The 57,671-nt window shown below is 46.6% G+C and carries 40 protein-coding genes (1 of these 40 running past the window's edge); 25 read left to right on the forward strand and 15 right to left on the reverse strand.

Going from position 1 to position 57,671, the window contains the following annotated elements; all coding sequences use genetic code 11:
* Positions 1-246 precede the first annotated feature (246 nt).
* The 5 genes from QUB25_RS16485 to cbiD form a co-directional block, all read right to left on the reverse strand.
* A complete protein-coding gene (locus QUB25_RS16485; RefSeq protein ID WP_333184278.1) occupies positions 247-1,143 on the reverse strand; it encodes a pirin family protein in 897 nt (298 codons plus the stop codon).
* A gap of 155 nt (positions 1,144-1,298) precedes the next feature.
* A complete protein-coding gene (locus QUB25_RS16490) occupies positions 1,299-1,514 on the reverse strand; it encodes a hypothetical protein (RefSeq protein WP_006631949.1) in 216 nt (71 codons plus the stop codon).
* Positions 1,515-2,105: 591 nt separating this feature from the next.
* On the reverse strand, positions 2,106-7,988 hold the full coding sequence (locus QUB25_RS16495; RefSeq protein ID WP_333184281.1) for a CHAT domain-containing protein: 5,883 nt from the start codon (positions 7,986-7,988) through the stop codon (positions 2,106-2,108).
* Between the two features lie 703 nt (positions 7,989-8,691).
* Entirely contained in the window at positions 8,692-10,293 is a 1,602-nt protein-coding gene (gene guaA, locus QUB25_RS16500; protein WP_445251958.1) for a glutamine-hydrolyzing GMP synthase, read from the reverse strand.
* 347 nt (positions 10,294-10,640) lie between these two features.
* The gene (gene cbiD / locus QUB25_RS16505) at positions 10,641-11,762 is read right to left on the reverse strand and encodes a cobalt-precorrin-5B (C(1))-methyltransferase CbiD (protein WP_333184420.1); all 1,122 of its coding nucleotides are present in this window, start codon (positions 11,760-11,762) and stop codon (positions 10,641-10,643) included.
* Positions 11,763-12,475: 713 nt separating this feature from the next.
* Between cbiD and QUB25_RS16510 the strand changes: the two genes are divergently transcribed.
* The 4 genes from QUB25_RS16510 (at position 12,476) to QUB25_RS16525 (ending at position 18,711) form a co-directional block, all read left to right on the forward strand.
* Complete coding sequence (locus tag QUB25_RS16510; RefSeq protein WP_333184287.1) at positions 12,476-13,909, forward strand: MFS transporter; 1,434 nt, start codon at positions 12,476-12,478, stop codon at positions 13,907-13,909.
* A 636-nt stretch (positions 13,910-14,545) separates the two neighbouring features.
* Positions 14,546-15,589, forward strand: coding sequence for a DUF2235 domain-containing protein (locus tag QUB25_RS16515; RefSeq protein WP_333184289.1), 1,044 nt, complete (start codon positions 14,546-14,548; stop codon positions 15,587-15,589).
* Between the two features lie 75 nt (positions 15,590-15,664).
* Entirely contained in the window at positions 15,665-17,311 is a 1,647-nt protein-coding gene (locus QUB25_RS16520; RefSeq protein ID WP_333184291.1) for a peroxidase family protein, read from the forward strand.
* A 62-nt stretch (positions 17,312-17,373) separates the two neighbouring features.
* On the forward strand, positions 17,374-18,711 hold the full coding sequence (locus tag QUB25_RS16525) for a catalase (RefSeq protein ID WP_333184293.1): 1,338 nt from the start codon (positions 17,374-17,376) through the stop codon (positions 18,709-18,711).
* Between the two features lie 272 nt (positions 18,712-18,983).
* On the opposite strand, the gene rpsD is transcribed toward QUB25_RS16525, so the two are convergent.
* Positions 18,984-19,592 carry a 30S ribosomal protein S4 gene (gene rpsD, locus QUB25_RS16530; RefSeq protein ID WP_006631941.1) on the reverse strand — a complete coding sequence of 203 codons (609 nt, stop codon included), beginning with the start codon at positions 19,590-19,592 and terminating at the stop codon, positions 18,984-18,986.
* 196 nt (positions 19,593-19,788) lie between these two features.
* Between rpsD and QUB25_RS16535 the strand changes: the two genes are divergently transcribed.
* Together QUB25_RS16535 and QUB25_RS16540 are read left to right on the forward strand one after the other, a co-directional pair.
* Positions 19,789-20,418 carry a hypothetical protein gene (locus tag QUB25_RS16535; RefSeq protein WP_333184295.1) on the forward strand — a complete coding sequence of 210 codons (630 nt, stop codon included), beginning with the start codon at positions 19,789-19,791 and terminating at the stop codon, positions 20,416-20,418.
* 98 nt (positions 20,419-20,516) lie between these two features.
* Positions 20,517-20,864: a rhodanese-like domain-containing protein gene (locus tag QUB25_RS16540; protein ID WP_333063344.1), complete on the forward strand. Its 348-nt coding sequence runs from the start codon at positions 20,517-20,519 to the stop codon at positions 20,862-20,864.
* A gap of 91 nt (positions 20,865-20,955) precedes the next feature.
* Here QUB25_RS16540 and QUB25_RS16545 read toward each other — a convergent pair whose 3' ends face one another.
* Positions 20,956-22,680 carry an AAA-like domain-containing protein gene (locus QUB25_RS16545; RefSeq protein WP_333184299.1) on the reverse strand — a complete coding sequence of 575 codons (1,725 nt, stop codon included), beginning with the start codon at positions 22,678-22,680 and terminating at the stop codon, positions 20,956-20,958.
* 318 nt (positions 22,681-22,998) lie between these two features.
* Here QUB25_RS16545 and metK point away from each other — a divergent pair, with 318 nt between their 5' ends.
* From metK to QUB25_RS16570, 5 genes are all read left to right on the forward strand, one after another.
* Positions 22,999-24,261 carry a methionine adenosyltransferase gene (gene metK / locus QUB25_RS16550; protein WP_190663141.1) on the forward strand — a complete coding sequence of 421 codons (1,263 nt, stop codon included), beginning with the start codon at positions 22,999-23,001 and terminating at the stop codon, positions 24,259-24,261.
* A gap of 207 nt (positions 24,262-24,468) precedes the next feature.
* Positions 24,469-25,644 (forward strand): family 10 glycosylhydrolase, encoded by a 1,176-nt coding sequence (locus tag QUB25_RS16555; RefSeq protein ID WP_333184304.1) that lies wholly within the window; start codon positions 24,469-24,471, stop codon positions 25,642-25,644.
* 458 nt (positions 25,645-26,102) lie between these two features.
* Positions 26,103-28,019 carry a HEAT repeat domain-containing protein gene (locus QUB25_RS16560; protein WP_333184306.1) on the forward strand — a complete coding sequence of 639 codons (1,917 nt, stop codon included), beginning with the start codon at positions 26,103-26,105 and terminating at the stop codon, positions 28,017-28,019.
* An 88-nt stretch (positions 28,020-28,107) separates the two neighbouring features.
* On the forward strand, positions 28,108-28,434 hold the full coding sequence (locus QUB25_RS16565; protein ID WP_333184308.1) for a hypothetical protein: 327 nt from the start codon (positions 28,108-28,110) through the stop codon (positions 28,432-28,434).
* 143 nt (positions 28,435-28,577) lie between these two features.
* Positions 28,578-30,539 (forward strand): HAMP domain-containing sensor histidine kinase, encoded by a 1,962-nt coding sequence (locus QUB25_RS16570; RefSeq protein WP_333184310.1) that lies wholly within the window; start codon positions 28,578-28,580, stop codon positions 30,537-30,539.
* A 313-nt stretch (positions 30,540-30,852) separates the two neighbouring features.
* On the opposite strand, the gene QUB25_RS16575 is transcribed toward QUB25_RS16570, so the two are convergent.
* The gene (locus QUB25_RS16575; protein WP_006631933.1) at positions 30,853-31,038 is read right to left on the reverse strand and encodes a ribbon-helix-helix domain-containing protein; all 186 of its coding nucleotides are present in this window, start codon (positions 31,036-31,038) and stop codon (positions 30,853-30,855) included.
* 210 nt (positions 31,039-31,248) lie between these two features.
* Here QUB25_RS16575 and QUB25_RS16580 point away from each other — a divergent pair, with 210 nt between their 5' ends.
* The 4 genes from QUB25_RS16580 (at position 31,249) to QUB25_RS16595 (ending at position 33,414) form a co-directional block, all read left to right on the forward strand.
* On the forward strand, positions 31,249-31,608 hold the full coding sequence (locus QUB25_RS16580) for a hypothetical protein (protein ID WP_333184313.1): 360 nt from the start codon (positions 31,249-31,251) through the stop codon (positions 31,606-31,608).
* Between the two features lie 301 nt (positions 31,609-31,909).
* Positions 31,910-32,452: a DUF2281 domain-containing protein gene (locus QUB25_RS16585; RefSeq protein WP_333184314.1), complete on the forward strand. Its 543-nt coding sequence runs from the start codon at positions 31,910-31,912 to the stop codon at positions 32,450-32,452.
* Positions 32,452-32,844 carry a type II toxin-antitoxin system VapC family toxin gene (locus QUB25_RS16590; RefSeq protein ID WP_333184317.1) on the forward strand — a complete coding sequence of 131 codons (393 nt, stop codon included), beginning with the start codon at positions 32,452-32,454 and terminating at the stop codon, positions 32,842-32,844. The genes QUB25_RS16585 and QUB25_RS16590 overlap by 1 nt, the downstream gene beginning before the upstream one ends.
* Before the next feature lie 9 nt (positions 32,845-32,853).
* A complete protein-coding gene (locus QUB25_RS16595; protein ID WP_333184319.1) occupies positions 32,854-33,414 on the forward strand; it encodes a tetratricopeptide repeat protein in 561 nt (186 codons plus the stop codon).
* A gap of 42 nt (positions 33,415-33,456) precedes the next feature.
* Here QUB25_RS16595 and QUB25_RS16600 read toward each other — a convergent pair whose 3' ends face one another.
* Entirely contained in the window at positions 33,457-34,041 is a 585-nt protein-coding gene (locus QUB25_RS16600) for a hypothetical protein (protein WP_333184321.1), read from the reverse strand.
* Positions 34,042-34,107: 66 nt separating this feature from the next.
* On the opposite strand from QUB25_RS16600, the gene QUB25_RS16605 reads away from it, so the two are divergent.
* Both QUB25_RS16605 and QUB25_RS16610 read left to right on the forward strand, forming a co-directional pair.
* Positions 34,108-35,661, forward strand: a complete 1,554-nt coding sequence (locus QUB25_RS16605) for an NAD(P)/FAD-dependent oxidoreductase (protein ID WP_333184324.1) — start codon at positions 34,108-34,110, stop codon at positions 35,659-35,661.
* Positions 35,662-35,980: 319 nt separating this feature from the next.
* Positions 35,981-37,747: an NFACT RNA binding domain-containing protein gene (locus tag QUB25_RS16610; RefSeq protein ID WP_333184327.1), complete on the forward strand. Its 1,767-nt coding sequence runs from the start codon at positions 35,981-35,983 to the stop codon at positions 37,745-37,747.
* A 465-nt stretch (positions 37,748-38,212) separates the two neighbouring features.
* On the opposite strand, the gene QUB25_RS16615 is transcribed toward QUB25_RS16610, so the two are convergent.
* Entirely contained in the window at positions 38,213-40,303 is a 2,091-nt protein-coding gene (locus QUB25_RS16615; RefSeq protein WP_333184329.1) for an iron uptake porin, read from the reverse strand.
* A 300-nt stretch (positions 40,304-40,603) separates the two neighbouring features.
* On the opposite strand from QUB25_RS16615, the gene QUB25_RS16620 reads away from it, so the two are divergent.
* The 6 genes from QUB25_RS16620 (at position 40,604) to QUB25_RS16645 (ending at position 51,062) form a co-directional block, all read left to right on the forward strand.
* The gene (locus QUB25_RS16620) at positions 40,604-41,770 is read left to right on the forward strand and encodes a glycosyltransferase (RefSeq protein ID WP_333184332.1); all 1,167 of its coding nucleotides are present in this window, start codon (positions 40,604-40,606) and stop codon (positions 41,768-41,770) included.
* A gap of 243 nt (positions 41,771-42,013) precedes the next feature.
* Positions 42,014-42,745, forward strand: a complete 732-nt coding sequence (locus QUB25_RS16625; protein ID WP_190663127.1) for a sugar transferase — start codon at positions 42,014-42,016, stop codon at positions 42,743-42,745.
* Between the two features lie 455 nt (positions 42,746-43,200).
* Complete coding sequence (gmd, locus tag QUB25_RS16630) at positions 43,201-44,232, forward strand: GDP-mannose 4,6-dehydratase (RefSeq protein WP_333184334.1); 1,032 nt, start codon at positions 43,201-43,203, stop codon at positions 44,230-44,232.
* 412 nt (positions 44,233-44,644) lie between these two features.
* A complete protein-coding gene (locus tag QUB25_RS16635; RefSeq protein WP_333042703.1) occupies positions 44,645-45,589 on the forward strand; it encodes a GDP-L-fucose synthase in 945 nt (314 codons plus the stop codon).
* Between the two features lie 681 nt (positions 45,590-46,270).
* A complete protein-coding gene (locus tag QUB25_RS16640) occupies positions 46,271-49,498 on the forward strand; it encodes an efflux RND transporter permease subunit (RefSeq protein ID WP_333184335.1) in 3,228 nt (1,075 codons plus the stop codon).
* Between the two features lie 382 nt (positions 49,499-49,880).
* On the forward strand, positions 49,881-51,062 hold the full coding sequence (locus QUB25_RS16645; protein ID WP_333184337.1) for an RtcB family protein: 1,182 nt from the start codon (positions 49,881-49,883) through the stop codon (positions 51,060-51,062).
* A 12-nt stretch (positions 51,063-51,074) separates the two neighbouring features.
* On the opposite strand, the gene QUB25_RS16650 is transcribed toward QUB25_RS16645, so the two are convergent.
* Both QUB25_RS16650 and QUB25_RS16655 read right to left on the reverse strand, forming a co-directional pair.
* Positions 51,075-51,395, reverse strand: a complete 321-nt coding sequence (locus QUB25_RS16650) for a DUF433 domain-containing protein (RefSeq protein WP_333184338.1) — start codon at positions 51,393-51,395, stop codon at positions 51,075-51,077.
* Between the two features lie 24 nt (positions 51,396-51,419).
* A complete protein-coding gene (locus QUB25_RS16655; protein WP_333184342.1) occupies positions 51,420-54,908 on the reverse strand; it encodes an NACHT C-terminal alpha/beta 1 domain-containing protein in 3,489 nt (1,162 codons plus the stop codon).
* Positions 54,909-55,060: 152 nt separating this feature from the next.
* On the opposite strand from QUB25_RS16655, the gene QUB25_RS16660 reads away from it, so the two are divergent.
* A complete protein-coding gene (locus QUB25_RS16660) occupies positions 55,061-55,315 on the forward strand; it encodes a hypothetical protein (RefSeq protein ID WP_333184344.1) in 255 nt (84 codons plus the stop codon).
* A gap of 110 nt (positions 55,316-55,425) precedes the next feature.
* Here QUB25_RS16660 and QUB25_RS16665 read toward each other — a convergent pair whose 3' ends face one another.
* Both QUB25_RS16665 and QUB25_RS16670 read right to left on the reverse strand, forming a co-directional pair.
* Positions 55,426-55,797 carry a DUF4278 domain-containing protein gene (locus QUB25_RS16665; RefSeq protein WP_333184346.1) on the reverse strand — a complete coding sequence of 124 codons (372 nt, stop codon included), beginning with the start codon at positions 55,795-55,797 and terminating at the stop codon, positions 55,426-55,428.
* Between the two features lie 241 nt (positions 55,798-56,038).
* Positions 56,039-56,383 carry a BON domain-containing protein gene (locus tag QUB25_RS16670; RefSeq protein ID WP_333140664.1) on the reverse strand — a complete coding sequence of 115 codons (345 nt, stop codon included), beginning with the start codon at positions 56,381-56,383 and terminating at the stop codon, positions 56,039-56,041.
* Positions 56,384-56,526: 143 nt separating this feature from the next.
* On the opposite strand from QUB25_RS16670, the gene QUB25_RS16675 reads away from it, so the two are divergent.
* The gene (locus QUB25_RS16675; protein ID WP_333184349.1) at positions 56,527-56,727 is read left to right on the forward strand and encodes a chemotaxis protein CheW; all 201 of its coding nucleotides are present in this window, start codon (positions 56,527-56,529) and stop codon (positions 56,725-56,727) included.
* Between the two features lie 187 nt (positions 56,728-56,914).
* On the opposite strand, the gene QUB25_RS16680 is transcribed toward QUB25_RS16675, so the two are convergent.
* Positions 56,915-57,671, reverse strand: partial view of a DNA cytosine methyltransferase gene (locus QUB25_RS16680; RefSeq protein WP_333184352.1) — the 3' portion only. 506 nt of this gene lie beyond the right edge of the window; 757 of the gene's 1,263 nt are visible here — the last part of the coding sequence; its start codon lies beyond the right edge, outside the window; it ends in the stop codon at positions 56,915-56,917.

Raw genomic sequence — 57,671 nt, forward strand, 5'->3', positions numbered from 1 at the left:
CAAAAACTGTTAAATCTCAAACAGTTAATCAGTGGTTTGACTCATTTCTATTGGTGGCCGGAGGCAAAAGTTTAATCGTGGTTAATCGACCGGACATAATATCATCCCTACAATATTCTCACCTAATTAATTAGAATCTATGCCTAACGGCATCAAAAGTTTGGGAATAATAGGCGTGAAGATTAGAGTAAAAAAGACAGATTGTGAATCAACAAAAAGTTTTTTAATTTAAATCGCTGCGGTTATTCACAACGGTTGCTCTGCTTGAGAAGGTGGCTCTTGTGGCAGCGGAATAAACTCTGTCTCTTGAGGAACCTGAGCAAACCGTCCCTCTCTCCAATCGACTTTAGCTTGCTCAATGCGCGAGTGCCGACTCGAAACAAAATTCCACCACTTATGCCGCTCACCAACAGGTTCACCGCCAATCACAATACAACGAGCCTTGCCTGAAGCAGAAATGTTTACTTCAGTGCCTGAATTTAGAACTGCCAACCGATGTTGTTCCAGAGGCACTCCATCGATCGCAAGCCCCTCTGTTACGCTGTAAACCGCCTGTTCGCTGTAATGGCCCGGTAAGGGAAATTCTCTTCCAGCAGTCAGTTGCACGTCCAGATAAATCATGGGTGAAAATATTTGAACTGGGGAAGTACGACCATAGGCCTCACCGGCAATTAGGGTGAACGAAACTCCTGCATCCTCCCAAACAGGCAGCTCAGAAGCCGGATGATGCCGAAACCAAGGGTCGGTTTCTTCATATTCATCGGGAAGTGCTATCCAGGTTTGAATGCCATGCAGGATGGCTTCTTTGCTGCGCTCGTCGTCAGGCGTGCGTTCGGAGTGGACAATGCCTCGCCCTGCTGTCATCCAATTCACCGCACCGGGACTGATTTCTTGAACGCTGCCCACACTATCACGATGCAGCAAAACACCTTCAAACAGGTAGGTGACGGTTGCTAAGTTGATGTGCGGATGCGGTCTGACATCCACGCCCCGACCGGGTGGAAACACCGCAGGACCCAGATGGTCAAAAAAGATGAACGGGCCTACCAGTGCTAGAACGTCTGAGGGAAGCAAGCGACGGGCTTGGAACCCACCCAAATCTTGAATGTGTGGCTCAATGAGATGCTGGATGGTATCCGTCATAATGTTTATGAAGTTGCGAACGCTAATTGTGTATGTCAAAAGTGCATTATACAAAAAGCTATGCTTGTAGAGGGCGATCGCAATATCAGTGATTGGTCTAAACTTTCTCAATCGAAAGCTGTTGTAGAGTGTCGAGTTCTCAACGAGCTTTCTGCTTACGAGACGATGGAGAGTTCATCACTGACTTGAATCCGACCTTTGACCAGGGAGCGAATCAGACGATCGAGTGAGCCACGTTCTTCTTCACTGATGGACTCATCAAGGATAGCGGCCATCATGCCGTAGCGGTCAGCTTTGGTAACGCGGTGAGTATCGGTGACAGTGGCAATTAATTCGTTGATAGCGCCGGGGAGAAGATTAACTGGAGACATGGGATTGTTTTGAACTCGACACCTTAATCATCTCGTGGTTTCTCTTAAGAGCAAGTGATGGTGCTGGTTTTTTTCCGTGATAATACTGAAAATATTCGGTGAACCAAGTCCGTGTAACCAGTGATCGAAGTCACAACATTGAAACCTATGCAGCGGTGGAAAAATTACAACCCACCTTCCGCCCTTTGAGTATCACACCGTGATAATTTTCGTCTTGCACGAGTCTGAACTTCCTGCTGTGGAAAAGCTTCAGACCTTCATAGGAAGAACTGCCCCTTCTTTAACCAATTCTCAACAAGTAACGACAGTTGACTTTTTATTTCCTCAAAATTGATGCAAACCTCATGGCTTGGTCAAAAATACCTGAATGTGACAGTCATATCAAATCCCCCCTTCATTGGAAATATTCATCTCTCTTCCCTTCCTCTGTATCCTCTGCGTCCTCTGTGGTTTAATCCTTCGGATCTGACCGGAATTGATATCAAAGGGCCGGACGTGGGGTGTAAGACACCAGAAAAATGATAATTCGGCACACTAAGTACGGAAGAGCAGGTCTAGGTCTCTTGACGACAGGAAATCAGCTTTTCCGGGTTAACGTTTCTCTGCTTCGCCAATGAGGGTAAAAGCGGCCCAATCTACAGGATTAGGATGTTTGACCAATGTCACCAGCATGGCTTTCCGCAGCGCTTGGGCAATATCAGGCGTTAGTTGCATCTGCCGATAAAATTCCGCCATCAAGTCGGCTGTTGATTCATCAGATACTGACCACAGAGAAACTACAACACTCGGAACGCCTGCTGCAATAAACGAACGTGATAAACCAATGATGCCATCACCTGTAATACGACCGCGACCCGTATTGCAAGCACTCAAAACAACAAGTTCGGCATTCAACCTCAAATTGAAAATTTCGCTAGCAGTGAGTAAACCACTGTCATCCTTGCTTGGGGCAAGTGCGATGACTCCAGGTACCCCCAATCCCTCCACGTCATCCAGGATGCCGTGAGTTGCTAAATGCACGATGCGCGATCGCTCTATTTGCTGTAAAACTGCTACTTTTGTCGCTTTGTCGCCTGTGAGCGGTTCAGCATTCAAAAGTTGAGCGATCGCGATCGCTTCGGCTTCAGAGTGTGGGAGTGATGACAGTTGTTGAGGAGGTTGGTTCGTCGTAAAGGCAACACTTGGCATGGTAGGATTCCCAACGACTAGCGCACCTTTTCCTGAAGCAAGCTGTTGCTGTTTCTTGGTTAAAGACAGCACTTGAATTGAAGGTGCTGTTAAAATAGTATGTTTTTCTATCAAGTATTTTCCCGAAGTATCTTGCAGCGCGGCAAAGGGAACTAAGAACAAAGATTCATGAGGAATAAAGGTAATTCGCGACGCTGGATCTTGAGGTAGAAGGTCAGCAATTGGTTCGATCAGTAGTTGATAAAGCTCTTGCAATGACGGGTCTAAAAATCGTTGCTCGACAATAGGCATGGTTCCGGTGGGATTTCTAGTTGGTTGGGATCGCTGCTTGTTTCGCAGGCAACTGGGAATGAAGCAACGACCTTGAGTAACCAAGGCTTTTAATGCAGTTTGTTCCTCAACCAAACGTTTCAAACTGATGCGACGAAATTCAAGTTTTCCGGTCGGCGGCATCACCCAGATATAAAGTTCTGAATCTTGCAGCTTTCTTTGACCATCAGCTTCTACAACTTTTTTGATAATCGAGTAAGAAACTAAAGTGGAATTTTGTTGTTTAGCGATTTGCTGAATTTCCTGGATGTTGAGCGGTTTTATTTGATTTTCCGATGAGTTTAGGGTAGCCTTGCCTGACTGGGAATAAAAACGGTTGGTCAATAATTTAACAAAAGCTTGCGCCCGTCCCCGCTCTGTTATTTCTAGCGCTTTCTCATGCTGATTTTGATTGGCAAGCACTTCTTGCAATGTACTATAACTTGTTTCTTGGGTTTCAAAAATTGAAACTAAATTGAGGTCGTTATTTTCTAAATTTGACCGCAGAGATTCCCAAATTTCAATAGCTGAAAATAAAGCTTTGATAGCTTCTGCTGGTTGCTGTGCTTTGTATAAAGCGTCACCTAAATTTGTGAGTGCGCGGCCTTCAGCGTGGCGATCGCTCAGTTCTCTGGCAATGGCTAAACTTTGTTGGTGAGACTCAATCGCTTGACGATAATTTTTGACAGCATAGTAAGCAATTCCTAAATTCTCTAGAGCACGACCTTGAACGAAGCGATCGCCCAGTGCTGAGGCAATGGCTAAACTTTGTTTCTGCTCATCAATTGCTTTGGCATAATCGGTTAGGGAATAGTGTACTAATCCCAAATTGCTCAAAGCAAGAGCTTCGCCTCGGCGATCGCGCTGCTGTTTAGCAATCGCTAAACTTTGCTCTTGATATTCAACAGCCTTTTTATACTCTTTTTGAGCATAGTAAAGTAATCCCAAATTTCTCAGAACAGTCGCTTCTAAATCAGCCGATTTTAGGGAATGCGCTACTTCCAAACTTTGCTCGTAGTATTCGATCGCTTTTTTATAATTGCCAATCGCGCCGTAAGCAGCTCCCAAACCAATAAAAGCTTGTCCCTTTCCCAATAAATCGGCTCTGGATTCAGCTTGTGCTAAGCGCTGCTGGTGGTAAGAAATTGCTTTTTCATAATCTCCGATCGCGTAGTAAGTCGCGCCTAAATTGTTGAGCGCGTAGCCTTCCCTAGCGCGATCGCGGGAGAGTCTCGCCAGCTCTAAATTCTGCAGGTAGCAGGCGATCGCGTTGCTGTAGTCTTTTGGCGCAGTCTGGAGAGGCAATCCTGGTTGCTGCCCCAGTAATTGTTCCTCAGTTAAGCATTGAGCGGCACTCGGTGTCAGGCTTGCTAAGTTTTGAGGTTCGCGATTTCGATCGCCATTAAGCTGGCTCAATTGTTGAGCGGCAAGGGTATTAGGATTTCCTGGCTGTGTATTAGAGACTTGCACTGATACAGGTACAGTGGCTGCCGCAGTTGGTATTGCCTCTGAGTTTGCAAGCGTTGGTACGAGTGGTGTGGTGGTTGGGAGACGTAATGGTTCTGGCACGCCCCTTTCTGCAGGCAGCGTGGGAGGTAACCCAGATGAAGGAACTTCTAATGGTTCTAGCACGCCGATTTCTGGCGGCAGCGTGGGAACTAACCCAAAGGAATCCCCAAAGGAATCAGAATTATCTGGTTGCGATACACCTAAGCCTAGAGGTGCGATCGCAGGGAATTGAATCGCTGGTGGTGCGAGTGCAGCGAGTGCTGGTGGTTCTGGCGGTACTAGGGGAGCTAACCCACCACTCCCAGAGCCGAAACCTACCCAAATATCTAATCGTGGACTGCCCAAAACAAGGGTAGGAGCGGTCAGAGATATTAATCGGCTGCCACTGGTATCAATGCTGTTGGGGTTATTGCTGCTCGTAGCGAGGCGAATCCTACCCTCATAGGTCAGGATAGTGCCCGGAGCGATCGCGTTCCCAGCTTGTAAAGTGATGTTTCCATCTGGTAGGCCAATCTCAGCTACAGAGCTGAGGAAGCTGTTTTTAGCATTAATACTGTCACCAGAGGTGAGCAAACTGATGTTCCCTCCTCCAGAAAGGATAGAACCCGCTACAGTGATGTCTTCGTTGGAGCGGAGTACAATATTACCGCCAACCCCTGCGCTTGTACTCGAATCTATTCTGTCTCCGGTGGCGCTAAGACTGGATTCGGCTTGAAGGAGAATCGCGCTACCCCCAGAAGTTATGTTGCCTACAGTAGTTAAACGACCCGCCCTAATCTCAATATTGCCACCCCTCCCTTGGGCAGATATAGAATTTAAAGCGCCAATATTGAGCGTGATTCCCCCAAGTGGCTCATTGCGAAAACCAATCGCGCTATCCCCGGAAATAATATCTCTGACAGTAACATCGTATCCTTCAATCTCGATTACGCCACCTTTCCCCGTGCTGGAACTAGAATTTATTACCCCACTGACGTTGAGGTCGCCTATAAAGAAGATCGAGCCACCTCCAGAAATGACATTTCCAAGAGTTATAGGCCCTGTCTTTACTTCGATCTCGCCTCCAATTCCACCGCTATAGCTGGAATTTAGGGTACTATTGCCAGCGTTAAAGCTGCGGGTTTCGCTCAACACATAAATACGACCGCCACCGGAGGTTATATTACCAGTCACAATGTCACCCTCAGTATTACCCACAGCAGTTTTGAGTTCGATCGCGCCTCCCACTCCTCTGTTAGAACTCGAATCAAAATTCCTAGCGCTGATGCTGCTGTTGTTGAAGCTGACACTATTGAGGCTGATACTGCCACCGTTTGAGGCAATGTTGCCGGCTGCAATACTACCAAATGCCACAAGCCCTACATCGCCACCTGCATTGCTGCTGCCAGAGTTGAGATCGCCGACGCCGATCGCACCTGCTTGACTGCTGAGGGTAATGTTGCCACCACTAGAGAGAATATTTCCCGTTGCTATATTGCCGTAAGCATTGAGAGAGATGTTACCCCCTCCGCTACCACCAGTCGCGTTCAGAGTGCTGGCGCCGGTGTCGATCGCATCTCGATTGCTAAGCAAGCTGATCTCGCCTGCCGTGATTCCGCTAGTGTCGATGTTGCCGGCACTGATGTTGCCTTCTCCATAAAGGGTGACTTTGCCTCCGTTTCCAAGGAAGCTAGAGGTTGTAATTCCACCTGCGGCGATCGCGTTTGTCCCGTATAGGAAAATTGACCCACCGTTACCGGCTATCGAGGAAGCGTTCAAGGTGCTGGCGCTTGTATTGATGCTTCCCCCCGCGCTGTAGAGGGTAATATTGCCGGCATTGTCCCTTAAAGTTGAAGTATTCAGGTTTTCCGCTGCGATGTCCCCGGACGCTACCAACGCGAGATCTCCGCCATTTGAAGTAATGGATGCTGCTTGAATGCTGTTTGCAGCGCCTAAAAAAACTGAACCTGCGATCGCGATATTGCCGACTTTAATGCTGGCAGGTGAAGAACTTGTGGGTGCTAGAGTGCTGTTTCCAGTGAGGGGAGTGGGTAGGTTGCCAGCCGTTAAAACCAACTGCGGTCGATCGCTAGATGCGGAACTGATAGCGAGATCGCCGACTGCGATCGCGCCTTCCGCTTGCACTCCCAGAGAAGCGCCTGCGTAATTACCAAAAGAGACGTTTCCGCCTGAGACGATCGTAGAACCGCCTGAACTTGCGAAGTTGCCGGGGCTACCTTGAAGTGTGGCAATTGAGAAATCGCTGCCAGCTCTGAAGAGGGCATCACCGAATACAGTACCGTTACTGGTAAGTGTGATGCGGCCGTCAGCGCTCAGTAAGCTTTGGGAGTGATTGCGCGCCTGGATGTCTATTTGGCGATCGCCCTGTACGGCTAGGTTTCCACCCGCATTAGTAAAAAAAGAGTTAGCCGCGCTGTCGCGGATACGGACAATTTCCCCCGCTTGCAATTTCAAGTCACCGGTTGTTTGTAGTTGCCTGTTTGCTAGGGTCAGGTTACGCGCCGCTGACACAGTAGCCGTTTGAGCAGACACTGCTAAATTTTGGTTCGCACCTGTTGCCTGAGTGTCGGCGATCGCCACATCGCCAGCTTCTACCCGCAAGTCTGAATTCGTTAGCTGTACGCTTCCGTCGCTGTTAACTGTAACGCCTGTAGCATTGCTGCTACCCCCTGTCAGCAGTTGGGGCAGGGTGAGGGGATTCAACGGCAGAGGGGCAGAATCTAGATTAGAAGAGGGGGAAATTTCTAAACTCAGCAGATGCCCTGCTTGAGAAATGCGGACTAAGTTTTCTCCGGGCACCGATGCGATCGCAATTTGCCCGGAAGGTGCTGACAAAGTACCGGGGCTGAAAACTGTTCCGCCTATCAAAGCTAGCGTTTGCCCGTTAGGTACGCGCAGTTGACCGAAATTTGCGATCGCCCCTGGCTGAGCTGTAGCAAAATTTAAAATGCTTGGCGTTCCTGTTAGCATAGCGTATTCATTAACGCCAACTGCCTGAAACCAATTGTTGCCAAATCCGATTCCGGTTGCTGTCGTTGCCAAGAATGAACCAGGCACGTTTAGTTGAGCGCTGGAACCAAAAACAATCCCCGCCGGATTCATCAGAAATAAGTTAGAATTACCGCCTATTACTTGAATTAAACCGTTAATATAAGAAGCATCGCCACCCACAACTCGCCCTAAAATATTGCGGATATTGGGTTCAGAAATAAAGTTAACAATTTGACCGTCTTTGAGTCCAAACTGCTGAAAGCTATGAAAGAGATTAGTGCCGTCTTGTGAGCGCTGTCCCCCGTTAATGTTAAATTGATTGCCGGAGGCATTAACAGCAGTTCCTGTGCCATCGGGAGACGGAGTAATTGGCTGTCCTGTAGCAGCAGGTGAGAATAGTAAAAAACCTAAAGATACCACCCAAGTATAAGTCAAAAGTTGCTGTTGATATCTTTGAGTTATTCTTGTTGTAATCATTAGACTTCTCCCTGATTTTTTTTGCTGATCACGCTTAAATTATAATAAAACTTTTTCCTCAAAAAACATGAGTGGAGTTTAAGCTAAGCACGTTAAAAAGTGCGCTCTTAGCTCAAATGGTAAACTTTTATAGAACCCATTTGAGAGCTAAGCGGCTGCAAGCCTTATCAGCATCAGCCTAATAACAATAGTCCGGAGAGTTTTTAGTTCCTAGTCTGAAACCCGTGATTTTTCCTTGGTAGTTCGATGGCCCACTCGCCTTGAAAGCCATATTATACGGTTGGTTATCAAACACTGTCCGAAGTCTTGTAATAAAACAAAGATTAACCTTGGCAGTCGCATCAACTAGAGTTCTCTAAAAATTACTGACGAGGATTTTGCAAGTATCTATCCAAGCATTTGCCCGTTCTCTTCCCCTACCTTGCCACAACCGGAAAAAACAAGGATTCGAGGATGATCCACTCTTCGTCTGTGAGGCTGGTAGAGTAGGGAATAACTGCTGGATAGGAATTTTGCAGTCACTTTTCTTCAATACAGTAAAAAATGTCAAATGGGTTCTATAAAAGCGATCGCCCTTCCTACTCCCCCATCCCCTGAAGCCCGTGAAGCGTAACTATCCCACAGGGAATCGCCTTTTTATCCAAAATCAAAATAAGTAGACAGACAAAAAAATCAGTCCGCCTACTTAATCGCTAATTAGAAATCACTCCCACTCGATCGTTCCCGGTGGCTTAGAAGTAATATCGTAAACCACCCGGTTCACCCCCTTAACCTCATTCACAATCCGGTTCGAGATCAGTTCCAACAAATCGTAAGGAACCCGCGCCCAGTCAGCCGTCATCCCATCTTCACTCTTAATAAATCGCAGAACAATCGGGTAAGCATAAGTGCGCTGATCGCCCATCACCCCTACACTGCGAATCGGCAGCAAAACTGCAAAAGCTTGCCAAAGTTCACCGTACAATCCGTGCCGGTTAATTTCTTGGCGAACAATGAAGTCAGCATCCCGCAAAATATTTAGTCTCTCTGCGGTAACTTCTCCTATAATCCGAATCGCCAATCCCGGGCCGGGGAAAGGTTGTCGGTTCACGATTTCTTCGGGAAGCCCGATCGACCTGCCGACTTTTCGCACTTCATCCTTAAACAGTTTTCGCAGCGGTTCAATCAGCTTAAATCGCAAATCTTTGGGCAAACCGCCGACGTTGTGGTGGCTTTTAATTTTAACAGCAACTCGTTCGCCACTTTTCGGGTCTGCATTAGTGTCAGCCGACTCAATCACATCAGGATAAAGAGTACCTTGGGCGAGGTAGTCAAAGGGGCCTAGACGCTTCGATTCTTCTTCAAATACGTTGATAAATTCGTGACCGATCCGCTTGCGTTTTACTTCAGGATCGGTAATCCCTTCAAGTTGAGCTAAAAAGCGTTCGCGAGCATTAACATACTCAACATCAATGTGGAATTGCTCTTTAAATAATTTTACCAACCGTTCTGGTTCATACTTCCGCATAAACCCTTGGTCGATAAACATACAGGTAAGTTGGTCGCCGATCGCCTTGTGCAGCAAGAAAGCCAAAGTAGAAGAATCTACACCACCGGATAGAGCCAGCAAAACTCGTTTATCCCCCACTTGCTCTCGAATTTCTCGAATCGATTCCTCCACAAAAGTAGCGGTCGTCCAAGTCGGTTCGCACTCGCAAATGTGGTAAACAAAATTGCGAATTAAAGCTATTCCCCCGATCGAGTGAACTACTTCTGGGTGAAACTGAACGCCGTACAAATTTTTCTCGTGGTGAGCAACAGCAGCACACGGAGTATTGTCAGTGTGAGCGAGGATCTCAAAACCCCTCGGCAGTTGAGTACACGAGTCTCCGTGGCTCATCCACATCGTGCTGCCCTCTTCGACATTTGTCAGCAAATCCGTAGGATCGTCAATAAATAGCGATGCCTTGCCGTATTCCGCTAATTTCGAGCGCTCAACCGTGCCTCCGAGCTGCTTGACCATCAACTGCATCCCGTAGCACACTCCCAACACCGGTATTCCCAAATTCCAAATTTCTGGGTCGCAGTGGGGTGCTTTTTCATCGTATACAGAACTCGGGCCTCCTGAAAGAATAATTCCTTTAGGATTGATAGCTTTTAACTGTTCTGCCGTAGTTCGGTAAGAAATAACTTCTGAATATACTTGAGTTTCGCGAATTCGACGAGCAATCAGTTCGGAATATTGCGAACCGAAGTCGAGAATCACGATTATCTGGCGCTCTATCTGCTCCAGAAAAGAGTTTGCGAGAACGGATTCAGTTTCTATTTGAGTAGTCACGGTTATTGCGTAATTGCTAAGTGCTAATTGGGCAGAAAGTAGGGGAGGTATTTGTCGCTGCTTCAGTACAATACTGAGAAAGGCGAGCAAGCATTAGTCGCTAGGAATAAATCTTATTTATACTAGATTGCAGTCAGCGATGTTAGTCGATTAATAGGGTCGAGGCCAAGCATAGATTTACTTCAATCCTTACCCTAATTAATTGAACTCTTGCGTCAAAAACTGCGTCCCCAAGCAACCTAGTATAATTAAGGTCTAGGGACAAAGAATTATTACTTGTTAAATATTATCCCTGAGCGATGTTTTAAACAGAATTCAGGGATATTCACACTACATTAACAAATTTGGGTCAAAAATGTATCTCCTATATCACTTTTAACAATAATTTTGCGATCGCGCCCGAACATCACCGATCCCACGGGGATGTGCAAGTTAGTGTGAGTAAAAATGCAATCCGATGACCGCAAGTCTATTTGTCGGGCGATGTCGCCGTAAATTCGATCGACCCAATTGCTCCCAAACTCGGCGTCCAAAGCGCGCAGTTGTCCGAGAGCCTCTTCGGCTGTCGCTGCGGCAAAAATTGCGGAACAAGCATCGGCAGGCATTCCAGCCTTAGCACAGTAAGCTGTGAGAATTTCCCTGCGCCCGTCAGCGAGGTGGTGGTGAGTGTGAAAAATTCCCGCAGCCAATTTCATCAGTTTCCCGTGATAGCCAAACAGCAAAATTGACTGCACGCCTTGATATCCTGCTTCTACCAGCAGCGGGCCGAGCCAGTTAGCGGTTTTGACTAGCCTCTCAGGATTAATCCCCAGTTGTCGCGCTAAATCCAAGCCGTTTTCGCCGATGCAGAAAACCAAACAGTCAAACAGTTCGGCTTTTTGTTGCAGTTGTTCGCGGTAAAGTTCCAACTGTCCAGGGGCACTCAGCGGTTGAGAAATGCCTGTTGTACCCAGCAGCGAAAGTCCTTCTACCACGCCGAAAGCTTCGTTAGAAGTGCGGGTGGCTAGTTGCCGCCCAGACGGCAAAATCAGGGTGACAGTAATTTTTTCGGACGGTGAGAGTTCTAGGCTCAGATTCGATCGCAACAGTCGCATTGCGTAATCATAAATTGCCGCTCCTCCACCTGCTTTATGATGTCCAATTCCCTCCCCGCCAACAATCTGTATTTGTTCCCCCTCTCCTTCTCTCCGCAAATCCACCATTGCCCAAACGGGGGTATTGCGAGTCAGATCGAGATTTTCCCCCGGATCGGAGCGAGTCACTCCTAAAGCGGTACCAGTTTTGAGTACAGACGCCTGTTCGATCGGAATTTCTGCCGTTATTTGCGGTTCCAGTAAATTTACTGATACGCTATCAACAGACTGGATACCCTCACGCAAGCACCGCAAAGCTGCAAGTGCGGCCGCACAGGCAAATACTGGCAGTGTATACCCGGATAAAGGTTGAGTTTTGGTCACGCTCAAATGCACAAATACGTAAATTTGCTGGCGATTGACATCACGCCTTAGCACTGATACCCCTCAAACATTTAAGTTTAATTCTAGGGTTTGCTATTATCTGCAGTTAGCGTAATTTTTGTCAACTATAATTTTGTCCTGTGAGTTGCCTGGAAGCAAGCAACACTTTTTTGATGTGTGTTAGCGAAGCCCTCGTAGAGGATCGCCAATAAGCCACTCCGAAGCTTTAGCGGCACCTGGGGGCGATTTTCACAAAAAACTCGGACTCTCGATCGCGAGCGCTGGCACGAACAAACGGATTCCACGAATTAGGTAGAAATAGTTAGCAGCTATACTCCGCAAGTCGATCGTCTTTCATTTTATAGATTTAGCTAGCCGTAAAGATTTGAGAACCCAGTGAACTCGCGCGAAATTGGCTTTTGCCCTTGGGGGGCCTTGTTTGAGGCGGAATTCGAGGAATTCTTGGTAGGCGAAATGCTACGCTCGCTTCCTGGTTAAGCCCTAAAACCTACTTTTTTACACTTAGCATATTTATATCTCCCAACCGGTTGATGTCCTATCGATCGCAAGTCATTTATATTGATCGGAATTACCCGGACGTGCCAGTCCTACTTTTGAGCTAACCTCTTGAAGGTGGGGCTGGTTTTATCTAACCCTGTTACTTCAATTCTCCAATCTAAAATTTAAAATCTAAAATCTAAAATCGATTGACTATGTTTGAACCAGTTGCAGAGTTAAATGAACCTCTATCTCTTCAGGCTCCTGAAATACTAGACAATCAAATATCTCAGCTCGTTTTACCTCCACAAACTGATCTCAAAATTTCTAAACAAGAGGTTCGATCAACCCTGAAAGCCTCAACTCTAGACGGCGTTTTTGCGGCTGTCTTCGAGTCGGCGACTGGCGGCGTGCTGCTGAGCAACTTCTTGCTGCAACTCGGGGCGAGCAGCGTGGAAATAGGTATATTCTCGGCTATTCCGATGGTGGTAAATCTTCTGCAACCACTAGGAGCATACATCGCAGACCGCACAACCAGCCGCCACTGGTACAACCTATTTGTATTCGGCGCGTCGCGGCTGCTGTGGCTGGTGCTCGCGGTGGTAATTGTTTGGGGTTCCCAGCACGCAGACCCCCACCAACTGCTGCAATGGACGCTGGTAACAGTCGTAGCAGCTAGCGTGCTGGCAGCTTTTGCCAATTCTAGCTGGTTCAGTTGGATGGCTGCTGTGGTTCCTCAGCGCTTGCGGGGACGCTATTTTGGCTTTCGCAACAGTGCTGTCAGCCTCATCACTTTGCTGGGAGTACCGTTGATGGGATTGGGAGTGTCAACTTGGGACGGCGGTCCAATTTTGGGCTACGGTATTGTTTTATTGGTGGGTGTTTGGGCGGGAATGATTAGTTTGGGGTGTCAATTCTTTATGGTTGATGTGAATCCCCACGTATACAAAAAAGATGCACAGAATGATCGACTTACAGAGAAAGAAGCCAAGAAAATAACAGATTTTGTACCTTCAGTGCTGAAAGATTCTAATTTTTTAATGTTTATTCTTTACTTCAGTGTGTGGACATTTGCTATTAATCTCAGCGCGCCTTTTTTTAATATCTACTTGCTGAAAGATTTAAGCTTGGATGTGAGTTTGGTAACGATTTACACCAGCTTAAGTTCCGGCGCCAATCTACTGCTGCTGATGTTTTGGGGTAAGTTGGCCGATCGCTGGGGAAATCGCCCCCTGCTAATTGCGGTTGGGCTGGTGGTGGCCCTAACGCCTTTGCTGTGGTTGGGTACGGGCAATTACCCGTTTGCCCTATGGGTGTGGCTGCCGCTGCTGCACTTGTTGGGGGGAACGACGTTAGGCGCGATCGGGCTGTGTACTAACAATATTCAAATGGAGATAGCGTCGATCAAGCAACCTTCAACTTATTTTGCGATCGCCGCAGCGGTTTCGGGATTAGCTGGGGCTTTGGGAACTACCGCCGGCGGCTTTCTTGCCGAACTTCCGGGCATGAGTTTGGGCTCACTGTTTGCCCTTTCGGCTGCTGTGCGGCTGATTGCTCTTCTGCCTTTGGTTTTGGTGCGAGAACCTCGTAGCCAGTCGCTGCGGTCGATCGTCCCCACTTTGGGACGTTTCAATTTAAACCGCGACTAGGAATTTTTCGCACAACTTTAGCGATCGAGAAACCAGAAAAGCCCACAGATTGTTAAAAACTTCCAGCACATCGCAGAAAATCTGAGAGTCGCTGCAACAAATTTTAATCTAAAACCTAGTTCACATCTGCTATCTGTTCGGCCAATACCTCACTATTATCTTGCAGCTAACTGACAAATTGATCGGATATAGCTGTTCTCAAAACTCACCAGGCAGAGCATAAATGTGTTTAAATGTTTGTTAGCTATGGCGTCGGAGCGCTACTCCTGTTAGGAGAATCGAGCCTTTTCCCAGAATCAAAGCTACTATTTCACGCTCTACATTTTTTAGGTTTTAAGAGAATCTAGCCTTTTCCCAGAATTAAAGCTAATATTTCACACTGTAAACATTTTAATTTAAGAATCATAAATAAAATTTAAATTTTAATACAACCAACTAGACTAGATGGTGTTTTGGGACTAATATCCTGAAAATCGAAATAGCTAAAGATTGCCCAGCCAGATAACAATAGGGTCGAGCAAGAAATTAGGAGGGCTCGCCTGACGCGACAGAAAAACGGGAAGTGGCAATTCTCTTCTAACCGATTACCAATGACAGGTCGCTATCAAATCTCAAATTCAAAGAGAGAATATAAAAATGACGAAGCCAGGGAAACGTCTGATAGTTTGCTGTGATGGAACTTGGAACAAACTAGATACTCAGTGCCCAACTAATGTGGTTAAGCTTGCCCAGGCCGTGAAACGGACAGCCAGTGACGGGGTTCCGCAGATCGTGTTTTATGACGAGGGAATTGGAGTAGATAGTAACAAGATTGTGGGCGGAGTCACTGGGCTGGGAATCGATAAAAATATACAAGATGCCTATCGTTTTCTTTCTTTCAACTACGATCAGGGTGACGAAATCTATCTATTCGGGTTCAGTCGCGGTGCTTACACAGTCAGGAGTCTAGCGGGGATGATCTATTGCTCCGGTCTCCTATCCCGCCGTAACGTTACCATGGCATCACAAGCTTACGAGCTTTACCGTAAGCGAGAGATTTCACCAAAGCATCCGGAAGCAAAGAGTTTCCGCGAAAAGTACGGCAAAGATAAGGGCGATCGCGTCCCGATTACCTTGCTTGGTTGTTTCGACACCGTTGGAGCCCTTGGTATTCCTGTTGTACCCGCCTTCAGGAAGTTTGAGGGACAGCTCAAAGCAAGGTACAAATTCCACGACACCACTTTAAATAAGGATATTGAGAATGCGGTGCACGCCGTTGCGATCGACGAAATTCGCGAAGTCTTTGATGTTACCCTGATGAAGAAAAATCCTGATGCCCCGAACCAGAAGCTTCGTCAAGTTTGGTTTCCAGGCGAACATGGCTGCATCGGCGGTGGTACGCCAGCATACCGCGGGTTATCAGATGCTGTCTTGAAGTGGATGTTCGATCAAATCAGTGACCTTGAATTGAAGCTTGAATTCGAGCCAGAGGCCATTGAGGATATCAAGCCTGATTATAAGGTTCCATTTCAAAACAATCCTGGGTTCTTCAAATTGGCAGGAATCAAGTGGCGCGAGGTGGGGGATACCATTGACGATCTTCATGAAAGCGCGATCGAGCGATTGAAAAAAAGCCAAGACTATCGGCCTAAAAATCTGCAAAAAATTCTCTCCAAAGTAATTGAAAATATAGAAAAATGATAAAACTTTATCAAGCTCTCAGAACCGAACATAAGAAGACGATCTAATCTACAACAATCGAAAGGAAAAGCAATCATGAAAAGAGATACATCTAGAGATGGATTGAGCAACAAAGCTTTAGCATATACGTTGACTCATTTCAAACCTATTTGGGATTTAGTTCAAAGTTACGAGCCTCTGAAACGTAAACTAAACAAATTTTTTCTCAATAGTATCATTTACAAACTTCCGACTCGCCCGCTGCCCTATAGCTTAATGGGCTTAGATCCCAAAATTCCAGGGACAGATATTCCCAAAAAAACTGATACCTACATCTCTTGGGATTCACTTACAGACAAGACTTATACTGGGCGACATTTACCTCCCGACCCAGAATTTAACAAAGAAGGGAATTTACCACCACTGGACAAATTAAAGACCTTATTCCAAAAAAGAGATGGAAAAACCATTTATTCGGAAAAATCGACTCTGCTCTTTCCCTATTGGGTGCAGTGGTTTACAGATAGTTTTCTGCGGATAGATCAGCAAAACCGCTTCAAAAACACCTCCAACCATCAGATTGATATGTGTAATGTCTACGGGTTGACCCGCAAACAAACAAATATGCTCAGAGCTTTCAAAGACGGTAAATTTAAAACCCAAAAGCTCAAGCGCAAAGATGGCGTAGAAGAAGAGTATCCACTCTTTTATTATGCCGATCCTGAGCAGGGTATTATCGATCCTCAATTTGAAGGTCTTCATGCACCCCTTAATGATGAGAAAAGACAACCCCCCGAAAAGAAAGGCAAGCTATTTGCAATGGGAGTTGAACGGGCAAACGTCCAAATTGGCTATGTCATGCTCAACACTTTATGTATCAGGGAGCATAATCGAATTTGTGATGTTTTGTCCAAAAGCTATCCGGAATGGGACGATGAGAGGCTCTTCCAAACCGCGAGAAATATTCTCATGGTGATTGTTCTCAATATCATTATGGAAGAGTACATTTTCCACATTACGCCCTATAATTTTAGGTTTTTTGCCGATCCTGAAGCTTTTACCAAGGAAAGTTGGTATCGAGAAAATTGGATGGCGATTGAGTTTAGTTTTGTCTATCGCTGGCATAGTGCGATTCCGGAAACCTTTATCTATGACGGCCAAGAAAAATCCATGTACGATTCCCTCTGGAATAATCAGATGTTAATTGATAAAGGGTTGGGTGCATTGATGGAAGAAAGTTGTTCCCAACCAGGCACTAGAATTGGTTTGTTTAACACACCTGATTTTAAGATCGCAGGAACACCCTATACATTTATTGATGCTACCGAACTAGCATCTGTTAAACTCGGACGGCAGGCGCAGTTAGCCAGTTATAACGATTACCGCGAAATGTGTGGTTATCCCAGGGTGACTGATTTCAATCAAATTACGGGTGACGAATACGCTCAACAGAAATTAAAAGAGTTGTACGGTCATGTTGATAAGATTGAATTATTTGTCGGATTGTACGCTGAAGATGTCCGGAAAAATTCAGCAATTCCGCCTTTAGTAGCACGGATAATTGGCATTGATGCTTTCTCCCAAGCTTTAACTAATCCTTTGTTATCGCCTAAAGTCTTCAACAAGGAAACTTTTTCTGAGGTTGGTTGGGAAATTATCCAAAATACCAAAACAGTTTCTGATTTAGTGAATCGTAATGTTCCTCCAAGCGATCCCAAGTACAAAGTCTCCTTCGATCTTTAAGTTGTAGCTGACAACTAAGGATCAAATTAGTTGGGGGCGCAAAGACACCTGCGCCCTCAAAAATGAGGAATAAAAAGGCGATCTTTTCGCAAGCGCTCACCTACGGCAATTCGGAGCAATTGCACCAGCAGCTATACTATTTAACAGAGGCAACGGTTTGTGTAGAACCTTTTTTAGCGATTAACCGAAGGTTATTTATGAGCAAGAAGTTATTTACCGAATATCCCGAACAGGACGAACGCAAATACTACGATCTTTTGGTTGAGCAAGCCAAGCTTCGGATGGATAATCTTTACGGGGATAAAGAGCGGGCGCTGCGAGATACTCACGCCAAAACTCATGCTTGCGTTAAAGGAACTCTGGAAATTTTTGACTTTGATGAGGAAGCGATTAAACGGGAATTGGGCAAACGCGCTTCGTTAAGTTCTTCGCGACTCAATACTATTTCCCTTAAGCAAGGTTTGCTGGCAAAACCCAAAGAATATCCTGTTTGGTTGCGATTTGCTAACGGGGCTACCAAGGTATACAATGATTACGCCAAAGATTCGCGCTCAATGTCAGTGAAAGTGATGGGGGTGGAAGGGGAACGACTGGCGCAAAGTCACGAGTCAAAAACCCAGGACATCATTGTTCACAATTCAGAGCTATTTGTGAGCCAAACCATCAAAGACTACTACGGCTTTTTTTCGGCTCTGGTTGAATCACCAGAGACATTGAAAAAATGGCTAATGCGACATCCCAGACACTTTCTAGCGGTCTCGACGCTTACGGGTAGCCGGACTCCGAAGAGTTTGCTAACAACAAAATATTGGAGCGGTTCACCCTCTGCTTTGGGTCTCAATCCCGATTTCGATCCCTCCCAGCCTGGTCTAGTTCCTGTCGAATATCCTGCTGTAATTAAGTATGGGTTTACTCCGGTTTCATGCAAACCGCCGCACGACATAATTCCAGAACAATCTCGACCGGGAATCCCTAAAATTCCCTTTGTCGATCGCGCTAAAGCCTTGGGTTTAGATCCCAATAAACCAGACAATTATTATCGGGACGATCTAATTCAAGCCTTGGCGAAACCTGATGCCGAATACTGGTGGGATTTTGGCATTCAGTTCCAAACCAGCCTAAAAATGCCGATCGACGATGGTATCAATGTCTGGAAGGAAAAGGAATCACCCTTTTTGAGAGTAGGTCGTCTCACCGTCAAGCATCAGATTATTGATTATGAAAAACAATCTGATTTCAACGAAAACCTGAGATATTCTCCCTGGAACGGCTTAGCAGTTCATCGTCCAGTAGGTGCGATCAATCGGATACGCGGTGTTGTTTACCCGGTTGTAGCGAATTATCGCCTTCAAAAGCGAGGTCTTGTCCACCAAGAACCAACCGGAGAAGAAACATTTTAAAGGAAAAATTTGGGGGTAGGACATCATTTAATGCCCTCAGCCAGGTTTCGTCTGAGCCAATGGCAACTCAAGGAAGTTAACAAGCGAAACCTTCAAAAAATCCCATCCCTTTTTAGGGGGTGGGAGTGTTGAAAATTATGAATTCTTAGCCCTCAGTCCTTAGTCCTCATTATTCAGTAGCAATTAATCAATAACTGGGTTCCTACCCAATTATTAATTATTCTGCTAGCAACCAACTGATGACTAATGACCAACGACTGATGACTAATAACTTAAGCTTGCCGTGAGTAGTATTCCACCACTAGCAGTTCGTTAATCTGTAGAGCAATCCACTCGCGTTCGATAACGCCATTAACTTTGCCAATTAGTTTTTGCTTATCAAATTCCAAGTGATTGGGCAAGTGAGCCAAGCCTGGGTCTTTGAGATTAGCTTCTACCATTGTGCGCGAGCGCTCTCTATTTTTCACCGCAATCACATCACCAGGCTTGCACTGATAGCTGGCGATATTGACTTCACGGTCATTGACAGTTATGTGACCGTGATTTACCAATTGTCTAGCGGACGGAATGGTTGGAGCCATTCCCATCCGAAACACAGTATTGTCCAAGCGCATTTCCAAAAATTGCAGTAACACTTGACCTGTGGAGCCCGTGACACGGCGGGCTTTGCGGACGTAACGGAGCAGTTGGCGTTCCGTCACACCGTAATTGAAACGGAGTTTTTGCTTTTCTTGCAAGCGAACCGCATACTCAGAGAGCTTTTTGCGGTTTTGACCGTGCTGTCCAGGCGGATAATCTCGTCTGGGGGTTTTGCGGGTTAGACCCGGCAACTCTTTCAGGCGACGGACGATTCTCAATCGGGGGCCTCGATATCGAGACATTTATTTTCCTCTCTAATATCTGTATGCAATTTTATGCAGACTCTATATTATATGTTGGTAACGGTCAAAATTCCAACAAAGATCGATAAAAAAACGATCGACCGGAGGGCGATCCATAATGTGCGGTAAATTCTGAAGGAAAAGCCGATCGCTCGATCGCCCCAATCAGCCAAAAAAACTCACTACTCGATCTGCCATGCACAACCGCAATTTTTCCCGCACTTCTTCCCCAAAACCAGCACCGACAGGCTCAAGCCCTACCGCGCGCTGGATTTTGGCTCTCGGCACGCAGCTAGCAGCACTTGGTTTGTTAGCCACAGCACTGCCAATCTCACCAGCATCAGCCATCACTATTAGAATCCCTCGCTCTAGGAATCCCTATCGCGTCTGCGCCCTGGAACTAATCGAAGCCGGAGTGGGGGCAGAGGCCGCCGCCGCTGCTTGTGCTGACGCCCTCCGCCCCCGCGACATATCTAGATGCGCCCTCCAAATCAACCGCAAAACCAATATTTCTGGTGTCGAAGCGCTCTCTAGCTGTCGGCGGGTGAGGCGTCCCAAGGAATTGGCTACTTGCGTAGTGAATATTAACGGCAAAAGTCGAACTCAACCTGCTGCTCCCCTGGTAGTGCTTGAGGGGTGTCGCCGCAGTTTATTGCCACAACAGTTTGCTGAATGCGTAGTCGGTTTGAGCGGCAGGCTCGACTTTCCCACCGATCGGTTAATCGCCACTTGTCTTGACCCCAGCGACAGCGTGAGCCAGTTGGACGGGCGCCCTGCACCTACCCCTCCTGTGGAGCTAATTCCACCGCCTTCGCCCATCAATTAATAACGGTTGACTGTTGACTGTTAACGGTTGACTGTTAACGGTTGACTGTTAACGGTTGACTAATGGCTAATGACTGATGACTACTTTTTCCTAATCAAATGTCAGAAATTTTTTCTCAAATTACAGTCGAAGAATTAGCTCGCCAATTAGCAGAAACCAATGCTGAGAAATTGCAGCTTGTAGACGTGCGGGAACCTTACGAAATTGAACTCGCGGCGCTGCCGGGATTTGTAGCTTTTCCGCTGAGCGAGTTTGCCGAATGGTCGGGTGAAATTGACGCTAGACTCGATCGCGACAAAGAAACCCTAGTTCTGTGCCATCACGGAGTGCGATCGGCTCAAATGTGCCATTGGTTAACTGAGCGAGGATTTACCAACGTTAAAAATATTGTTGGCGGCATCGATGCTTACTCAATCGTGGTCGATCGAACCGTCCCCCGCTATTAACATCAAATCCAGTTCTTAACTATGTTTTTTTCAGAGTCCGCGCAGGCGGACTTTGTGTGTGTATAAATCGATTATATTCCCCCGGAATGAGCTAATTCACAGCAGCAAATCGAAAATTTAAAAGCGTACTCATAGTGAGCCGATCGCGCCCCTGCCTTTTCGAGTCATAAAGAGCCTCATCAGCCGCCAGTAGGAGCGTTATTGCATCATTTTCCTCGCTCGGAACAACGCTGGCAATTCCCAAACTAATCGTTACCACAGAATTAGGCAGGCCGTCAAGACTCTTCGGGTTAAAAACAATATTCAAATCTTTCACTTTCGCTCTAATTTGTTCGGCAACAACCACAGCCGCCGACGCATCAGTTTCAGGTAAAATCACAGCAAACTCCTCGCCACCGTAGCGAGCAGCTACATCAGCAGGACGCTGGAGCGATCGGCGAATTGTCTGAGCTACCAATCGCAAACAATCATCTCCTGCTTGATGTCCGTAGGTATCATTATATATTTTGAAATAATCGAGATCGCACAAAATTAAGGATATCGGAAAACCCTCGCGAGCCATGTGTTTCCATTCGGTTCGCAAGCAACTATCAAAATACCGTCTGTTGCCAATTTGAGTAAGTTCGTCCACATTCACCAAAGCTTGCAGCCTTTGATTTTCTTGCTGCAACTCCTCCAAACCAACAGCCGACCACTTGTCTTCGCACAAATTTTGCTCTTGAAAATACAGCCGATATAATTCGCAAGACAAACGACAGCTATTTCCCTCTAATTTGACCAGTCCCATGCTGTCTAACTGATAAGCCATCAAAGGTTCGAGGTGAATGCTATTTTTAGCACCGACAACTTGTTGGAATGCGGAGGCGAGTTCGGGCTGCTGTTGAATGGCGATCGACTGATTTTGCAAGTAGTCGCTATAAATTCCGCTGTGAGTAGGAGCTGCTGTTAACAGTTCTGCCAACTCGGCTCGCCCCATTTCTTCCCCAGGCTCATCCCGATCGACGGACAGGCGGTTTTGTTGCAAAATAGCCAGGTGATACAGCGCTAAATGCACTAAATAAGGATGCCCGCCTACCATGTTCATTAATTGCTGTATCGGATCGCGATCGCTCCAGTTTAGTCCGTATCTGCCCGCCAAATCTTGAACTTGTTCCGCAGTAAATTCTGAGATTTTAATCGGCATTCCTACATTAAATGGAGATTGATTAACATTCAAATCAATATAAATTGCTGTTGAATGAATAACCACGGTGCGGAGTTTTTGCCAAGTTGGGCTACCGCGAGCTTGTTCGTACCAAAAACGGATCACTGACAGAAAATCTTGAGCAATATTGGTGCGTTCAAATACTCGATTTATTTCGTTAATCGCCAAGACAACAGGACGGTCAATTTGTGCGAGCAAATAGTTTTCAAAGTAAATAGTGCAGCTTACCTTGCTGCCCATATCTTCATCCCAGAATTTATCAATATTTGGTTCGAGTTTGAGTTGCCGAGCGACATTGACACAAAGCCAGCGCAAAAATTTATCTAAACTAGCAAAAACCGCTGCGTCGGCTTGCTGAAAGTCTACATTTACTGTGCGGTATCCACGATCGACTGCCCCGTCAATTATCCGCAGCATCAGCGAACTTTTGCCCATTTTTTTGGGAGCTTTAATGCGAACAAGGCCTCCGGGTTTGCTAATTTCTGCACAGGCCAGGGCTTCGGCCCCTGAGCGCTCAATATAAAATGGAGAGTCAAGCGGTATCGGGCCGCCGGGAAAATCTAGGTCGGCAACTGTTTGGATCAAGTTTGGTGATTTTTGGAGTCCTGCCATAGTCCTTGCACAAGGCGATACCCTGACTGTATCTTACTGTGCGTCAACCTTTGTCAGGTTATCAGCTAGACGAGCGGTGTCCAAGATCGATCGACAATCCTAAAAAATCTAAGTTTTTAGGGACTTCCCGGAACTGACTTTGCTATAGTAGTGTCACTTTACCCAGTCTCAAACCCTGCTTCAACACGGCTCTGCAGATCGACAAAAATTCGACGGTAGCCCAGACGCGATGCGATCGTTCTTGGCTTTTACCGGAAAAATAACTCGTCGGTCGTCGAGGTCGTGCAGGAAGAGCCCCTATCTAAGGAGAAATAATCATTGTCACGCCGCTACCTGTTTACCTCTGAATCGGTCACTGAAGGCCATCCCGATAAAATCTGCGATCAAATTTCAGATACGATTTTAGATGCCTTACTGACTGAAGACCCTAAAAGCCGCGTCGCAGCCGAAGTTGTCGTCAACACCGGCTTAATGCTGCTGACGGGCGAAATTACCACTAAAGCTCAGGTAAATTACATAGAATTAGCCCGGAAAAAAATAGCCGATATTGGCTACATCCACGCTGACAACGGCTTTTCGGCCAATAGTTGCTCAGTGTTGGTGGCTCTTGATTCTCAGTCTCCCGATATTGCTCAAGGGGTAAACACAGCCCACGAAAGCCGGGAACAATCGAGTGAAGAGGAATTGGACGCCATCGGCGCTGGCGACCAAGGTTTGATGTTCGGTTTTGCTTGCAACGAAACGCCGGAAATGATGCCTCTGCCGATCAGTTTAGCCCACCGGATTTGCCGTCAACTGGCAGCAGTCCGCAAAACCGGTCAGTTATCTTACCTGCGTCCCGACGGCAAAAGCCAAGTTACAGTCATCTATGAGGACGGCAAACCTGTTGGCATAGATACGATTTTAATTTCTACGCAGCACACCGAAACGATCGGCGACATCACAGACACAGCGGCAGTTCAAGCCAAGATTAAAGAAGACCTGTGGACTGCGATCGTCCAACCTGTGTTTGCCGATATTAGCGTGAAGCCGGATGCAGAAACTCGCTTCCTTGTCAACCCCACCGGCAAATTTGTGGTCGGCGGGCCTCAAGGAGATTCGGGTTTGACGGGCCGCAAAATTATTGTGGATACCTACGGCGGCTATTCCCGTCACGGCGGCGGCGCTTTTTCTGGGAAAGACCCCACCAAGGTAGACCGCAGCGCGGCTTATGCTTGTCGCTACGTTGCTAAAAATATTGTAGCGGCTGGTTTGGCCGAAAAGTGCGAAGTTCAGTTGAGTTATGCGATCGGCGTTGCGCGGCCGGTTAGCATGATGATCGAAACTTTTGGCACTGGAAAAGTTGATGACGATCGCCTTTTAGAAGTTGTGAAGCAGCATTTTGAACTGCGTCCTGCGGGCATCATTCAGGCATTTAACTTGCAGAATTTGCCTGCTGAAAGAGGTGGCCGTTTCTATCAAGATGTGGCGGCTTACGGTCACTTCGGACGCACTGATTTAGATTTGCCTTGGGAGGAAACTGATAAGGCGGAACTTTTGAAAGAAGCTTTGAGCCAGAAGTTGTCTGGAGTAGCTGGATAGTACAATTTTGGGGTGCGCGCAGCGCACCTTATCCATAAATAATATCGGGTGCTACCAATGAATGTAGGGTGCGTACTCCGCACCTTATTCATAAATAATATAGGCGGTTCTTCGGCGCATCTTATCCATAAATAATACCGGGTTCTACCAATCAATAATAACGTAGCGGGTTCAGTACCCACCTTCAAAGAAAAAAAGAATAAATAAATGCGATTTTTCACACCTTTCCAATCAGCAATTCGCAGTTTTGCCTCTTCCCTCCAACAGCGGTTGGGGACGACTGGATTTTCTGCACCAAATCCCGCAACGCTGCCAAGTTCGTTTGCGACTAAAAATCCTGGTGGAATTCGCGGCGTTTGGATAACCACCACGGACTCCAAAGTTCTCACATCAAAAGAGCGAATTGCTGAAGCAATGGACTTTCTCGCCGATACGGGATTTAATACCATTTTTCCTATAATTTGGAGCCAGGGTTATACGGCTTATCCTTCTAAAATTATGCGAGAAAAATTTGGGGTGGAAATTGACTCGCGCTATCAAGGTCGTGACCCCTTAGCAGAAATCTGTGTTGAGGCAAAGAGAGTTGGTTTAAAAGTAATTCCTTGTTTTGAATACGGATTTGTGAGTTCTTACAATCGCAAGGGCGGTCATTTGCTGGCGAAAAAACCTGAGTGGACCGCCCGTGATGCCAGCGGCAATTTACTTAAAAAAAATAACTTTGACTGGATGAATTCTCTTGACCGGGAAGTGCAAGACTTTGTGATGGGGTTGATGCTGGAAGTTGCTAAGAATTATCCGGTCAACGGGGTACAAGGAGACGATCGCATTGCGTTTCCGGTAGAAGGCGGTTACGACGAAAAAACGGTTAAACGCTATCGAGAAGAATGCGGTAGAGCAGCGCCGTCGGATTGTAAAGAACAACATTGGCTGCAGTGGCGTGCTAATATTATTACTGAGTTTGTAGCTCGTTTACACCGAGAAGTGAAAGCTATTAATCCTGATTTGTTGCTATCGATGTCGCCGAGTCCTTATGACTGGGGACTGGTAGAATATTTGCAAGATTCTAAAGCTTGGGTTGACAAAAACTTGGTCGATCTGTTTCACCCGCAGTTTTATCGCCGCGATTTTAATGCTTACAAACAATTGGTCGATAAAATGATGTCGGTACAGCTTAGCGGGCAGCAAGTAAAGTGCGTGTCGCCCGGTATTTTGTTGACGAATCGAGGCAGCAAATACAGCATAACTCCCGAACTGTTGTTGCAAGTAATTGCTTACAACCGCTCTCGCGGGATTCAAGGAGAAGTGATGTTTTTTTACGAAGGTTTGCGAGATAACGATAACGCTTTGGCTAAGGTTTTGAAAAAAGGGCCCTATGCTCGTTGAGAGATTGTCCCGCAATCAAGCAGTTTCCGGTTGGCTGCGGTCAACCGCCCGATCGCTATTTCAAGCCAAGTTGGTATAAAATAAGATGTTGCACCATTTTCAATAAGCTTTGATGAACAGGCAAGATGCCGGTTCCACAAAGGGTGAGTTTTCTTGTGGAACAGCTATCTTGCCTGTTGCTGACAATGGTGCAAGATGTGAGGATAAAATGAGATAGCAGAGTTAGGCTATCTCAAAACCCAGCAATGCCAAGCAGCAAGCGCTACTAATTGTCAAGGTGATTGCCCAAACAAACCCAATAATTAATAATTGGGGAGTTGCAAAAATAGTGGAATAAGACATATTTTAGAAGTGGGTGCAAGCTTTTTTTTAGAAGTAGCGTTTTGTAGACACCATATTTTTTAAAGACAGTTTAAAAGAGCAATCTCAACCGCTCGCCAAAATATTAGGATAAATCAGTGAACTCAGCCGCAAACCTCATCCAAGAGCTACCCGAGCTCAGCGATGCTCAATTCAATCAAAAATATTTGAAACAAAAACAAGGGATGCGAACCTTGGCGACTATATTGCCACAAGTAGAACAGCAAAGTCTGGCTTTGCGGGCAGTAAAATTAGCTCTAAAAGTAAATTTAAAACTCGGCTCGAAGCTAGCAGGAACGGTAAAGCCAGAATTTCAAACAGCCACAATAAAATTAATCGACAAAATCCCCACTTCGCCGCTGCTCAAAATTCAACTGCTGGCCCTAACAAGTTCCGATCGGGCAATTCCGATGCTGGTGGCCGCATTGAACCACAAAGAAAGTGCAGTGCGCCTTGATGCGATTCGAGCGATCGGGAAAATCGCCTCCGAAGCAGCAGTAATTGAATTAGCCCGATCGCTCGAATCCAAAGATTCCCAAATCCAAGCTTGGGCGGCTTGGGCTTTAGGAGAAATTGACTCGAAACCAGCAGCCGCAGCACTGCTCAAAGCCATTAAGCACCCAGAGTCCAAAGTGCGCGCCTGGGCTGTTTGGGCCTTGGGCAAAATTAACCCGAAAACAGCCGTCCCCGCGCTGCTCAACGCCCTCAAACACCAAGACTCCGAGGTGCGCTGGCGGGCGGCGGTCAACTGCGGGAAAATCGGCGTCTCTGAGGTAGTTCCCGGGCTGCTGAATGCCCTCAGAGACGAAAATCACATCGTCCGCGCTAGGGCGGCGGCGGCTTTGGGGAAAATCGGGGATTGTGAAGCAGTACCCGGCTTAGTAGAATTGCTTCACGATGATCCCGACTCCTATGCAGTTTCTTTGAGGGCCGCCGAGGCCTTGGGACAAATCGGCACGGAAACGGCTGTGGCGGGACTGGTGCAAGCCCTCAACCATGACGACTCAGACGTGCGCGGCAGTGCAGTTTCTGCCTTGGGAGAAATCAGCAGCGAGGTGGCTATGGTGGCCGTAATCGGGTCGCTCTCGGATCGAGACATTTTCGTGCGCGGCAGGGCGGCGGTTGCCCTTGGGAACATCAATACAGAGGGAGATGCTAAATTGCCAAAAATGGTTGTCGCGGGGCTGGCGAGCGCAATTGGTGACAGCGAATCTTATGTGCGGTGGAGAGTTGCTGCTGCTTTGGGGGAAATTGGGACAGAGGAAGCTGTGGCAGGTTTGGTGCGGCTGCTGGGAGACGAAACTTCTGGAGTGCGCCAAAAGGCTGTTAAATCCCTCGGTCAAATTGGCTCAACGGCTGCTATTTTGGCTCTGGAAACAGCTTTAAATCCCGAATTTGCTGACGTTCGTGCGCTGGCTGCCCAATACTTGGCGGATGTCAGCACTCAGGCAGAAACAGTTGATTTTGATCCCTCAGTCTCGGCAGATTTCTCGAATGAAAAACTGGCGGAAATCCTGATAGCTTCGCAAGTAGAAGCCAGCCAATACATTGTTGAGCGCCCTGCGCGACGCGAGATTAAATACCTGATCTCGATCGGCAGTCCGGGTGTGCCCGAACCCAAAACTTTCGATCAAATCGCAAACCGAATGTGCCTGGAGTTTAACGACCTCGACACCCCCGTTGACGACCCCGATCAAATCTTGCCTACCCTTGAGGATGTACGGAAAATTATTGACTTCGCTCTCAAAATGCCGTCGCAGGGAGGCAGTTTGCTCATCTGCTGCCAAAGTGGGATCAGCCGTTCAACGGCCACAGCTTTGACTGTTTGTGCTGCGCTGTTGGGTCGCGGCAAAGAACGGGAAGCTTGGGCCGTTGTGCTCGCCGCCAGACCCCAAGCCAAGCCGAATCGCTGGATGGTACACTTGGCCGATGAAGCTTTGGGTAGAGACGGTAAGCTAGCACTGGCGATCGAATCGACCACGGCAACTCCAGAACTCGCAATCGCCAACAGTTGACTCCCAGAAACCGGGTTTCTTTTCGCAAGCCCTACAGTTATACTCAACTAACGACACTTCACCTCAGACTTGTCTGTGCGGGGCAACGATGCCAAAAGTCGATCGCCAGGGTGCAAAAGTTCGATCGGCTGCTGCATTTGTGACATTCTGTGCTAAGAAGTTGTCGGATGCTCAACAAAAACCGTCCAGCAATGGTCGCATTGCTGGCAGCCAAAGTCCAAAGCGAAGGAATCGGGTGCATTCTCAACAGACAATATCAGCTTTGGGCTACTCACAGGCAAAACAGGTCAGAGAGAATTTTCTGCCTGCAGAATTCCATGCTTGGATAAAATTTTCTTTATTTTGCCTGCTACAGACTTTTACAGGCCGAAAAAGTAATTTGACAACAGCCATCAACAGCCTAATTATCTATTAGACATCCACCGAATTTAAGTTTCTCCTCTGAATCGACAAGAGTTTCAGATGCTTTTTCGCAGATGTCTACTGGAAAATAGACAAGATTTCCCGTTTGGAAAACTTAACAGGGTGGTAGATTTCAACAGAATACAGGGGTTGCATATGTCAAAAATTAACTTGCTAAAAAAAACAGGGAACGAAGCAAGTTTATCGGTTGCCGTTTCGGAATACCAGGGCGAGTTCAATCCAGAAGAACCATTTAACCCGCAGAAAGAACCTGTGGCAACGCGAAAGGTAAACCCAAAAAATAGCAAAGTAGGTAAACTGATGCCGCTCTTTATTTCTGAACAAGTCGCTTCTATAGAAACCCCACATAAGAAAATCCCCAGCCAGGATTTTGTAGAAATATCATGCTTAAAACTCCGCAAAATGTTGCCATCTAAAATTGGCGGTTGGTCCATCCATAAAAAAATTGGCGGCGGGTATTTCCTGGCAATAGGAATCGGATTCATTGGCTCCCTGAGCGGGCTGGTGATTGCCGATTACTACCAAGGACAAGGGTTAGAACAATTCAATGACGCTCACCTACAAGCGCAATTGCTTGGCAATTTTAAAGATGCAGCGCTGGCGGCACAATTGCAGGGAGCGCAGCTAGATTCTTTTGTAGATAATCCTGCCAAGCTGGGATTGAAAGAAGAGCAGTTTGTCAAGAGTATTGTTCAGGCAAAAGAGCTGCGGTTACGCATAGAGAAGTTTGCCGACAGCCAACCTGCTTGGCTGGCAGTAAAGCCGGAAGTTCTCAAAAGTTTACTGCAAGATTGCACCGAAGATTTAGAATCCTACGCCGATACTCTCAAGCCAACTTTGCAGGAAATCCAGCAATCGCAACTGTCACCTGGGGAGATAGAGTCGGCAAGAAAAATTTTGGCGACAGTAAGCGGAGAAGGTGTAAAACAGCTTAACAGCAGCCTTGAGGAATTGAGCAAAATCCTCGATATTGCCCAGCAGCAAGAGGGGCAAGGCGGTGAAGTGATGGAGGAGGCTCAAGGAATGGAAAAAGCCATAATTATTATTAGTATGCTGCTGTCGGTAGTGGTGGCTGGAATTGTTGCTGACCGTACCAGTCGGGCGATCGCCAAACCAGTGGTGAGCGTCACTCAGATTGCCGAACAAGTGGCCGCCGAGTCGAATTTTGATTTGCGAGCCCCCGTCACTGGACAAGACGAGATAGGCTCGTTAGCTGTGTCTCTCAATCACCTGATCGAGCGAGTTTCCGAACATACAAAAGAATTGAAACAAGCTAAGGAAGCCGCCGTCACCGCTAACACTGCTAAAAGCCAGTTTTTAGCAAATATGAGCCACGAGTTGCGGACTCCTTTAAATGCGATTATCGGCTACAGTCAACTACTTTCAGAAGATGCCCAAGATGCGGGATTTGATGAGTTTGTACCTGACTTGGACAAGATTCAGACGGCGGGCACGCACCTGCTATCTTTGATTAATGATATCCTCGATTTCTCAAAAATTGAAGCGGGGGGTATGAAACTCGAAATCCAGGAGTTTGACATCGAATCTCTGGTTGACAATGTTGCGTGTGCCGCGAAACCGTTGGTAGAAAAAAATGGCAATGTTTTGGAGATTGAGTGCGATCGAACTGCAGGTATCATGCACGCAGATTTCAAGAAAGTGCGGCAGGTTTTGATGCACTTGCTGAGTAATGCTGCTAAGTTCACCAAAAACGGCAGGGTGAAACTGAGTGTCAGGCGCATTGAAGGAAGCGGAAAATTGAATACAGCAGATCGATCGGCGATTGACGATTCTATGCCTGCCGATGAAACTCCTCCTGCGGCGATCGCTTGTCCCCTGCTGAATGTTGAAGAGTCGGATTGGATTTGCTTATCGGTTAAGGATACCGGAATTGGAATGTCGGAAGAACAACAGCACAAATTGTTTGAAGCTTTTGTGCAAGCTGACTGTTCAACAACGCGACCTTACGACGGCGCGGGATTGGGGCTGACACTCAGCCGCCACTACTGTCAGATGATGGGTGGGGAGATTTTGGTAGAAAGCGAAGAGGGGAAAGGGTCTATTTTCACTGTCCGTATACCGGCGGGAAACGGGTGATCTGATGTTTGGGCGAGAGATGTAGGGGGTAAGCAGAGGAGCGAAAATTTATGTTTCAAACCTCTGGCTGTATGTCCAAATGCTTTCATCTTATCAGTGGGGGCGATCGCACTCTATTAATTCTAATTGGTTATTTTACCAATTCAAACAGCACAAACCACGGGTTCCTGAACTCCAAGCTAAATCGATTCTAATAAATTTCATTTAGTATTATTGAACCGCGAAGACGCGAAGGAAGAATCAGGAATAATCAGGAAGAAGTAGATAATCTTCTACGGGGAAAAGAGTAAAAGATCGATCGCACAAACTGCCCTCAAGTTTTATCTTGTTTCTCATCGGATGGTGGGGACTGTTTTTGCATTTGTTTTTGACGTTCCCTCACAGCTTGTTCCAAAATGAATGCTGACAAGCCGCTGATTGAACGGCGTTCCTCATTTGCCCACTCTTGAAGTAGGTCATAGATTCCTTCTCCTATCGATGTTGATATGCGTTTAGACATTAGAGGTTAATTGTTTCTTATTTAAGCCGATCGTCATTGTCCAGTATTTTAGACAATCTTGTCGATAATGCAGCAGTATGTTGCATTATGCTGCATTGTGCGCTATATTCTTAGAGAGTCAAAAGCCAGCGCTGAACTTTTGCAGGGCCCGCGCTGGCTGATGGTTCCCCAAATACAAGGAGACAATCCACATAAAAGGAGACTATTACTATGGTAAAGCCTGTGAGTGACGGCAGCGAATATAACCGCGGCTATCAACAAGCTTTGAATGATTTTGGCATCACGCAACTGCTGTCGGGTATTCGCAGCTACTCTGATGAGGACTTTGATGCCGATCGCGCGCGCATGACAGGGCCAGAGATCGAAAGCTATGCGGTGTTTCTGATTCTGCGCGTCGGGGCGAATCTGAAAGGAAGTACGATCGCCCGCTACGTCAACACTCTCAGAAAAGCAAATTCTCCGACGATCGCCGATCGCCCCGCGATCGAACTCAACCCAAATTCGATCTCGAAAACACCTGAAAAGTCAAAGCAGGGTGATCGTAATTCTTGGGCGATCGTCCGCATTTGACCGAATGCTGAGCACTATACAATTGCGCGTTGTGTCAACCGCCAAGATGCGGACGATCGGCGGAGGGCATTGTGTCGGTTTATTCCAGGGGGTGTGTTTGAAGTTGTGTGCGATCGGACCTAATCAATAAACACAAAGGACGGGGACAATTGTAGCGACTCCGTATTAAGTCCGCCGGGGGTTTTAACCATCGCCGGACTGTTGTGTGAAATATCAATTGCAATGGACTTTTGCTAAAAGGTCGATCGCTTCAATACCGCTTGTACTACAATTAAAATCTATACTCTCTTTACTAAAATCGATGGAAACCATCAATCTTAAAGAAGAAGTCCGCAGCTTAATTGATCGACTGCCTGAAAACTTTACCTGGTCTGACCTGATATCTGCAATTTATCTCAGGCAAGCGATGAAATCCGAACCTATCCAAGTTAAAGGCATAAAACAAGGTAAAAACATCCAACTGTCAGATTATCTCAGGCAAGTGTTGAAATCCGAACCTATCCAAGTTAAAGGCATAAAACAAGGTAAAAACATCCAACTGTCAGCAAATTTTAACATTCCTGATGGCTGCGAAGTTCTGATTGAAGTGCGGGAAGTTTCGCCTGTCAACCATGAGGAGAAACTGAAAAGGATGAAAGAGTTTCTGGCAGCTTTGTCAGATGAAGACAGAGAGGAATGGCAAAAAATTGGAGAATTCTTAGACAGCGATCGCACAACCAATAGAAAATCATCGGTGATGCCTCCTAAAAAGCGCCGTGCACCACTGTTTGGCAGCGATCGCGATTTAATTTCAATATCTGACGGTTTTGACGAGCCATTAGAAGATTTCAAGGATTATATGTAATGAGACTTCTGTTAGATACTCATACTTTAATTTGGTTTTTTGCGGGCGATTCTCAACTCAGTAATACTGCACGAATTCTAATGGAGGATGAAGATAATAATAAACTGATCAGTATAGCAAGTATCTGGGAGATGGCAATTAAGGAAAGTAAAGGGCATTTAAATTTGAGCTTGCCTCTTCATGAGTATATCGAGCAAAAACTCAGTTGGGAAGACTTTAATCTCCTGAATATCAATTTAGATCATCTGAGTCAGATCGTGACCATGCCTTTTTATCATAAAGATCCGTTCGATAGGTTGCTCATCGCACAAGCAATAATGGAAGGGATACCCATATTAAGTAAAGATTCTGCGTTTGATGCCTATTCTAAGAATATTAATTTAATATGGTGAATTATAAAAATGATTAAACGAATTATTAGCAGTGTTTTGGTTTTGGGTGTGTGTCTGACTCCTCTGACTGTGCCGGTGATGGTGCAACCGAGTTGGGCGCAAAGTCAAAATTCACAGGTTGAAAAATTAAAGCAACTCCTACAGCAAGCAAGCAAACAGGAAAGGCAAGGACAACATCGACAGGCCATAGAAACATGGCAGCAGATTCTAGCCATTGCACGACAATTTAAAGAGAGAAGAGGTGAAGCTAGAGCACTCAATAATATTGGTTTTAACTACGATCGCATCTCCCAACCGCAAGAAGCTTTAAAATACTTTAACCAAGCTTTACCAATTATCCGGGAAGTGGGCGATCGCCCGGGGGAAGCTGCTACTTTGACTAATATTGGTGCAGTGTACTACAGAATCTCCCAACCGCAAGAAGCTTTGAAATACTATAACCAAGCTTTACCAGTTATGCGGCAAGTGGGCGATCGCGCCCGGGAAGCTGCTACTTTGCGTTATATTGATGAAGTAAACAACAGAAGTCAACCGCCAAGCAGAACAAATATCCCGCCAATCCCCCAATAAACCAGGTTATTTCCCTGCTGTATTCCCGGCAATTAAGAACCGCTAAACTCTCCCCCACAAAGCCAATCCGCCGCCTCTTCCCCTAGCGGCAATTATCCCATCTTCTACCATAAAATATGCAAAAAATGCCTGCTTCCCCACACTCAAACTAAAAAATTCCGCCTCCCGCGCTTCTCCACCGCGAATAAATCCTTGATACACAGTTTTACCCAAGACTTTCACCGTAATTCTGGTAAAATCAAAAGCTAAAATATTGTTAGGCAAAAACTTAGTCGGCCCGGAAAGAGTTAGTACGATCGCCCCAACTTGCACCGAATTCTCCACCCTGCCGATTTCGCGATTCTCTTCCCCTTCAGCAACAGGTGCCGCCGAATAAGCAATTTGAATTTTCGCAATCCACTCAGGGATGTAACGTCCCGCACCCAAGACAATTCCCGCTTTTTGTCGAGTCTTTTTCGTGCCGGTGATAAAGCAGAGTTGCCAATTGCCGATTAATTGCTCGAAAGAATAGCGAATTTTAGTTTTTTTCGCGCTTTTCTCAGCTTCTAGGAGGGCGGCAACTACGGCGTTGGAAGATGGTTTAGAATTAGATTTAGCGGCTTGTTCGAGAATAGATATATTTTCCATTTAATATACAAACCAGTTTTATTGTTGGTAACAGAGATAATATTAGCTGATGTAGCGGAGAAAAACATGGTTGCGCTCGCCCCCATAGACACAGAAATCATCGTCATCGGCAGCGGAATAGGCGGCTTGACTTGCGCTGCAATGCTCGCCCGCTATGGCTTTGAGGTTGTGGTTTGCGAAAGTCACTCGATCGCGGGCGGGGCCGCACACGGTTTTGAACGCGACGGATTTAGCTTCGACTCCGGGCCCTCCCTGTACTCAGGATTATCCTACAGCCCGTCTGCGAATCCGCTGCGGCAAGTTTTGGATGCGATCGGCGAAAAACTCCCCTGCATCACCTACGATACCTGGGGTTGCTGTTTGCCAGAAGGCGATTTCGACACATCCGTCGGTGCGAGTCAATTTGCCGAAGTGCTCGCACAACTGCGCGGCGCCGCAGCAGTCGCCGAATGGCGCCAACTCCAGCGCATCATGGAACCCTACGCCAAAGCTGCCACAGCCTTACCCTCCCTGGCTTTGCGCTTCGATTTGGGCAGTGTTTTTACCCTCGGTCAATTTGCGCCGGCTTTCCTGCCAACTGCTGGCGACGCGATCGCACTTGCAGGCCCTTTCAGCAAAATAATGGACAAAAATGTCAAAGATCCCTTTGTCCGAAATTGGCTGAATTTGTTGTGCTTCCTGCTGTCTGGACTTCCCGCCGACGGAACGATCGCAGCCGAAGTCGCTTTCATGTTCGCCGACTGGTATCGCCCCAATGCAGTTTTGGACTATCCGATCGGCGGTAGTGCAGCTTTGGTAAATGCCCTGGTAAGCGGTTTAGAGCGCCACGGAGGGCAGTTGCTGCTAAATTCCCACGTTGCAGAAGTTTTAGTCGAAAACAACCGGGCTGCGGGCGTGCGGCTGCGATCGGGCAAAATAATTCGATCGCACAAAGCCGTCGTCTCCAACGCTTCCGTTTGGGATACGCTGAAGCTGTTGCCTGAAACCTCTGTCCCGCAAAGGTTTCGGCAACAGCGGCAGGCGACGCCCGAGTGCGACAGCTTCATGCACCTGCATCTGGGAATTGATGCTGCCGGAGTGCGATCGGACTTGGCTTGTCACTACATCTTCGTCAAAGACTGGGAAATGGGCGTTTCGGCCCCTCAGAACGTCGTTCTCGTCTCGATTCCCTCCCTGCTCGACCCCGACCTCGCGGCTCCGGGAAAGCACGTCATTCACGCATATACCCCCGGAAACGAGCCTTACGATTTGTGGCAAAAGCTCGATCGCACCAGCGAAGAATACAAGCTGCAAAAACAAGCGCGCGCCGAGGTAATGTGGGAAGCCTTAGAGAGAATTGTGCCCGATATTCGATCGCGCTGCGAAGTAACCTTAGTTGGGACACCCCTCACCCACGAACGGTTTTTGCGCCGCCATCGCGGTTCCTACGGGCCCGGAATTCGGGCTGGTAGCGGCTTGTTTCCCGGGCCGAGAACGCCTTTAGCGGGCTTGTTTTGCTGCGGAGATTCGACGTTTCCGGGAATTGGTTTGCCCGCTGTTGCTGCTAGCGGGGCGATCGCAGCCAATACGATCGCACCTTTGTACAAACATTTGCAATTGATTGGAGAAGTTATTAGTTAGTTGTTATTAAAGCCTTTCTTAGTAACATGAGGTGCTCTCGGATATAGGGCATAGGGCATAGGGCATAGGGAATACCTCACTTTATTGAGAACTGCTATAGACATTTCTCCTAATTCTTGTGGAACAGTCACCGTGGCTGTTCAAAACCTGCTTTTTAGGAGATGCCTATTAGTTATTTGTTATTTGTTAACGAAATTATTGAAGAGCTTTCCTAGGGAAAGACGGACAGCAAGAGTAAACAATAATTTTATATAATTAGTAAAATGTGACCGATATCTGTCAGCATAGAAATAGATAGTTCGATCGCCCTGAGAATACCGTGCAACCCGTAGACTTTACAACTTTAACCGCCACTTGCAGCGAACTGCGAGCCCAATGGCTGCCAGCGCGCTTAGAACAAGTCTACCAGCGCGATCGCTTCACCGTGTCCCTGGCGCTGCGTACCATGAAAGGGCGCGGCTGGATAGACCTTTCCTGGCATCCTGTGGCCGCCCGCATCTGCGTCGGCGACCCCCCGCCCCGCATTCCCGACACCTTCACCTTCAGCGAACAACTGCGGCATCAACTCAGCGGTTTAGCCTTAGTTTCCATCGCCCCTGTTTCCTCCTGGGAAAGAGTCATCGACTTGCAATTCGCCAAACGCCCCGGAGAACCCGCCCTGTGGCACCTCTTTGCCGAAATCATGGGCAAATACAGCAACGTCATCCTCACCGCCCAAGACAACCTCGTTGTCACCTGCGCCCACCAAGTCAGCGCCAAACAGTCCACCGTCCGTCCCATCCAAACCGGGCAACCCTACGAAATGCCCCCGTCCTTGACCGATGCAGTGCCAAGTCTGAGCGAATCTCAAAACCGCTGGCAATCACGAATTAGCCTGGTTCCCGGCCCATTAAACCGCAATCTGTTGAAGAATTACCGAGGGTTGAGTAAGGCGTTAATTGGGTCAATGATTCGATCGGCTTCTTTAGACCCCGAACAATCCACCGACAGCCTGAATCCCGACGACTGGCAGCAACTATTCCAGCGCTGGCTATACTGGCTGCAATGCCTAGAAAACTCGAAATTTCACCCGAGTTTTACCCCCGAAGGCTACACCGTAATCGATTGGCCCGCACCAGATGCAAAAGAGGCAGAAACTGCAAACGAATCTAACTCCTCTGTTCCTTCTTCCTTCTCTTCCGTTCAAGAATTACTTAACAGCTACTACACAGGCGAAATCAATCAAGAAGTATTCGCCCAACTGCGGCATCAGCTTACCCAAAAACTCAACAGCGTCCTGGCAAAACTGCGCCTCAAAGCCAACACATTTAAAGAACGCTTGCAGCAATCTGCAGACGCAGACACCCACAAATCCCAAGCCGACTTGCTGATGGCAAATTTGCAGCATTGGGAACCGGGAATGAAATCAATTTCTCTCCCCGACTTTGAAACCGAGAAACCAGTTATCATTTCCCTAAACCCGGAAAAAAACGCCGTTCAAAACGCTCAAGCCCTCTACAAAAAACACCAAAAACTTAAAAGAGCCCGCATTGCCGTAGAACCTTTGTTAGCCGCCGTACAGGAAGAAATCGACTATTTAGAACAAGTTGAAGTAGCGCTTTCGGTGTTGGAAACCTACCGCAACACCCAAGATTTGCAAACCCTCGCCGAAATCCGCGAAGAACTGATCCAGCAAAAATATCTAGACGTACCAGATTACCGCAGTACCGACAAAAATGCTGCGATCGAATTTCACCGCTACCAAACCCCCAGCGGCTTTGAATTATTAATCGGGCGCAACAACCGCCAAAACGACCAACTCACTTTTCGCACCGCCAACGACTACGACTTGTGGTTCCACACCCTAGAAATTCCCGGAAGTCACGCTTTGCTGCGTCTCAAACCCGGTACTGTGGCTGAAGAAACCGATTTGCAATTTGCCGCCGACATGACTGCTTACTACAGTCGCGCCCGCCACAGCGAACAAGTCCCGGTGGTTTATACAGAACCGAAATATGTATACAAGCCCAAAGGCGCAAAACCGGGTATGGTTGTATACAAGCAGGAGCGAATTGTCTGGGGCAGACCGCAGCAAGCGCCAGCTTAATTTATACAAAGTGAGTAAAGTGGTCAATCGGCAATCTCAACCGGGTTTATACGCAAAATAACGGGTTTGCAACCGATAAACCTAGGCAGGAACCGGGTTTTTGAACCCAGGCTTGATTATACAAAGTGACCGAAAGTGCGATCCTCCTAAAAATTAAAATGCGTCTGTAATGTAAAGTTTTATTACACAAAATTAAATTTTGTTGTTATAGTACCACTTAAGAGAGATGATATTTCTTTGAGAACCCGCTGCAAATAAACGTGCAACTTGGGTTTCCTCACTGTGAGAACAACACTGTGGGAACACAACGGATTTAACTATTTTTGCAGACCAGCTTTAGCTAAAGCTGGTCGTTTCTGTTTAAACATTAAACCCCTGCTCGGAGAATTTTAGATTGGCGATTTTAGATTTTAGATTAAAACTGCCAATCTAAAATCTAAAATCTAAAATCCCCAAGGGCTGCTCCTAGAAAGTAAACGTCGTTCTGACAACCCCAATCACTAAATCAGAATTATTCTTATTGTGGTCGGGAGCAGTCAGCCAAATCAGACCAGGAGTGATAGAAATATTATCGCTCAACTTAAACTGATAAAAACCTTCAACGTGCAGCGAAGTATCCTTATCTTCCGGCAAAGTTCGATTAGTAGAACTCGTTACCCGCGGCTCCATACCTACGACAATTCCCGCCACATTTCCTTCTTTGAGCAAATCGGGAAAAGCCAAAGTAACTGCCCAGTTCCAGATTTTTTGATCCCCCCTCTGCACAGAACCCGTAGGAGTAGTCAAGTTGGATAAAATGCGCTGGTTGGTGTAACCCGCCCAACCGCCAATTGCAAATCTCCGATTTAACTGCCACGAAGCTTGCGCCCCGTAGGAATTGCTAGAAACTGGCATATTGCTATCGCTGTCGATCCCGAAGGAAGCGAGACGCACCGGGAAATTAGAAGCATTGCTGCCGGTACCGGTAACGACGTTGTAGGAATTAACGTAAGTTAAACCTAAAGCAATGCTGTCGCTCGGTGTAAAAATCAACTGAGCCAAACCGCCGTAAGAGCCGTTAAACAAACCATTTCCCCGCGTCGGGTCCGCAGCATTGCCGGTCATATATCCCAAACTCAGTTCGAGTTTTTCCCCAAACTGATGCCGCATAGCGATGCCAGAACCGCCAATCAAATAGTAAATTGGGTTGCGAGTACCGAAGTTAGAAAGAGCGCCGTAGCTGCCGTCTCCGTCAAAGTAAGGGTTGACAGTGTTAACAAAATCATCAGCAGCGCCAGCATTAGCTTCGAGAATTACAGTAGTGCTTTTGCCGATAGGGAATTGGTAAAGCAGCGCATCTAAACCTACCGTATTGCTAGCCTCGGCAAAAGGCCCGGCATTAAACCGCAATTCCCCTTCAGCGGTTTTAGTATTATTAGTAGAAAACGAACCCAAATTTAAAACTTGCAATCGAGTTCTCAGCAAATCTTCTCCAGAGAAACTCGTATCGAAATTGATCCGAACCCTGCTGCCAAAAGCCGTGGTTTTATCAGCTTCGCGGCCTTCGGCATCATCTCCCCTGGCGATACCGGCCAAACCAAATATCACTTCGCCGTTGAGTTTAGTCGTAGTTGAAAACTGATTTGCTTCTAATTCAGAGGCCCGCGCTTCCAAAACATCGACGCGGCCGCGCAAAGTTGCTAATTCCGCCGCAAATTCTTCTTGCAACCTTTGCACAGAAGCCAAATCTTCTCGCGTCGCCAGATTTCTGGAACCGCCTTGAATCAGCTCGCTAACTTTATCCAAACACGCATTTAAACCTGCTGCAAATTCGTAGCGAGTCATCGCCCGGTTGCCGCGAAAAGTGCCGTCAGGATAGCCAGCTATGCACCCGTAGCGCTCTACTAGAGACTGCAAAGCTTGGAACGCCCAATCGGTTGGCCGAACGTCGGAAAGTTGCGACACAGATGTTACTTGGCCGGCCGCATCTTCGCTGCTACTGCCTTCTGTGCTGTATTGGTTGATTTGTTCTAAAACATTAGACTGTGGTTGAGGTTGGGTACTTGAATCAGTGGATTGCGAAATCCGATCGGGCTGTGGGGCGGGTTTTTCTGCGTTTAAATTAGCCAGTGGTGCGAGGGGTTGCGTTTCGCTTAAGTTTGCGGGCGCTACTGCGGGGATTTGCTCCGCGACAGGTTGTTCGGGACTTAAATTTGCCGGCGCTACTGCGGGTTGGGTTTCGCCTAAATCTGCTGCTGCAACTTCCGGTGCTTTTGTTTGTTCGGCAACTGGGGCGATCAAATCGTTAGTGAAGCCCTCGTAGAGGTTCGCACTTTCTTTCTCAATAGTTTCAACAGTTGATTTGCTAGCTAGTGACGCTGGTTCGGCTGTCTCAGGCTTTGCTGTCTCAGACTTGGCCGCCTCGGTTGCAGCACCTGCTAATTGCAATTTATCAGCTTGAGCTGCCGTGGCAATTTCTACAGGTTGCTCTACTGCTAGCGCCGTCGAAGATACGACTAAACTTGCTGCCAATACAGCGGGACTAATTAAAAGTCCCTTCCACAAAAATTTGGACATTTTTTCCTCACACCACATTGAGCCGATCGCCCGTTCCGAAGATTTAGGCGCCCGCAAATTACCTTCAGTATTCCGCCTAATAGTATTTCTTGTCAACAATCGGGGAAATCACTGCCGGAGAGTGCAGTTTTGCTGTGGTTGATTTGACAAAAACTCCGTTTATTCCCAAAATCCTTGGTTTGAGCTAAATACCTACATAGAAACCTGGTTGATGGCTGGATATTGGGTAAGTTATCCCTCAGTAAGACTAATATTGACAGCACTGGCGCTAACAAATCGTTTGATCGGCTACAAATACAAGTGAAAAAACTCAAATACGCCCTAGTTCACGAATGGTTGACGCCCTTAGCTACTGGCGGTTCAGAACTCGTAGTACAGGAAATTCTCAAACACGTAGACGAGGCAGATGTCTATGCCCTCATCGACTTTGAATCGGCCAATCCCGAAAGCTATCTTTTCGGGCGACAGATTGGCACAACATTTTTGCAGCACTTTCCCAAGGCCCGCAGCGGCGTCCAAAAATATTTGCCATTTCTGCCGATCGCGATCGAACAACTAGATCTGCGAGAATACGACATCATCCTCTCATCATCCCATGCCGTCGCCAAAGGCATCCTCAGCAGTCCCCAGCAAATGCACGTCTGCTACTGCCACACGCCCATGCGCTACGCTTGGGACTTAACTTTTGACTATTTGCGTAGCAGCAAAGCCGGACGGGGCATCCAGGGTCTGCTGACGCGATATTTGTTGCATCGACTGCGGCAGTGGGACGTAATTTCCGCCAATCGTGTTGATTATTTCATCGCTAACTCTCAACACACTGCGCGCCGAATTTGGCGGTGCTATCGGCGGCGGGCCCAGGTGATTTATCCGCCGGTAAACATCGAGCGATTTTCCTTGATGCGACAAAAACAGGACTTTTACGTCACAGTTTGTCGGTTAGTAAGTTACAAAAACGTAAGTGCGATCGTCCAAGCATTCAATCAACTCGGGCATACTCTAATTGTCATCGGCACCGGGCCAGAATTAGAAATGATTCGGCAAATCGCCAAACCTAACGTGCAAGTGCTCGGCTGGCAGCCCGCCTCCATAGTTGAAAAGTACATGGCAGAGGCAAAAGCCTTTGTATATGCAGCTTGCGAAGATTTTGGCATAGCTTTGGTAGAGGCTCAAGCTTGCGGAACACCAGTAATTTCCTATGCAGCAGGGGGCGCTTTGGAGACAGTGCTCGACATTCGCCAACACCCAGACACAGGGACTGGTTTATTTTTTTCCTCCCAAACCGCAGCAGCATTAGTCGAAGCTGTCAAGGAATTTGAGCAGTTGCAAGGCACATTTCGGCCAGAAATCTGCAGGTTGCGCGCTGAACAGTTTGCCCCGGAAGTTTTTGGGCAGCGCTATCTAGCTTTTGTGGAACGCTGCTATCAGGAATTTCACTCCCGTGATTTTACCGAGTCTGGGGCTTGAGAGTGCCAGAACCCGATAGCGGGACAATCTTCCTTCTGCCTTTGTATAAGTGCCTTCAGAAGACCTCTGCATAAGTGCCTTGTGCCTTTTTCCTTCTGCCACCAGAAGCCCTCTTCCTTCTTCCTTCTGCCTTTTGAAGCCTTCAGAAGGCAGAAAATTGAGTATTGGAAACATAATTGAGAGAACAAAGCGTCTTGAGGCTTTATGATCAGGACTGTGTGTGGTGTGAAGTGAAGGAGTAAGATGACTGCCGACAGCCAACTAATCTCCGGCAAGGTAATTCGAGCGATCGCAAGACGCGGTTTTGGGTCTGTCCTGCAAGGAGATAGACGCATAAGTCGTTCTCTACAGAGCCTCGACGGAGAACTTTTCAAGCGGTTATTTGACATCCTGTTTTCCTTATCGGTTCTGATCCTGTTTGCTCCGGTTTACCTGCTTTTGGCTTTCTTAATCGCCTTAAGCTCGCCCGGTCCTATTTTTTACGTACAGGAACGAGTAGGCAAAAACCGTAAAAGGTTTTATTGCCTTAAATTCAGAACGATGGTGGAAAATGCGGACGATATATTGCTGGAAATCATGGAAAATTCTCCGCATTTGCGTCAAGAGTTTGAGGACAATTTCAAGCTGAAACAAGACCCTCGAATTACCTGGATTGGAAGATTTTTACGAATGACCAGTTTAGACGAGTTTCCCCAGTTTTGGAATGTTTTAAAAGGAGATATGAGCGTCGTCGGACCGAGACCTTTAGTTGAAGAAGAACTGCCGAGGTACGGCCGTCACATCAACAAAATTCTCACCATAAGGCCTGGAATTACAGGCTTGTGGCAAGTGTCCGGTCGCAACGACATTCCGTATCCCCGCCGAGTCCAAATCGACCTCTATTACGCAAATGACAAAAACCTTTGGATGGATATGTGGATTGTTTTCAAAACAATTGGAGTTGTGATTTTTCCCAAAAATAACGGCGCATATTAATTTTTGTCCGCAGTCAGCAATCGGTAGTTAGTTTTATTTGTTACTGACCACTGATGCTGACTACTGACAATCCGCGACAAACTCTTTGTCAAAACTAAACAGTTCCTGGATGCCATCGAAGAATTGTGAGCTTAACTAAAGGGGCAAATACTTAAATAAACCTATCTCTTATTCATCTAGAAAGATCAGTTCTTCTAGATAGACTACTTTAGGTTTAGGTGTTAAACTTAACTCTATAACCTTTGGCTTAAGGGGGATAGCCTACTTATCTTGGGATAGCCCACTACCCAACAGCGTAGGAAGTAAACTTCAACTGGCTTTAGGTAACTAAAGTTAAGTTTGAGTAAGTTTTATAAAGCAGTTAACGTAGAGTTTGAGAATACGGCCGGCAGGGAGCAACAGCCTCTGCCAAAAAATTTATTGTGAATTAACACAGCCTGTCAAAGGAAAATCAGATGACGCAACGTAAGCGAGCGCTAATAACAGGTATTACAGGTCAAGACGGCTCCTACTTGAGCGAATTACTGTTAGAGAAAGGATATGAAGTTCACGGCATTATCCGGCGCAGTTCTAGTTTCAATACCGATCGAATTGACCACATCTATGTCGATCCTCACAGCGAGGGTGCACGCCTGTTTCTACACTACGGCGACTTGACGGACGGCACCACTCTCCGCCGGATATTGGAAGAAGTTCAGCCGGTAGAAATTTATAACTTAGGCGCTCAATCTCACGTTCGAGTTAGCTTTGACTCGCCAGAATATACGGTTGACGCCGTAGGGATGGGAGTATTGCGACTGCTAGAAGCAATTCGGGACTATCAGCACCGCACGGGCATAGAAGTGCGGTTCTATCAAGCAGGTTCTTCGGAAATGTTTGGTTTGGTACAGGAAGTTCCGCAAAAGGAAACAACTCCTTTTTATCCCAGAAGTCCTTACGCCTGCGCTAAAGTTTACGGGCACTGGCAAACAATAAATTATCGCGAATCTTACGGACTTTTTGCCTGCAACGGCATCTTGTTCAATCACGAATCTCCCCGCCGTGGCGAAACTTTTGTAACTCGCAAAATTACTCGCGCCGTTGCCAGAATAGTCGCCGGCAAGCAGAAAAAGATTTACTTGGGCAATCTCGATTCTAAGCGGGACTGGGGCTATGCTAAAGACTACGTGCAGGCGATGTGGCTGATGCTGCAACAAGACAAGCCTGACGATTATGTCATTGCTACTAACGAAACCCATTCCATTAAGGAATTTCTCGATTTGGCTTTTACTTACGTCAATTTAGATTGGCAAAAATATGTGGAGTTTGACGAACGCTACTTGCGGCCGGCAGAAGTCGAACTGTTGATAGGCGATTCGACTAAGGCGCGCCAGCAATTAAATTGGGAACCTTCTGTAACTTTTCAGGAGTTAGTACATTTAATGGTAGATGCGGACATGAAAGCTTTAGACGAGCAAGGTCGGGGTTCTGGCAACGGATTTGATTAAACCGCTAAACAAAGAAGCCGTCAGTGGGAACAATTTGTAGGGTAGTGCCCCGTGTCTACCCCGATTGGCGAAAGGCGCGCACCGGGGGGATTCCCCCTGCACACAGTTCATAACTGATCGGAGGATTGTTACAGCTATTAGCGTAGCGCGATCGGCATTCAAAGAACCAGCTTAATTGCTCGCAAAATTTTCGGCTGTGCGGGCTAAAAAAAACATTAAAATGATTGTTGGGGAGTCGCGACCCCTATATCTAACTTTCGGGTGTGCACGGCGCAAATTGTCCGTATCGGGTGCAGCTAAAACAAATTTGTGGGCAACCTCATCCTGTAGCTGAAAGCTTTTTTTGCTAAAGCAACAATTTTAGAATTGAAATTGTCGATCGACCTTTATTCAAAATCCCGAGGCTAAAATTATGACCAGCTTGGATTTAAGCAGCAAAAGCATTCTAGTCACGGGCGGCGCCGGTTTCTTGGGCCGTCAGGTAATCGACCAGCTAGTGAAAGCAGGGGCCGATGCTGATAAAATTTCGGTGACTCGATCGCGCGACTGCGACCTTCGCGTCATGGAAAACTGCAAGCGCGCCGCCGAAAAACAAGATATTATCATTCACCTCGCCGCCCACGTCGGGGGCATCGGCTTAAACCTAGTCAAACCCGCTGAATTATTTTACGATAATTTGATGATGGGCGCGCAATTAATCCACGCCGCCTACGAAGCAGGAGTCGAAAAATTTGTCTGCGTAGGCACTATTTGCGCTTATCCCAATTTAACCCCAGTTCCTTTCAAAGAAGACGACCTGTGGAACGGCTATCCAGAGGTAACTAATGCACCTTACGGAGTAGCAAAAAAAGCCTTATTAGTGCAACTGCAATCCTACCGCCAGCAGTACGGATTCAACGGTATCTACTTGCTACCAGTAAATCTGTACGGCCCAGAAGATAACTTTGACCCGAAAAGTTCCCACGTCATCCCCGCATTAATTCGCAAAGTCTACGAAGCGCAAGAAAGGGGAGACAAAACACTGCCCGTTTGGGGCGACGGCAGCCCTAGCCGCGAGTTTTTGTATTCCACAGATGCCGCCCGAGGAATTGTGATGGCAACGCAAGATTACAGTGAATCTGACCCGGTTAATTTGGGAACGAATAGCGAAGTTAAAATTCGCGATTTAGTGGAAACGATTTGCGAATTGATGGGATTTGAGGGAGAAATTGTTTGGGAAACAGACAAGCCGAACGGTCAGCCGCGCCGCTGTTTGGATACCCAAAGGGCTAAGGAAAAGTTTGGTTTTGTGGCGGAGGTGAAGTTTAAGGAAGGGTTGAAAAATACGATTGAGTGGTATCGAAAACACGCAGTTTAAGTGTGAAAAACCCGGTTTCTTCCTGAAACCGGGTTTTTTTAGGAAAGGTGGTGAATGGCAGTAAATCAGTAGAAAGAACTTGTTAGTAAAGCTGGCTCTTCCTTACTTAGTGTGCCAAACGATTAGTTTAAGTAGTGAAAACTAAAGCTATGTATGAATCGAAGGAAAAAATGGCTCCAAATTAACTAAAGTAAGACTGGAAAACCTTGCTGTGTAAAAATTTAGACCATTAATTTCAGATAAATTAGCCCACGAAGTACGGAATATCCGGCATATTTAGCCTTCCATACCGTAAATCAGCAACGCCGAATAAGAATGGAGGGGCGGGTTTTACAAACCATCTGTGGGTAAGACCAACAATATAGTCAACCCACCCCCACGATAGCGGTAAATCGCAATTGCTTTCGATCGATAAAAAAGCCGATCGCAATTTCTGTCAATCTGCATTGTGGGCGATCGACTACCTCTAAAGGAATATTCAAAAAAACATTTTTCACAATTTATTAAAATTTATTATACTACTTGTCAGGTGCGGAGCGTAAATATTCTCTCACTCCCTATACAAAATCAAGCCTGACCGAAAACAATTTGGTCACTAGCCCCGCGATTCATTCCTTTGCAGGCTGAGTGACGGTGTAAACTTTCCAATTCTTTAATCTAAAATCTAAAATCTAAAATCAAATGACAGCCGACAAACCCGGATTCAGCATTAGCGCGACCGCGATTCGCCGCCACATCGGCACCCTCATGCTGACACTTGCGATTATAGTCGTGGGCATTTTCTACATAACCCAACTGCCCGTTGACTTGCTGCCCTCCATCACCTATCCCCGCATCAGCGTGCGCTTAGACGCCCCCGGAGTCTCCCCAGAAGTCGCCGTTGACGAAATTACCCGCCCCCTCGAACAAGGACTTTCCGCAACAGAAGGAGTCACGCAAGTTTTTTCCCGCACCCGCGAAGGACAAGTCAGCGTCGATTTATTCTTCAGACCGGGCGGCGATATTGACCAGGCTCTTAATGACGCTACAGCCTCCGTCAACCGCATTCGCAACCGACTTCCCGATACGGTTGAATCGCCAAATCTGTTTAAATTTGACCCTTCTCAACAGCCGGTTTACGAATTTGCCCTGACTTCAGACTCGCGACAAGGGGTAGATTTGCGGGTATTTGCCGATGAAGAATTAGCCAGGGAAATTAACGTTATTCCCGGAGTAGCTTCCGTTGACGTTTCCGGCGGCGTTCAAGAAGAAATTCAAGTTAATATTGACCTGAACCGGCTGCAAAGTTTAGGAGTTAATCTTAACGACGTTTTTAATGCTTTGCGCGATCGCAATTTAGACACTTCCGGCGGCCGGCTGCGGCAAGAATCTAACGAACCGCTGACGCGCACAATCGGTCGCTTTAAAACAGCTTCTGAAATCGCCAATCTTTCCTTTCAAGTATCCGGTTCCAACCCGCCAAAACGAGTTTACCTGCGCGATTTTGCCCAAGTTAATGACGGCACCGAAGAACAGCGAGTAAAAGTTTTTCTCAATCAAAAACCTGCCGTTAAAATTAGCATCTTGAAACAGCCGGACGCCAACACTATTACTGTTGTAGACGGAGTGAAAAATCGCATCAAGGAAATGCAGGAGTCGGGCTTAATTTCGGCGGACATGACCGTAGTTACTACCTTAGACGAATCCAGATTTATCCGCAATTCCTTAGCCGATGTGGCGAATGCAGGAGTTTCTGGGGCAGTGCTGGCTGCGGTCGCAGTTTTGTTCTTTTTAGGCTCCCTGAGACAAACCCTGATTATCTCTCTGACTATTCCTCTGTGTACTCTAGCAGCCATTATTTTAATGCGGCTGTTCGGTATGTCGCTGAATTTATTTAGTTTAGGCGGTTTAGCGCTAGGAATCGGTCAGGCGATCGATACCAGCGTAGTTATTTTAGAAAATATTGTAGTCGGTCTAGACAGCAACCCTCATCTGAAAAAAGGCAAAATCAAAGATCGAAAAGAACGCACGATAGAAGAGTCGGTAGAGCGGAGTGAAGAAGTAGAATCAGCAATGGTTGCCTCTACAGCGGCAAACTTAGTATCAGTGCTGCCATTTTTGCTGATCGGTGGCTTCTTTTCGCTGCTATTTAACGAATTGATTTTGACAATTAGCTTTGCAGTAGCAGCGTCTCTGCTAGTAGCTTTAACGGTAGTGCCGATGCTGACTTCTCGCTTGATGGGAATGTCTTATTCCAGCGGTATCAGTCAGTTCGGGCCGATAAAACATTTCAACCGCGGTTTTGAAAACGGCACGCGAGCCTACGGTTCAATGCTGTCAAAAGTGCTGGGTTTGCGGTTAATTATCATTGCCCTCGCTTTTGTAATTTTAGGTGGCGGCACTTGGGTGATGGTGGGACAAATTCCCCAAGAAATTTTGCCCAGAGTTAATACAAGCCAAGCCAGATTATTTGCTTCATTTCCTCCGGGTACTAACTTGGAAACAAATCAAAAAGTGATTGCTGCTGTCGATAAAATTCTACTACAACAGCCAGAAACAGAGTACACTTTAACGACAGCGGGAGGGCTGCTGTTCGGCAACAATACGGTTGAAAATTTGCTCCGGGGAAGCAGCACAATTACGCTCAAATCGGGTACCAATACCACCGATTTTACAGAAAGAATGACTGAGGAATTGAAAAAAATTGACCTTCCTAAAGGAACTCGTCTGCGGCTAGTTCCAGAATCGATTAGGGGTTTAGTTTTAACTAATTCTCCAGTGCGGGGTGGCGAAATTGATGTCGTGGTTCAGGGGGACACTGAAGAATCATTGCAGGAAGCAGGCAGTCAGATATTAAAAGCATTAGATGAGAAGGTAAAATTAGCCCGGTTTCGGCCGGAGGCAGACCCGCCGCAGTCAGAGGTACAAATTCGTCCAGACTGGGAAAGGGCTGCTGTGTACGGGCTGACAGCCCAAGATATTGGGGAGACAATTCAGACAGCAATTGAAGGTGCTGTTCCCACTCAGTTGCAGCGGGGAAACCGATTAATAGATGTGCGGGTGCAGTTCGATCGCACTTCTGTCAAATCTATTGCTCAACTCGGACAAATTCCATTATCGGGCAGCAATAACAGCATCATCCGTTTAAGCGACGTGGCAAATATTATTCTCGGCAAAGCGCCGGCAGAAATTCAGCGTCTCAATCAGCGGCAAGTTTTCTTAGTTGTCGGAAACTTGAATAAGGGTGCAAGTCTCGGCGATGCTGTCCAGCAAGTCGATGCAGTTTTATCAGAACTCAAGTTGCCGCGAGGAGTAAGAATTGTGCCGAGTGCGGCTGCTGAAACTAATGAGCAATTGCAAACTTCTCTCAAGCTTTTGGGAGGGTTGGCGACTTTTTTAGTGTTTGTAGCGATGGCGGTGCAGTACAATTCTTTGGTTGACCCGCTGGTGATTTTGCTGACAGTGCCGCTGGCGTTGGCGGCGGGAGTATTCGGGCTTTATGTGACCAAAACTGCGATCGGTGCGACGGTGATGATCGGTGCAATTTTGCTCGTGGGAATTATCGTGAATAACGGCATCATTATGATCGAGTTGGCGAACCAAATTCGGGAAGAGGAAGGAGTCGATCGCACAACCGCAATTCTCAGGGCGGCACCTCAGCGCTTGCGGCCGATTTTGATGACAACTATTACCACAGTTTTGGGTTTGTTTCCCCTAGCTTTGGGTATTGGAGAGGGTTCAGAATTCTTGCAACCGCTGGGTGTGGTGGTGTTTTCCGGTTTGTCGCTGGCGACGCTGCTGACGCTGTTTATTATTCCGTGTTTCTATATTTTGCTGCACGATTTCTTTGGGACGTTTGCAGCGAAGAAGAAACCGCAGGCAGTTGCTATTCCTGTGCAGAAGGCGGCGAGAAAGACTCCGAATTTGTAAAATGTAGTGTCAGCTTTTTATGCACTTCGACGCAATCCGGCAGGGGTTTAAACCCCTGCCTCAAAGCGAAAGTCGGTTAAAACCGACTGTAGATTTTGACGGGAAGTGCGATCGATTTCAGTCCTCTTTCAGAGGACTTTCGCTATGAGACAGGGAATTCATTCCCTGTCGGACTGTCGGACTTACAAACAATACCGGTACTGCATTGGATGTGAAGTTGACGGCGCAAGAATTAGTGGGTAAGGTGCGTCAGTAAACATTTTATAACTCCCAAAATAAATTCCCGACTGACACACCCTACAAGAATTAGTGTTTTTGACATCCGAAAGTTATATGTTACAATAATACTACACAAAAAATTGCAAAACCAACTTAAACAAAAATGCCCTACGAAAAATTAGACATATCAGCCCCAAAACCAGTATTATCTTGGGCAAATCACGCCCTAGGCGAAAAAGAAACCAAAATGACCGCCAACGTAGCATCTTTGCCCTTTGTATTCAAACACGTCGCACTTATGCCCGACGTACATTTAGGCAAAGGTGCTTTAGTCGGTTCAGTAATTGCCACAAAAGAAGCGATTATTCCGGCTGCTGTGGGGGTTGATATTGGTTGCGGGATGGCTGCCGTTAAAATGCCATTCAAGGCTCACAAATTAGAAGGCAAACTTAAACAAATTCGCCTCGATATCGAAGCCGCAATTCCTGTCGGATTTTCCGAAAACAAAGAAGTAGAAACAACTGTCACCAACTGGCAAGGATGGGGGGAATTTAAGGAACTTCATCAAGGCGTACAGCACCAAAACAATAAAGCCTTAAAACAAATGGGTTCCCTCGGAGGCGGCAATCATTTTATTGAGGTTTGCGTTGATACTGAAAACTTTGTTTGGCTGATGCTGCATTCCGGTTCTCGCGGCATTGGAAATTTGCTCGCACAGCAGCACATCGAGACTGCTAAAGATTTAGCTAAACTGGCAGAAATTAATCTGGCTGACAAAGATTTGGCTTATTTTGTAGCGGGTACGCGGGAGTTTGCGGCTTACTGGCACGATTTGCAGTGGGCGCAAGATTATGCTCGTTTTAATCGCGATGTAATGATGAATCGGTTTAAGCGAATTGTGGAAAAGCACGTCGCGGGCGGCAAATCTGTTAAGCCTTTATTAGAGGTGAATTGCCACCACAATTACGCGGAAAAAGAGGTGCATTTTGGCGAAGATGTGTATGTGACTCGCAAGGGTGCTGTGCGCGCGGATGTAGAGGATTACGGCATTATTCCGGGCTCGATGGGGGCGAAGTCTTTCATTGTTAAAGGGAAGGGAAATGCTGAAAGCTACTGTAGTTGCAGTCACGGTGCGGGGCGCTTGATGTCTCGCAATCAAGCGAAGAATGTATTCACTCTCGATGATTTTGTGCGGCAGACTGAGGGGGTTGAGTGCCGGAAAGATGAGCAATTTTTAGATGAAATTCCGGGGGCTTATAAGCCGATTGATGAGGTGATGAGTCAGCAGTCGGATTTGGTGGAAGTTGTGGCTACTTTGAAGCAGGTGGTTTGTGTCAAGGGTTGAATGTAAGGGAAGCTACAAAGGCAATAGCCCTTGTGCACGTAGTCTAGCAGCAAAAAGAGATTCGCCAGCTTCAATTTCTGCCTGTTTAACATACTCTTCTCGTCGCTTGATTTCTGCATCGAGTTCTTGTTTGCGATCCCAATAATAAGCTAACGCAGAAAGAATTTGGCTCATAGTTAAGTAGCGATAATTGAGGTGTAATTCTGCTGGACTCCAACCATAAGCTATCTCAGCTTCGACTAATTCAACGACTTTCATCGTAGTTCCGGCTATGATGGGAACATTGTCTTCGTTGAGTTCTATATATTTATACTCGGTCTTTGTAAGTGTCATAGTTCATGCTTTGTCGATCGACTCTTAAATAGGATGTCTATTTTCTAGTATACTTCGCCGAATCCATGCTACAACAGCAGCGACTAAATCGGGTTGGCTGGGTGAAAAAGTTGGCAAGGGAATATTTCCTTGTTCGCACACCACACAAATCGCGCGATCGAATTTGCTGAAAGCTTTCAGAAATGAATCGCTAAATCCTGTGCGTGTGGCTGAAAGTGCGGTGGAATCGTAGCAGATGAAAAACAGGGGGATTTCGCTTTGGCGGCGCAGGGAATTCCAATAAATTTTGAGTTTTTGCATTGTATCGGGATACCCATTTTGCCACTCTGGACAATTCTGATTTAGCATCTCATCGTAAATTTCTTGGGCGGGGTTATCCGGGTCTATGAATTTGCTGATGTCGATGCAAATTAGTTTTAGTTTGTTAGATAAATCTGGTTCGTGGTCAATAGCATTGGCAAGGACTTGGGGTAAGTTTGCTGTGTTGAAACTTTGTGCCGAGGGGGTAGAATCAGCGGTAGTTTCTGGGACTTCTGGATCGCGTGTGGTGGGGGAATCGTGCCATGCTTCATAGAAGGTGGGGTAAGGGAGGTTTTGGGCGCAGTGCCAGAGGACTGAGTAGTTTTCGCGGATACGAGCATCTGGGCAATCTTTTAAGCCTTGAATTACTAAATGTAAAAAAATAGCTTGATTGGAGACTTGTTGACCTAGCAATATTGATGTTAAGCAATCACCAGCTATCTTTTGAATTTCATTGTCTTGGTTGGTACGTAAAATGAAGTTTAAATGATAAATTACTTTAAAAATTTGCGATTCTAATTCTTTTGCTGTTATATCCCCTAAACCTAGGATATTGATATCATTGAGCAACTCATCTATTGCGCTATCTTCAAGTTGCTTAATCCTTGCCTCGCTTATATTTTTGATGTCCGTAGCATACTGGTATTGTGGGTGGTCAATTGGGGCTATATTCAAAAAAGCCTTAGCACTCAACCAGTTATGATGTGAATAAAAGGGGTCAATATTTTCTAGATGTTTCGCAAAAACTTCTATAATAAAATCTAAACTCTCAAAATCAATTTTTAAATTTTCCATAAAAAGGTTACTAATAGATATAGCAATTTTAGTAGAATCGCTATTGATCCAATTAATGATTTTTTGAATGGCTTTTGCTTGTAGATTTCCTGTAGTAATTTTTACCAGGCTACAAGAAGCTATTTCTACACAGCAGATATTTTCATAGCCATCGTCTATTATGCTATTCAAAGCCTCGATTGCATCACAATTACCAGTGCCGATTACTCCTAAAGTCTCGATCGCTTCATGTCGCATATGCCGAGCCTTACTTCTATCTAGTAATGGCAATATAAATTCCACAGCTTTATGGTAGTATGCTTCCGGCAGTGCTGCCCTAGCTCCCTCTATAATACTAGAATGAAATTGAGCATCCTGTAAGTTTTTAGAGAAATAACCAACTTCTTTATAGAAACAATCAAAACTCCACGTTATAATCTGCTGTGCAATCTCATCAGCAAAGTGACTTCTAAATTCAGCAATTACAGCAGCAGCTAGAAAATAAGCTCGATACCAATAAAATTTACCATTGAATCCATCGTTAAAGTTTATGATTCGCTTCATAAATGCCTCTTTCTCCTCTTTCTCCTCTCTATCTTCTTCCTCTCGACCCAACCACAGCAAAATCACCTCTTTCCACTGCGGCTCAAAAATGCGATAGCGCTTGCCATAAACAGGACTATCGACATGATTACGAGGCAAGAAATCATCCCAATCATCAACAGCCAAAGCAGCAAAATATTCCTCAAACGTGGGATGCCAGAAAGCATAAACTGTTTCATCGGGGCTTTCAGCCGCCAAACCAACCTTGTTCAACCAACCCAATTTCAACGCCAACCCAAACAACTCCTCATCTGGTTGCCCTAATACCTGACAAACCAGACTGTGCTTAAGTCGAAACCGGGATTCAGTTTTGTCGATCGCCAACTTGGCCAACTCTCCCAATGCCCGATTTAATTTCTCCCGCTGAGTATCATTTGTGGGTTCCTTACCTTTCCAATCATAAAACTTCTCGACAAATCCCTGATAAAGTTTCGCCTTTGTATCTGGCAAACCATCACGATCGCGCCACAAATTCCAAGTGCTGCACAACAGCGCCAACCGCAGGGGATTTTTCGCCAAATCTTTGATTCGCTCTTTTCCCGGTTCGTCTAACGCCTGTCGCAATTGCTGACCTAAATTTGGCGTTTTGTTGAACCACTTGGCGATAAATTCCTCCACTCTATCCGGCGTTGTACTATCCCCATAACTAAATTCCAAGGTGCGATAAATCTCAAAATTGTCCGCCAGCACGTTGCGGTTTGCCTCCCAGACATTCAGCCGACAAGTCAGCACCACCCGCGCTTGTCCCACCCAACCTTTCAATTGGTTAGAAATTGCCCCGAGGCGTTCTTCTCTCTGCACGGGCATTTCATCCACGCCATCCAACAACAACCAAACTCGCCCCTGATTGCACAGTTTTTTCAGTTCGGTTTTCAGCGCTTCCGTCACTTCCACCATTTCCGGGGAGAAATAAGGTAGCGCTGCTGGAAGCCATTTGTCGAGTAAATATTGCTCTAGAAATTGCTGCTGGGAATTGGTTTCTGGTAAATCTGCCAGGGAAATCGAAATCGGTAAAATTTCGGTGTTTTCCTGCACCCAAACGGCGATTTTGCGTAACAAGGTGGTTTTTCCCGCCCCCGGTTCGCCAATAATAGCGATGCGCTTACCGTTATGCTTACCTTTCCCGTCTGTGAGGATATCCAGCAAAAACTGTTCGTGTTCAAACCGCTGCTTTTCTTCGTATTCTGGCTCGTACAGGCGCGAACCTTGCTCTGCTTGAGTCTCGCCACCGATCAGATTAGGTTTTTTGCGCTCTACTAATGCTAGCGGTACGTGGATTTCTTCTAACTCAAAGCGATCGTCCTCATCGCGCATCAACGCATTGGTGGTTAGCGGTTTCTCTGCTTCCAACATGGCGAGGCAAATATTTCGCCAGTCAAACGCATCAGATTTCTTGAAGTTGGCATCTAAAGCTTTAGACTTTTCTGGTCTGCTATCTTCCCACGCCTTATCAAACAGCTTGAGATTCTTTTCCCGATCTTTTGACCACAGCGTCAGCGTGAAATGCCAGGTATCAACTCCCTTGGTTTTGGTGCGGTTGTCCTCCAAAATCTTCAAGAAGTCTTTTAACAGGTTCAGCGCTTGTCGAATTTGAGGTTTAGTTAACTTGCCAGGATATTTGTCTTTTGCTATCAACCACTCCAAAGTGACCAGTGTTGTTTTGACAATCAGTTTGGGGTTGGTACTGTCTTCCGCTTCCCACTTGGATTCAATGTCAAAGCTGTCCTCAAATTCCCAATTGACGAAAGCAAGCAATGCCTCCAACAGGCGCTTCACCCGCTTTTTAATCGTAGGCCCGTAAGTATTTCGCGGCATAGAAGTCCCAAAAATTACCATAAAGTCTGGGGCTACCCCAAACTATTGTTACTACCCCAAACCCCTACTATCCCGATTTTACAAGACTTTTCGCTGCGATCGCTACGAGTTGATTAAGCTTACAACCCCAAAGAGAACCTGTTGATATTAGTTAATAACAGAAGGTTCCGAACATGAAAAACAACAGCCAAAGCGATCGACAAAAGTTCCTCCGCCATGCGATCGCAACTGCCCCGATCGTTCTAGCCATATTGATTGGTGTGAAGGGAAATCTCGATGTGCTTTCAGGTAAACCCGTCCTCGATGTTATCCCATCGATGATTGCTCAAGCTATACAGTTAATCGTCAAAACCCATCGCACCCAAAAGAGTGCTGAGGAGATCGATCGCATTAAAAAAGATCGCATCGCCCAAAATCCCGACGATTGATATCGCTTCGAGGGTGCAAGATCGATCGCACCAACAGCATCAAAAGGGGGAAATTGAGCTTAACTCAACTTCCCCCTCTTGACAAACGCTTTGTTTTCTGAAGCTTTTCTCTAACACACCATCTGTCTCGACTCAATTTCTAGCAAGCGCAGCAGTGTTTCATCGCCCTTGGCCTTGGCTGCTTGCTTTCTACGATCGAGAATATTGCAAATATTTGCCTGGTGCACTTGCGCCACTTCCACAACTGTGGGGTAATATTCCACTGTCGCTGAGGTGCGCGCTGCTGCGGCATCCCGATCGCCAGCTTGAGCATCTCGCTTTTTGGTATTGTTGGTGCCACCGTATTTTTTGGGGTTGGGAATGTGTCTCGGATACCGATAGTTCCAGTTTTGGCCCCGGTATTTGCCCGCCACTTCGCCTTCGACCATATCAACTGTAGGAATGTCGTACTCGTAGTTTGAACCGCGATAAGTGAGTTTCATATTTTTTGATCCTTATATTTATGAAGATAAAAAGGGCAGTCAGGTCAGGGTTGATTTTTTGGCTAAAACTTTTTTAGTTTCTGTATTCAATTATACTGTTTTTTGAGATGAATCCGTTTTATTTACAAAAATTAATATTTTGAGGGGGAGACGGCAAGAAAAAACCCGCCGGAGCGGGTTTAATCGAGTTTTTGACTAATTGGAGCAGCACCCGGAGCGAAACTGCTTCGGTTCCGAAGAACTAGCCAACTGTCACCTGATCGGTTTGCACGCCTGCAGCACCTTCTTCAGCAGAGGCGATCGCCACCAACTTGTCGAGAATTTCCTGACTGGGAACTTGACCTTTGAGAACAACCGTGCCGCTGAGCTGAGCCACATAAACAGTCTCGATATCAGCAACTTCTGGATCGCCGTCAAAAGCTAAAGCAACCCGCTTCGCAAGGCCGCTTTCGTCAAAATTTCCGTCTGGGCCGACTTTAGCAGGAGCGATGGATTGCGCTTGGGCAGCTTGCTGTACTACTTGTGCCATCGGTTCAGCCTGGGGTGCAGGCTTTTCGAGTCCGAACAGTCTTTTAAACCAACCCATAGTATTTGAGTCTCCTGAAAATACACTTTTTCCAAGATAGCTCTAGAATTCCAAAAGACTCGTAATTGTTGCAAAACTCAGCGAAATTTATCAAAATGTTTTTCGGCAGACTTTCACAATCTCAAATCTCCCCTGATATCTAGATGTTGATTTGGCTATTTTATGTATCTGACGATCGCTACGCCTTGGATTGCAGACCAGTAGTTGAAATAGTTCCCACTTTTACCTTGAAAAACCTGCACAGCGCGCCGGAATACATTCCCGGTTTGTTTAACTACTGGGGACATCTCGTGCGGGTCATCGAACTGTGTTCACTGATGCAGGGGACGCTAACCCGCGCTTAATTGGTCTAGTCCTCCATAAGTAGTGATGCAATTTGATGTAAGCCGCTGTGTGCAGATGAAAGGCAAAAATCACTACTTATTTACCAATTACCAATTCCCAATTCCCAATTCCCAATTACTACTCACCAATTTCCAATTCCCAATTACTACTCACCAATTCCCAATTATAGATAATTAAATCTAATTCTTAACTTTTTAGATAATATTGTTCTGCTTCCGACCAATTCAGTTTAAGCAACGAATCATCTCCCCATGTCAGCTTGAGACTCGGCTTAATTGCTGTCACGCCCAAAGCCCTAATAATCTGCGCTGCGACAGCTTTCGCCAGTAGCGGTGGTACAGAATTTCCGACTTGGCGAAAACCGTGCCATTTTGTGACGTGAAATCTAAACCAGTCAGGATAGGAATGCAGTCGCGCAGCTTCTCTGACTGTAATGCACCGAGGGGCGATCGGGTGAATCGGCCTCGGCGAAGTATAAGCCCCCCTCGCCCTGTCGGTTCCGGCCCTGAGAGTGTTGCAAACTCCCTCGGGATGCAGCTTGTAAAAACGGCTGATCGGCTCTTTTTCGCCGTGTTTGGCCGCATGGAACCTTTCCATACATTCCTGAGAATGTTTAGTTCGCAAACTACAAGAGAGGATTTGTCGATCGTACTCGCGATCGTAGGAATAATCATCATCCAAACCATCAATTCCGCGCATTATACTCGCATAAGTGCTGCACTTTCCGTACTCCGCCATCACCCAATCTCGGTGCAGCAACTCGCTGTACTTTTCCACTTCCGGCAAATCTCCAATCGCATCCCAAACTGTCGGGACAGCAGGTAAATTAATTTTTTTATAGCGTTTAGGAATTTTAATTTTAGGCAATATAGTAGTTTGCTGAGGGTATTTGGGTAGCTCATAACCTGCTTTGCACCCAATCAGAAACAAGCGTTTGCGAGCT

This window comes from Microcoleus sp. B3-D7 (assembly GCF_036705305.1).
GTDB lineage: Bacteria > Cyanobacteriota > Cyanobacteriia > Cyanobacteriales > Microcoleaceae > Microcoleus.

Bases quoted from the DNA above. Each gene is read 5' to 3' on its own strand.
- QUB25_RS16485 (WP_333184278.1), bottom strand. From the start codon at position 1,143: ATGACGGATACCATCCAGCATCTCATTGAGCCACACATTCAAGATTTG.
- QUB25_RS16490 (WP_006631949.1), bottom strand. From the start codon at position 1,514: ATGTCTCCAGTTAATCTTCTCCCCGGCGCTATCAACGAATTAATTGCC.
- QUB25_RS16495 (WP_333184281.1), bottom strand. From the start codon at position 7,988: ATGATTACAACAAGAATAACTCAAAGATATCAACAGCAACTTTTGACT.
- QUB25_RS16510 (WP_333184287.1), top strand. From the start codon at position 12,476: ATGTTTGAACCAGTTGCAGAGTTAAATGAACCTCTATCTCTTCAGGCT.
- QUB25_RS16515 (WP_333184289.1), top strand. From the start codon at position 14,546: ATGACGAAGCCAGGGAAACGTCTGATAGTTTGCTGTGATGGAACTTGG.
- QUB25_RS16520 (WP_333184291.1), top strand. From the start codon at position 15,665: ATGAAAAGAGATACATCTAGAGATGGATTGAGCAACAAAGCTTTAGCA.
- QUB25_RS16525 (WP_333184293.1), top strand. From the start codon at position 17,374: ATGAGGAATAAAAAGGCGATCTTTTCGCAAGCGCTCACCTACGGCAAT.
- rpsD (WP_006631941.1), bottom strand. From the start codon at position 19,592: ATGTCTCGATATCGAGGCCCCCGATTGAGAATCGTCCGTCGCCTGAAA.
- QUB25_RS16535 (WP_333184295.1), top strand. From the start codon at position 19,789: ATGCACAACCGCAATTTTTCCCGCACTTCTTCCCCAAAACCAGCACCG.
- QUB25_RS16540 (WP_333063344.1), top strand. From the start codon at position 20,517: ATGTCAGAAATTTTTTCTCAAATTACAGTCGAAGAATTAGCTCGCCAA.
- QUB25_RS16545 (WP_333184299.1), bottom strand. From the start codon at position 22,680: ATGGCAGGACTCCAAAAATCACCAAACTTGATCCAAACAGTTGCCGAC.
- QUB25_RS16555 (WP_333184304.1), top strand. From the start codon at position 24,469: ATGCGATTTTTCACACCTTTCCAATCAGCAATTCGCAGTTTTGCCTCT.
- QUB25_RS16565 (WP_333184308.1), top strand. From the start codon at position 28,108: ATGCCAAAAGTCGATCGCCAGGGTGCAAAAGTTCGATCGGCTGCTGCA.
- QUB25_RS16570 (WP_333184310.1), top strand. From the start codon at position 28,578: ATGTCAAAAATTAACTTGCTAAAAAAAACAGGGAACGAAGCAAGTTTA.
- QUB25_RS16575 (WP_006631933.1), bottom strand. From the start codon at position 31,038: ATGTCTAAACGCATATCAACATCGATAGGAGAAGGAATCTATGACCTA.
- QUB25_RS16580 (WP_333184313.1), top strand. From the start codon at position 31,249: ATGGTAAAGCCTGTGAGTGACGGCAGCGAATATAACCGCGGCTATCAA.
- QUB25_RS16585 (WP_333184314.1), top strand. From the start codon at position 31,910: ATGGAAACCATCAATCTTAAAGAAGAAGTCCGCAGCTTAATTGATCGA.
- QUB25_RS16590 (WP_333184317.1), top strand. From the start codon at position 32,452: ATGAGACTTCTGTTAGATACTCATACTTTAATTTGGTTTTTTGCGGGC.
- QUB25_RS16595 (WP_333184319.1), top strand. From the start codon at position 32,854: ATGATTAAACGAATTATTAGCAGTGTTTTGGTTTTGGGTGTGTGTCTG.
- QUB25_RS16600 (WP_333184321.1), bottom strand. From the start codon at position 34,041: ATGGAAAATATATCTATTCTCGAACAAGCCGCTAAATCTAATTCTAAA.
- QUB25_RS16605 (WP_333184324.1), top strand. From the start codon at position 34,108: ATGGTTGCGCTCGCCCCCATAGACACAGAAATCATCGTCATCGGCAGC.
- QUB25_RS16615 (WP_333184329.1), bottom strand. From the start codon at position 40,303: ATGTCCAAATTTTTGTGGAAGGGACTTTTAATTAGTCCCGCTGTATTG.
- QUB25_RS16625 (WP_190663127.1), top strand. From the start codon at position 42,014: ATGACTGCCGACAGCCAACTAATCTCCGGCAAGGTAATTCGAGCGATC.
- gmd (WP_333184334.1), top strand. From the start codon at position 43,201: ATGACGCAACGTAAGCGAGCGCTAATAACAGGTATTACAGGTCAAGAC.
- QUB25_RS16635 (WP_333042703.1), top strand. From the start codon at position 44,645: ATGACCAGCTTGGATTTAAGCAGCAAAAGCATTCTAGTCACGGGCGGC.
- QUB25_RS16640 (WP_333184335.1), top strand. From the start codon at position 46,271: ATGACAGCCGACAAACCCGGATTCAGCATTAGCGCGACCGCGATTCGC.
- QUB25_RS16645 (WP_333184337.1), top strand. From the start codon at position 49,881: ATGCCCTACGAAAAATTAGACATATCAGCCCCAAAACCAGTATTATCT.
- QUB25_RS16650 (WP_333184338.1), bottom strand. From the start codon at position 51,395: ATGACACTTACAAAGACCGAGTATAAATATATAGAACTCAACGAAGAC.
- QUB25_RS16655 (WP_333184342.1), bottom strand. From the start codon at position 54,908: ATGGTAATTTTTGGGACTTCTATGCCGCGAAATACTTACGGGCCTACG.
- QUB25_RS16660 (WP_333184344.1), top strand. From the start codon at position 55,061: ATGAAAAACAACAGCCAAAGCGATCGACAAAAGTTCCTCCGCCATGCG.
- QUB25_RS16665 (WP_333184346.1), bottom strand. From the start codon at position 55,797: ATGAAACTCACTTATCGCGGTTCAAACTACGAGTACGACATTCCTACA.
- QUB25_RS16670 (WP_333140664.1), bottom strand. From the start codon at position 56,383: ATGGGTTGGTTTAAAAGACTGTTCGGACTCGAAAAGCCTGCACCCCAG.
- QUB25_RS16675 (WP_333184349.1), top strand. From the start codon at position 56,527: ATGTTGATTTGGCTATTTTATGTATCTGACGATCGCTACGCCTTGGAT.